Origin of the sequence: Saccharothrix saharensis, from assembly GCF_006716745.1 — a bacterium.
Lineage (GTDB): Bacteria > Actinomycetota > Actinomycetes > Mycobacteriales > Pseudonocardiaceae > Actinosynnema > Actinosynnema saharense.
Genome location: NZ_VFPP01000001.1, coordinates 5,318,231 through 5,374,093, shown reverse-complemented (window position 1 = coordinate 5,374,093; position 55,863 = coordinate 5,318,231). Strand labels below are relative to the sequence as shown.

Genomic DNA, 55,863 nt, shown 5'->3' with positions numbered 1-55,863 from the left:
TAGCCGTAGTAGCAGTGGGTCAGGATGATCACCACGGCGAACACGAGCACCTTGCCGAACGACCAGAGCACGTCGACCGGGGGTAGGAACAGGTTGAAGTAGTGGTCGTAGGTGCCCGCCGACTGCCCGTAGAACTCGACCGTGATCAGCCGGGCCGCCAGGTACGAGGTCAGCAGGCCGATCACGTACAGCGGGATGATCGCGATGAACCCGGCGATGATCCGCGTGGTCACCAGGAACGGCAGGCTGGGGATGCCCATGACCTCCAGCGCGTCGATCTCCTCGGAGATCCGCATCGCGCCGAGCTGCGCGGTGAAGCCCGAGCCGACGGTCGCGCTCAGCGCCAGGCCCGCGACCAGCGGCGCGATCTCGCGGGTGTTGAAGTACGCGGACACGAAGCCCGCGAACGCCGAGGTGCCGATCTGGTTGAGCGCGGTGAAGCCCTGCAGGCCGACGACCGTGCCGGTGAACACCGACAGGCCGACCATCACGCCGATCGTGCCGCCGATGACGGCCAGCGCGCCCGAGCCGAAGCTCACCTCGGCCAGCAGCCGCAGCGTCTCCCGCAGGTAGCGGGTCAGCGTGCGCGGGATCCAGCAGATCGCCCGGACGTAGAACCACAACTGGTCGCCGAACGTGTCGAGCACGTTCAACGGCGCGTTCGCGGCCTTGCGGAACCGGTCGTTCATCGCGGCCACCTCAGCTCCCCTTCGCCGGGACGACCTGGAGGTAGATCGTGGTGAGCACGAAGTTCACGAAGAACAGCAGCAGGAACGTGATGACCACGGCCTGGTTGACCGCGTCGCCGACGCCCTTCGGCCCGCCCGCCGGGTTCAGCCCGCGGTAGGCGGCCACGATGCCCGCGATGAACCCGAAGATGAGCGCCTTGATCTCGGAGATCCACAGGTCGGGCAGCTGCGCCAGGGCGCTGAAGCTGGCCAGGTACGCACCGGGCGTGCCGTCCTGCAGGATCACGTTGAAGAAGTAGCCGCCCATTACGCCGACCACGCTGACCATGCCGTTGAGCAGCACGGACACCAGCATCGCGGCCAGCACGCGCGGCACGACCAGGCGCTGGATCGGCGAGACGCCCAGCACCTCCATGGCGTCGATCTCCTCGCGGATCTTGCGCGAACCGAGGTCCGCGCAGATCGCCGAGCCGCCCGCGCCCGCGATGAGCAGCGCCGTCACGATCGGGCTGGCCTGCTGGATGATCGCCAGCACGCTCGCCGCGCCGGTGAACGACTGCGCGCCGATCTGCCGGGTCAGCGAGCCGATCTGCAACGCGATGACCGCGCCGAACGGGATCGACACCAGCGCCGTCGGCAGCACCGTCACGCTCACCACGAACCAGCACTGCTGGATGAACTCCCGCAGCTGGAACGGGCGGCGGAACGTGTTGCGCACGACGTCGACGGCGAGCGCGAACATGCGCCCCGTCTCGCGCAGCGCCCCCACGCCGGGGAACGTCGCCGATGAGCTCACAGCACGCCCCCCTGCCGCGGCCACGGGCTGGGCGTGACCGGGGCGGCGGTGATCGGACCCGTGCGGTCGCCCGCCTCCGCCATCACCCGGTAGTGGTGGCGCTCCTCGGGCGTGAGGCTGGCGATGATGCCCTGCTGCGCCTCGGGCGGCAGCGTGTGCAGGATGTTCATCACGCGGTCCTTGCGCCGCCGCACCGCGCCGCGCGGTGGCAGGCCGGGCGTCGGCTCCAACTGCGGCACGATGCCGCGCACGTCCTCGTCCGGCGAACCGTCCGAGTGACCCGCGTCGCGGTGCGCCAGCTCGGCGGCCATCGTGGCCTGGTCCTTCTCCTCCGACATGCCGATCGGGCCGATGCGACGGCCGTTGAGGAACTGCTCGACCACCGGTTCGTCGCTGGTCAGCAGCACCTCGCGGGGGCCGAACATGACCAGTTCGCGGCGGAAGAGCATGCCGAGGTTGTCCGGGACCGTGCGGGCCACCGTGATGTTGTGCGTGACGATCAGGATGGTCGCGTCGATCTGCGAGTTCAGGTCGATCAGCAACTGGCTGAGGTAGGCCGTGCGAACCGGGTCGAGGCCGGAGTCCGGCTCGTCGCACAGGATGATCTCGGGGTCCAGCACGAGGGCGCGGGCCAGGCCGGCCCGCTTGCGCATGCCCCCGGAGATCTCGCCGGGGAGCTTCTTCTCCGCGCCGACGAGGCCGACCATCTCCATCTTCTCCAGCACGATCCGCCGGACCTCGGCCTCGGTCTTGCGGGTGTGCTCGCGCAGCGGGAAGGCGACGTTGTCGAAGAGGTTCATCGAGCCGAACAGCGCGCCGTCCTGGAACAGGACGCCGAACAGCTTCCGGATCTCGTAGAGCTTGTGCTCGGAGCAGCGGACCAGGTCCACGCCGTTGATGACGATCCGGCCCTGCTCCGGTTTCAGCAGGCCGACCAGGGACTTCAGGAAGACGGACTTGCCCGTGCCCGACGGTCCGAGCATCACGCTGACCTCACCCGGCGGGAGGGTGAGCGTGACGTCCCGCCAGATGGTCTGCTTGCCGAAGGACTTGGTCAGGCCCTCGACGACCACCTCGACGCCCATCGCACCTCCAGGTCAGCGGTCGGCTTCGCCCGACGCCGGACAGGCCGGCGTCATACCCGTGCAACGAGGCCGCCGCGTCGTGGTTACTCACCAGTTGGGTTAGGGCGGTTTCGGATGGGTAACGGTGTGAGCAAGTTCATCCCGCGCCCTCCGCCCGATGGTGGGGCACCCGGCCCGACGTGGTCAAGATCACCGGCCCTGGACAGCACGAAGGCGGGCACCCGGTTCGGGCGCCCGCCTTCGCGGCAGCGTGTCGCGCTAGATCACTTGAGCGAGATCTTGGCGCCGGCGGCCTCGAGCTTCTCCTTGGCGGCGTCGGCGACGTCCTTCGCCACGTTCTCCAGCAGCGGCTTCGGAGCGGACTCGACCAGCTCCTTGGCCTCCTTCAGGCCCAGGCCCGAGACGACCTCGCGGACGACCTTGATGACCTGGATCTTCTTGTCGCCGGCGCCCTCGAGGACGACGGTGAACTCGTCCTTCTCCTCCTCGGCGGGGGCGGCAGCGGCGGCCGGGCCCGCGGCGGCGACGGCGACCGGAGCGGCGGCGGTGACCTCGAAGGTCTCCTCGAAGTCCTTCACGAACTTCGAGAGCTCCAGGAGGGTCATCTCCTTGAACGCGTCGAGCAGCTCGTCGGTGCTGAGCTTCGCCATGATGGCGGTCCTTTCTCTTTCAACGCCCGAACTGCGGCCGGGACGCGGAGTTTCCGGGTGTGATCAGCTTTCGGCCGGAGCGTCGGCCTCGGCGGCGGCAGGCGCCTCCGCGGCCTTCTTCTCCTGGAGGGCAGCAGCCAGGCGAGCGACCTGGGAGGCGGGGGCCTGGAACAGACCCGCGGCCTTGGCCAGGTTGCCCTTCATCGCGCCCGCCAGCTTGGCGAGCAGCACCTCACGGGTCTCGAGGTCCGCGATCGCGGTGACCTCTTCGACCGAGAGGGGGCGGCCGTCCATGTAGCCGCCCTTGATGACCAGGGCCTTGTTGTCCTTCGCGAAGTCACGCAGCGCCTTGGCCGCGTCGACCGGCTCGCCCTCGACGAACGCGATGGCGGTCGGACCGACGAGCAGGGCCTCGAGGCCCTCGACGCCCGCGTCCTCAGCGGCACGCTTGACCAGCGTGTTCTTCGCAACGGTGTACGTGGTGCCCGCGCCGAGAGCGCGACGCAGCGTGGTGAGCTGCGCCATGGAGAGGCCGCGGTACTCGGTCACGACAGCGGCCGAGCTTCCACGGAACTTGTCCGTGAGCTCGGCGACGGCCGAAACCTTGCTGGGCTTCGCCATGATCGCCTCCTCTCTGGGCTAGTGACGCACCGGTCGAGCCGAGAGGGCCGCGCAAAGCGAAAACGCCCCTGCGCAGCAGCACGGGGCGTCACGAGCGCGTGAACGCGCTCAAGTCTTCCTCGTTCTCCTGCGCGGGCCGCCCGCTTCGCGGGACCTTCGTTCCCCGTCACGTGGACAGGGATGACCAGCGGTCTTTGGTGAACCGTCGCCCAGCGTACGGGACGTGTCCCCACCGCTCCAAATCGGCATGATGTGACGCGTGACCGAAGAGCCGCCACGGAACACCCCGCCACCGGACATCGACCCGGAACAGCTCCGGCAGTTCCAGGAGTTCCAACGGTTCCAGGAGTTCCAGCGCTTCCAGCAGGCCCAGGGCACCACCCCACCGAGCCTGCCCCCGGGCTCGACCCCGCCGAGCCTCCCGCCGGGCTCCACCCCACCGCCCGGCACCCCACCGGGTTACCCCCCACCCGGCTACCCCCCTGCGGCCACCCCACGCCGCGAGCCGCTGTGGAAGATCCTCCTGCGCAGCAAGCTCTTCCGGCGCTTGGTGTACCTGGTCGTCGTGCTGCTGGTGCTGTCGTACTTCTACGAGCAGTACTTCGGCGGCGACGACCCCGGCGGCGTGGCGGTCGACAGCGGCGGCGTGGAGAACAACGTCATCGCGCCGGCCACCCCGTACGGCCTCACGGGCACGATCGGCCAGTTCTACAAGCACGTCGGCACCGGTGACGGCGACCGGGCGTGCCTGTACTTCAAGGACGACGGACCGAAGAAGGCGTTCGCGGAGGCGTTCGACGCGTCCGACTGCCCGGCCGCGGTGGCGAAGCTGAAGGGCCGGATCACCGACGTGAGCACCTACCGGCAGCTCGTCTTCCCCACGACGATGGTCAGCCCGCCCGCGTCCGGCTCGGTCGAGGTGAGCTCCTGCGCCCTGGGCGTGCGCAGCGGCCCGAAGCTGGGCAAGTTCGTGCTGACCAAGCAGACCAGCGGCGCGTGGGCGATCACCGGCTACGAGGCCGAGCCGGACTGCCCGTGAACGGCGAAGCGCCCCTCGGCGGGAGGCCGAGGGGCGCTTCGTGGTGCTTCGGACGGGCCGTCGTCAGGCGGTGGCCTCGTCGGAGAGCAGGTTGCGGGTGCGGTTCGGGTCGACCGGGATGCCCGGGCCCATCGTGGTCGAGACCGTGATCTTCTTCAGGTACCGGCCCTTGGCCGCGGACGGCTTGGCGCGCAGGATCTCGTCCAGCGCGGCGGCGTAGTTCTCGACCAGCTTGTCCGGGTCGAACGACACCTTGCCGATCACCAGGTGCAGGTTGGCCTGCTTGTCGACGCGGAAGTTGATCTTACCGCCCTTGATGTCCGCGACGGCCTTGGTGACGTCGGGCGTCACGGTGCCGGTCTTCGGGTTCGGCATCAGGCCACGCGGGCCGAGGATGCGGGCGATGCGACCGACCTTCGCCATCTGGTCGGGCGTGGCGATCGCGGCGTCGAACTCGAGCCAGCCGCCCTGGATGCGCTCGATCAGGTCCTCGGAGCCGACCGCGTCGGCGCCGGCGGCCTCGGCCTCGGCGGCCTTGTCACCGGTCGCGAAGACGATCACGCGGGCGGTCTTGCCCGTACCGTGCGGCAGGTTCACGGTGCCGCGGACCATCTGGTCGGCCTTGCGGGGGTCGACGCCGAGCCGGATGGCGACCTCGACGGTCGCGTCCAGCTTCACCTTGGAAGTCTCCTTGGCGAGCTTGGCTGCCTCCAGCGGCGAGTAGAGCCGCTCACGGTCAACCAGCTCAGCAGCGTTCTTGTACGCCTTGCTGCGCTTCATGCTTCTGTCCTTAAAGTGGATCAGTTGTGGTGACGAGCCAGCGCTCGGCTCTCCCACGACTACGAAAGAGAAAAAGGTCAGCCTTCGACGGTGATGCCCATGGAGCGGGCGGTGCCGGCGATGATCTTCGCCGCCTGGTCCACGTCGTTGGCGTTGAGGTCGACCATCTTGGACTGCGCGATCTCGCGCACCTGGTCCATGGTCACCTTGGCGACCTTCAGGCGGTGCGGCTCGCCCGAGCCCTTCTCCACACCGGCGGCCTTGAGCAGCAGCTTCGCGGCCGGCGGGGTCTTGAGCTTGAAGTCGAACGAGCGGTCTTCGTACACGGAGATCTCGACCGGCACCACGGTGCCGCGCTGCGACTCGGTCGCGGCGTTGTACTGCTTGCAGAACTCCATGATGTTGACGCCGTGCTGACCCAGCGCGGGACCCACGGGCGGCGCGGGGTTCGCGGCCCCGGCCTTGATCTGCAGCTTGATGATCGCTGCGAGCTTCTTCTTCTTGGGAGGCATCTCGGTTCCTTTATTGCGGTGTCCGCGCGCGGCCCTGCCAGCCGCAGCGTGGCTGCCGGCTCCCGCCCGTCAGGAGGGGAGCCGGAGTCTTGTTGTCCTGGTCAGATCTTGGAGACCTGGCTGAACGACAGCTCGACCGGGGTCTCGCGACCGAAGATCGACACCAGGACCTTCAGCTTCTGGCCGTCCGCGTTGACCTCGCTGATCGTCGCGGGCAGCGTGGCGAACGGGCCGTCCATCACGGTGACCGACTCGCCGACCTCGAAGTCCACCTCGACGGTCGACTTCGCGGGCGCGGCGGTGCTCTTCTTGCCGGCGGCGGGCTTCTGCTCGACCTGGGGCAGCAGGAACTTCAGCACCTCGTCGATGGTCAGCGGCGACGGCTTGGACGTCGCGCCGACGAAACCCGTCACGCCCGGCGTGTTGCGCACCGCGCTCCACGACGCGTCGTTGAGCTCCATGCGGACCAGGATGTAGCCGGGCAGCACCTTGCGCTGCACCTGCTTGCGCTGGCCGTTCTTGATCTCGGTGACTTCCTCGGTGGGCACCTCGACCTGGAAGATGTAGTCCTCCATGTCGAGGGTCTGGATGCGCGTCTCGAGGTTCGTCTTGACCTTGTTCTCGTAACCGGCGTACGAGTGCACGACGTACCAGTCGCCGGGCGCGCGCCGCAGTGCTTCGCGCATCTCCTCGGCGGGGTCCGCGGGCTCGGCGTCGATGTCCACGACGGCGGCCTCGACGTCACCACCGGACTCGGTCTCGGTGTCGTCGTCGTCCGATTCGACGTCGCCGCCGGACTCGGCCTCGACGGTGGCGGACTCCTCGGTGTCCTCCGACGCCTCCGCCTGCTCGACGTCCTCGACGCCACCGTCGAAGTCCCGCTCGTCGGTCAGGTCGTTCAGCTCCTGGGCGTCAACGCCGCCGTTCTCGGAGGTCACTGTGGGTCTCGCTTCCTCTCATGCATCACATGTCCGCCGCCACCCGGGGCGGCAGGTGATCGGCTCAGCCGAACACCCTGAACATGCCCCAGGCGAAGGCCGAATCCAGGCCGAACACCAACGCCACCATGAAGGCCACGAAGACCAACACGACTCCGGTGTAGGTGATCATCTGCTTGCGCGTCGGCCAGATGACCTTCCGCAGCTCGCTGACCACCTCGCGGACGTACCGGACGATCCGGGCGAAGAAACCGACCCGCTTCTCCGAGTCCGCCCGCGAGCGCGTGGGACGGCCCTTCTTGGCCTCCTCGGCGTCGGAGTCGGCCTCGGCCGCCTTCTTCGCCTCCGCGGAGTCCTTGCGGCCCGCCGGACGCGCGGAACCACGGCGCTCGCGCCGCGCTGCGGCGGTAACCGGCCGGGACGCGCCCTCGCGCTCTTCCGGCTGGTCCTGCTCGCGGCCCTCGCTCATGCCGTCCTCCGCTCACCATCGCGCTTCGACGCAGGGGCGACAGGACTTGAACCTGCAACCTGCGGTTTTGGAGACCGCTGCTCTGCCAGTTGAGCTACACCCCTTTGGGATCCGAACGACGACCGGATCCCCTGGCCGGAGACGTCCCGCACCCTCCTCACGTGGCCCGTGAGGCAGCGACTGGACGTTCCAAGACCGGAAGCATACGGCACCAGGTGCCCCTCCTTCCAACTGGCCCGGTCAGAGGGGGTGCCGGGGGCCAACCCGGTTGTGCGATCTGCCACGATTGGCGGCATGGGCACGCCTGAGACGACCACCGGGACCAGTACCTCCGAGCACCCGCGGATCTCCCAGCGGATCGGCGGCATCGCCGAGTCCGCCACCCTCGCGGTCGACGCCAAGGCGAAGGCGCTCAAGGCCGCGGGTCGACCGGTGATCGGCTTCGGCGCGGGCGAACCGGACTTCCCGACCCCCGAGGCCATCGTAGCCGCAGCTCAGGCCGCGTGCGCGGACCCGAAGAACCACCGCTACACGCCCGCCGCCGGGCTGCCGGAGCTGCGGGAAGCCGTAGCCGCGAAGACCAAGCGCGACTCGGGCTACGAGGTCACCGCCGCGCAGGTGCTGATCACCAACGGCGGCAAGCAGGCCGTGTACCAGGCGTTCGCCACGGTGGTCGACCCGGGCGACGAGGTGCTGCTCCCGGCGCCCTACTGGACCACCTACCCCGAGGCGATCACGCTCGCGGGCGGCGTCCCGGTGCAGGTCACGGCGGACGAGTCGACCGACTACCTGGTGACGGTGGAGCAGCTCGAAGCGGCCCGCACCCCGAGGTCCAAGGTCCTGCTGCTGTGCTCGCCGTCCAACCCGACCGGCTCGGTGTACACCCGCGAGCAGATCACCGCGATCGGCGAGTGGGCGCTGGAGCACGGCCTGTGGGTCATCACCGACGAGATCTACGAGCACCTGGTGTACGACGGCGCCGAGTCGGTGTCGCTGCCGGTGGCCGTGCCCGCGATGGCGGACCGCACGATCGTCCTCAACGGCGTGGCCAAGACCTACGCGATGACCGGGTGGCGGGTCGGCTGGCTGATCGGCCCCACCGACGTGGTGAAGGCCGCCGCGAACCTCCAGTCGCACCTGACCTCGAACGTGGCGAACGTGTCGCAGCGGGCCGCGCTGGAGGCCGTGTCCGGGCCGCTGGACGCGGCGCACGAGATGCGCGAGGCGTTCGACCGGCGCCGGCGCACGATCGTCGACCTGCTGTCGGCGATCCCGGGCGTCGAGTGCCCGACCCCGAAGGGCGCGTTCTACGTGTACCCCTCGGTGAAGGCGTTGATCGGCAAGGAGCTGCGCGGCACGACGATCACCGACACGGTGCAGCTCGCGGCGCTGGTCCTGGAGCACGCCGAGGTGGCCGTGGTGCCCGGTGAGGCGTTCGGCACGCCGGGTTACCTGCGGCTGTCGTACGCGCTGGGTGACGACGACCTGAAGACCGGCGTGACCCGCATGGCCGAGCTGCTCGCCGAGGTCCGCTAGCACACAGATTCGACGTTCCGACCGCGAAAGGCACCTCGATGGGGTGCCTTTCGTCGTAGTGAGACTCATTCACATCACCCGGTGTAACTGTGATGTGTACCACCCGAACGGAGTGGAGGAGTCATGTCGGACGCGCGGCGCGGCGCACCGGGCACCGCGGGCCTCGTGCTCGGGGGGCTGGGCCTGGTGTTCGGCCTCATCCCGGCGGCCGGTCTGGTGGCGTGGCCGCTGGTCGTCGCAGGGCTGGTCCTCGGGGTGCTCGGCGTGGTCCGGGCCCGCCGCGGCCGGGGCGGGCACGAGGGCGTCGCCATCGCCGCGATCGCGCTGTCGGCGCTCGGGCTGGCCGTGTGCGCCGCGTGGGTGGTGCTGTTCGGCCGGGTCGCCTCCGACGCCCAGAGCGCGCTGGACGACCTGCGCGCGCAGACCGGCGAGGGGGCCGTGCTGGTCTACGAGGTGACCGGCGACGCGGCCGGCGCGACCATCAGCCACGCCACGTCCACGACCGTCGAGCGCGAGGTCGCGGGCCTGCCGTGGACCAAGGAGTTCACCGTCATGGGCGGGTTCCGCGGCGGCACGCTGGACGTCACGGCCGGCCCGGACGGCGGCACGGTCACGTGCCGGATCACCGTCGACGGCGTGGAGCACCGGACCGCGACCGCATCCGGTCCGCACGCGCTGGCGAGCTGCTCGGACTAACCGTAGGTAACTCCTTCGGGTGACTGGTGTAACCGTCGGTAGAACTACCCCGATGGTCCATTCAGTTCACCCCACCAGCACCCGAGGAGCCCTGCCCATGACGGAGTCCGCCCCACCCGAGCGCCCCGCACGCAAGTGGCTCGTCATCACGGCCTCGGTGGCGCTCGTCGTGGGCGCTCTGGCGCTCGTGCTGTGGACCACCGCGCCCGAACCGCCGGTGCGGGTCGTCTACCACGTCACCGGCACCGCGGCCCGGGTCACCGTCACCTACTCGACCTTCCACGGCGCCCAGACCCGCCAGGAGGAGACGGCGGCCCTCCCCTGGCGGATGGAGCTGTTCGCCACCGGCGAGCCCGAGCACGGCGTGCTGACCGTGACGATCGGCCCCGACGGCGGCGACGTGGCGTGCGAGGTGCGGGTGGCCGAGGTCGTGCGGCGGTCGGCCACGGCCACCGGTGCGCACACGAGCGCGTTGTGCGACTTCTAGTCGGGCAGGCGCACCAGGGCCGAGGCGCCGCCGAGCACCGACTTGCCCTCGAACGCGGCCGTCACGTTGACCTTGACGGTGCCGTCGTCCAAGACCTTGGTCACCTTCGCGGTGACCTCCACCAGCGCGCCCTTGTCGTCGTCGGGCACCGGGACGGGCCGGCCGAACCGCACGCCGTACTGCACGACGGCGCCGGGGTCGCCCGCCCACTCGGTGACGATCCGGATGGCCATGCCCATGGTGAGCATCCCGTGCGCGATCACGCCGGGCAGCCCGACCTCGCGGGCGAAGCGCTCGTTCCAGTGGATCGGGTTGAAGTCGCCGGACGCGCCCGCGTACCGGACCAGGTCGGCGCGCGTGACGCGCAGCGACAGCGGCGGCAGCTCGTCGCCGACGGAGACCTCCGAGATGCGGATCACGCGTCCTCCCCCCGCACGACGAGCGTGCAGCGGCCGGTGGTGACGGGCTCGCCGTCCTCGGTGCTCAGCTCGGCCCTGATCGACAGCATGTCGTTGCCCATGCGCGCGGTGATGCCGTCCACGTGCAGCACGGTGGTGAGCCGGTCGCCCGCCACGATGGGGCGGTGGTGGACGAACGTCTGGTCGCCGTGCACCACGCGGCTGTAGTCGAGCCCCAGCTCGGGATCGTCGACCAGCACGTCGTTCGCCTTCAGCGACACGATGATCGCGAACGTGGGCGGCGCGATGACGTCGCGGTACCCGGCCGCGCGGGCGGCCTCGGGGTCGCGGTGCAGCGGGCTGGTCTCGCCGACGGCGTCGGCGAACTCGCGGATCTTCTCGCGGCCCACCTCGTAGGGCGGTGACGGCGGGTAGGAACGTCCGACGAACGACTGGTCGAGAGGCACCCGAGGAGGTTATACGCGGGGCAGGGCACATGCGACGAGGCCCGCCCCGGTGATCCCGGGACGGGCCTCGCACGTGCGGTCTGGCTACCGGCTCAGCGGGTTTCCTTGTGAGCACGGTGGGTCTTGCAGTTCGGGCAGAACTTCTTGATCTCCAGGCGGTCCGGGTCGTTGCGCCGGTTCTTCCTGGTGATGTAGTTCCGGTGCTTGCACTCCTCGCACGCGAGGGTGATCTTCGGGCGTACGTCGGTTGCAGCCACGGTCCTTGCCTTCCTGAGAGCTCGTGTGCCCCGACCCGACCGGGCGACCAGTGCGGGCTTACCGCCTGGCGGGGATCCTGCTGAGTAGCGGTGGCCGGACTTGAACCGGCGACACAGCGATTATGAGCCGCTTGCTCTACCAACTGAGCTACACCGCTTTACACAACACGGCCGCGATGCTCGTGCACCGCGGCCAGTTGTTGAGCCCCTTTACGGAATCGAACCGTAGACCTTCTCCTTACCATGGAGACGCTCTGCCGACTGAGCTAAAGGGGCTTGCTCTTGCGGAGCCAAGAGAACTCTACAACAGGCGTGCCGCAGAAGAGAAATCGGGGGGCCCTCCTAGTGGACCAAGGTGAGCACCGTCTCATCCCGGGCACCCCTGACCTGCACGGTCCGCGCCCGCAACCAGGCCTCGAAGCGGTCCTCCGACAGCGGCCGCGAGATCAGGTAGCCCTGCGCCACGTCGCAGCCCATGCCGACGAGCTGGTCGCGCGCGGCGTCGTCCTCGACGCCCTCGGCGACGACCGTGAGGCCGAGCGAGTGGCCCAGCTCCACGATCGAGCGGACCACCGCCATGTCACCCAGGTCGGTGCCCATGCCGAGGACGAAGCTCTTGTCGATCTTCACCTCGTCCACCGGGAGCTGCCGCAGGTACGCCAGCGACGAGTAGCCGGTGCCGAAGTCGTCCACGGCCAGCACGACGCCCATCTGGTGCAGCCGCCGCAGCACGGGCAGGGCGCGTTCGGGGTCGGCCATCACGCCGGACTCGGTGAGCTCGAACGTCAGCAGCTCCGGCGGCACGTCGTGGCGCTTCAACGCGGCCGCCACGCGGTCCGGGAACTCCTCGTCGGCCAGCGTCCGCACGGACAGGTTCACCGCGATGGACATGCGCAGCCCGCGGTCGACCCACAGCCGCACCCGCGCCAGCGCGGTGTCCATGACGAAGTCCGTGAGCACGTCCACGAGACCGGTCGCCTCGACGGCGGGCACGAACTCGTCCGGGTCGACGCGGCCGAACTCGGGGTGCTTCCAGCGCACGAGCGCCTCCGCGCCGACCACCTGGCGGCTCGGCAGCGCGACCTTCGGCTGGTAGTGCACGGAGATCTGGCCGGTCTCCACCGCCGACCGGAACTGGGTCACCAGCTGGAAGCGGCGCAGGAAGATCTGGCCCATGCTCGGCGCGTACTGGCGCAGCGGCTCGTTGTCGGTGGTCGCGCGGACCGCCACGTCGGCGCGCTGCAGCAGCGCGTCCGGGTCCGGGTCCTCGATCTCGCAGTCGGCGGTGGTGGCCCAGCCGACGACCGCGCCCGCCTCGACGGTGAGCCGGTCGACCGGGTAGGGCACGGACAGCGCGGCGCGCAGCCGCTCGGCGATCTCCTGGATCTGCTCGGCCTGCCGGTCCAGCAGCAGCGCGGCGAACGCGCCGCCTTCCAGCCGGGCCAGCGGCACCTCGGGGCCGAGCTCGTCGCGCAGGCGTCGCCCGGCGGCGACCACCATCCGGTTGCCCCAGGCCTGGCCGAGCGCGTCGGAGACGGTGGACAGCACGGTCAGGTCGACGCGGACCACCACGGACGTGTCGGCCTCGTGCATCGGCTCGGTGGCGGCCTCGCGGAAGCCGGGCCGGTTGAGCAGGCCGGTCAGCGGGTCGTGGTAGGCGTCGTGGCGCAGCCGCGCGAGCAGGCGCCGGTTGTCCACCGCGGTGGACAGGTGGCTCGCCAGCGTGCGCAGGAGCTGGATGTCGGCCTTGCCGAAGCCGCGCCACCGGCTGAGCCGGTCGTGCACCTCGACCGCGCCGAGGAGCTGGGTCGCCCCGCGCAGCGGCACGACCAGCGCTTCCTGCGCGTCCCGGCGGACCAGCGCCTCGGAGACCTCTTCGCCCGCGTCCACGATGCGGAAGTACCGGACCTGGGCGCCGGGCAGTTGGAGCATGGCGTCCTCGCGCAGCACGCGCGGGTCGTCGCGGCGCATGCCGGGCGGCAGCGGCTCGCCCGCGACCAGCGTGCGCATCGGCGCCTGCGGGTCGGTGCGCAGCCGCAGCACGACCCGGTTGGCGTTGAGCTGCTCGCGGATGCGCTCGGCGATGAGCTGCCAGTCGTCGTCCTCGCCGCAGCCGTCGTCCTCCTCCGGCACGGCGCCGCGCGGCCCGGTGGCGTGGCGGCCGGACCGGGCCACCCGCAACGAGACCTCGCTGAGCGCTTCAAGGTCCCGCTGCTCGCGCAGCAGGCCGGAGTAGGCGAGGTAGATCGCGGTGATGCCGAGGAAGACCAGGCCGATCAGCAGGCCGCCCCACGGCGCCTTGTCGGCGATCTCGTAGCCGGCGAGGCCCGCGGAGGTGTTCAGCAGCGCCACCACGAGCGTCTGGAGCACCAGGCGCAGGCTCGGCGCGACCCGCATGCCCTTGCCCATGACCCGCAACGCGGTCAGGCCGAGCACGCTGGCCAGCAGCGGCACCGCGATCGTGCCGACGAACGCGCCCGCCCAGAACGGGCCCTCCGCGCCCAGGAACCGCTTGACCAGCTCGGCGACCGCGAAGGCCACCGAGATCTCCATGAACATCAAGCCCGCGTTGTAGACGGCGCGGTCGAGCACGCGGCGGCCGAGCAGCGTGCCGACGCCCGCGACCACGTGCGCGGCGAGCACGATCTCGAACGGCGCGACCAGCAGGCCGAGCACGAGCGGGATCTCGGTGAACGAAATGGTCCAGGCCACTCCGCTGCGCACGTCGACGTTGATGGCCAGCTGCTCGGCCAGCAGGAAGCCGATCACCAGCAGCGGACCGGTCCACCACAGGTCGGCGTCGGGCGGTGTCTCGGGCAGCCAGGAGCCGACGAGGAACGCCGACAGCGCGCCCGCGACGAGGAGCAGGACCGCGAACACGCTGAACGCGCGGTTCGTGGACCGGGTCGGCGCGCTGGGCGCCGTGGCCGACGCGTGGTCGGACATCCAGCCTCCTCGTCGGCCGTCGTCGCGGCGGGCCGGGTCGCGGCCTGCGGGGCTCCGGGCGTGACTGAGGGGTCCCGAACACCGACCAGGACCCCTCCAAGGCTGCCAATGTACCCCGGTCGGGGGACGAAATGGCAGGTCGTGTAGCGGAATGCCACCAGAAGTAACAGGCCGGTTCACACGATCAGTCGGCCCTGGATCACCGTCACGGCCTGCCCGGCGAGCCGCACGCGATCGCCGTCCAGAGTGGTCCGGACCAGCCCTCCGCGGGCCGACGCCTGCTCGGCCAGCAGGTTCGCCCGATCCAGCCGCGGCGACCACCAGGAAGCCAGCGTGCAGTGCGCGGAACCGGTTACGGAATCCTCCGGGACTCCGTAGGAGGGGTAGAAGCACCGGCTCACGACGTCCAACCCCGGCCGGTCGCCCGGTGCGGTGACGATCACACCCCGGCCCGGCACCTCGGCCAGCGCGGCGAAGTCCGGGCGGAGGTCGCGGACCTCGTCCGCCGAGCCGGCCTCCACCAGGACGTCGGACACGGCCTGCGCGACGGCCCGCACCGTGACGCCCGGCAGGCCCGCGCGCAGCGGCGTGGTCATCTCGATCGGCTCCGCCGGGTCGGCCGGGAAGTCCATCTCCACCCAGCCGTCGTCGGCGGTGCAGGTGAGCACGCCGCTGCGGGTGCCGAAGCTGCGGCCGCCGCCCAGCACGTGCGCGGCGGCCAGGGTGGCGTGGCCGCACAAATCCACCTCGGCGACCGGCGTGAACCAGCGCAGCGGCAGCGGGTCCGGCCGGTCGACCCGCACGAACGCCGTCTCGGCGTGCTTCATCTCGGCCGCGACGGCCTGCATCCACCCGTCGTCCACCGGACCGTCCAGCAGCACCACGCCCGCCGGGTTGCCCGCGAACGCGCGGTCGGTGAACGCGTCGACCACGTAGAGCTCCACGGCGGCAATGTACGTCCGGAACCGGTTAGCTGGCAGGTGTGGACCCGTTGCTGCCCGACATCGCTCCCGCCGACGACCCGTACTCGTTCTCCGAGCTGCCGGAGGACGACCTGAACGCCTCGTGGATCGCGTTGCGCACGCACTCGCTGCACTGGCACCCCGGGGCGGACCTGGAGGACCTGCTGCGCCGGTGGCCGTTGACCGGCGAGGGCGACCCCGAGACGGCCGCGGTGGTGACCGTGCCCAGCCGTGCCGTGGAGGCCGCGGACGTGCTGTCGCGGCGTGGTTTCGCGCCGATGGTGGTGGTCGCGGCGCGGCTGCCCGGTCGCGGGCGCGCGGGTCGTTCGGCGGTGGGTATCCGGCCGCTGGCGGCGGAGGACCTGGACGTCGCCGTCGAGCTGCACCTGGAGACGATGCGGTTCGACAGCCTGTTCGGCATGGTGACCGCGCGGCCGTCCAGCGCGGCGCGGCTGCGCGAGCACATCGCGTCGCTGCTGGAGCGGCCCGAGCCGTGCGGGTGGTTGGCCGAGCGCGGCGGCGAAGCCGTCGGGTTCCTGTACTGCGACCTGCCGGGGCACTCGGACTGGATCGCCTCGTGGACGTCCGTGCGGCCGGTGGCCTACATCGGGCTGCTGGGCGTGCGGGCGGACTCGCGCGGCCAAGGCGTCGGCGCGGCGCTGGTCGACCACGCGCACTCGGTGCTGGACGAGGCGGGTGTCGGCGTGACGCTGCTGCACCACGCCCTGCCCAACCCGCTGTCGACGCCGTTCTGGTACTCCCACGGCTACCGGCCGCTGTGGACCACCTGGCAGCGACGGCCCGCCCGTTAGACCTTCGCCAGCTCCCCGCGCTCGTGCCGCAGGCCGCCGCGGATCTCGTCCAGCACCTGGCGGGCCCTCGTGGCGGCCACGTGCTGCGCCGCTCCGCTGCCGATCGCGTCGCGCAGCGCCAGCCACACCGCGGCCTCGTCCTCGCGGACCGCGCCGAGCAGGTCGCGCTGCTCGGGGTAGGGGTGCAGGGCGATCCGGTCGGTGCACGACTTCAACGTGGCCAGGGCCGCGCCCGACACCTCACCGGTCAGCGCGACCCGGTCGAGCTTCGCCGGCAGGTCCACCGCCGCGAGCTCGGACAGCGACAGCGGGCCGAAGTCGAGCACGGTGTTCAGGCCGTACTCCAGGTCGTCGGCGGCGTGGAGCAGTTCGCGCTCGTCCGCGCGCACGGGCACGTGCCGCCGCGAGGACCGGGCCACCAGGCCGAGGGCGACACCGGTCGCGAGTGCGGCGAGGGCGATGAGGATTTCGCTCATGTGTTCCAGTCTCGACGCCCCACCGGCCCCACTCGGACCAGCGGGCGACAACGGGTCGATCGGAGCGCCGGCCGGTCGCGGGCAGTTCGGCTGGGCCGATCGGAGCAACCGGTCGGCGTGGCGCCGCCGTCCGAACGGCGCACGGGGGGACAGTGGGAGCGGCCTCGTCCACCCGAGTGAACTTGTTCGTGAGGGGTACTCGAAGTACAGGTCCAGACCTCCTACAAGGTGAGGAAGCAGGCGAGAAGGATGGGCGAGGGGGTCGCCATGAACGTCGCGAAGGAGCTGTCCGGGCGGGCGAAAGCCATGCTCCGTGCCGTTGCCGCAGGTAGGGCTCAGCTGACCGGGGGACGCGAGCCGGACCTGTACGTGGACGGGTTGCCGTGCTGCGACCAGATGGTCACGCACGACCTCGTGCACGCGGGGCTGCTGCGGGCGCGGCGGGCGGTGGGTCTGGACGAACGCACGGACGCGGTGCTGACGGAAGAGGGCCGAGCCGCGATCGCTTAGCCCTCGAACAGGCGTTCGATATGGGTTATGCTGCACACGAGGCCGGCACGCAAGCGAGAGGAAGCGCTTGCGCGCCGGCCTCACCTACGCCTGGGCCACCCACTCGCCCACGACCACCGACCCTCACGGCGGACCCCGACCCGCATCCGGACGAACGGGCCGCGGAACCGATCCTCCCGACTCGACCCCCTACGAACGGGGGTCCGGGGGTTGCATCCCCGGTGAAAAAGAGCGAAGACCCCTGCTTGCGCATTCCGCAAGCAGGGGTCCTCGACGAGCGTGGCGGGTAGAGGATTCGAACCTCTGTAGCTTTCGCGACGGATTTACAGAGTCCCGCCCGAACCACACCTGACCAGCGCTTACAGCTCTCGACGCAGCCACTTCGGTACACGCTTGGCACAGACGTCCGCTGGAGCCCTCTCCGGGCGCTCGTCCACAGCGCCAGGCGAGCGCGGACAACACCGGCCGCCCAGTCTGCATCCGGCGATACGAGCCAACCGCTGTCGGTGTACGCCCTGGTGCGCACAGGTAGGTAGGGCAGGACGTGCACAGCAGTGGCCAGGATCAGGTAGGGATCGACGTCAAGTTCGTTGAGCTATGGGCTTGAGCCATGGACGCTGACGGTCGTGGACGAGCGGATATAGCGGTCACGCGTGGTTTCGGTAGCGGTGGGCGGGCAGACTGCGATCATCGGGTATCGGTCCGTGGGCGTTGTAGCCCTTGTGGGTTGAGGGGGTTGTCGTGGTGGTCGGTCGGAGCCGTGCCTGGTGGGTGGCCGGTGGCGCGCTGGTCGGCGGTGGTGCGGTGTGGGCGGTGCTGCGGTTCGGCGTGCCGGTGTTTCTGACCGACCAGACGCATCCGTTGCGGCCGGTCCTGGAGGCGTTGAGCTGGATCGCCGGTATCGGCGGACTGGTGGTGGCGTTCGTGGCGTTGGCGGTGGCGTTGCGCCAGGGACGTGACCGCAACACTGCCCGGGAAGCAGCTCCGCCTCCGGCATCGCAGACCGCCACCGGCGGTGGAGTGATTCTCAACGGCGGCGTGACCGGCGGCTCGGGCTCCGGGACGACGACCGGAGTGCACATCGACCGGATGGGTGGCCCTCCGGACCCTCCGGTGCCGACGCGGCCTTAGGCCACGCCACGTCGGCGGCACCAACCACGGCCGCGCCAGCAGCCTCGGTCACCGGGAACGTGACCGGTGCAGGCGGGACCACGATCGGTGCCCTGCAAGGCACCCTGGTGCAGGGCGATCTGGTGGTCGGTGGACCGGGTGTGCCCGCCATGGAGTCGATCCCCGCGACGCCTGGGCTGGACAGGATTCCGGCCGGCTCGGAACTGTTCGTAGGGCGAACGAACGAGTTGGAACGTCTGGACGCGGCGGTGGCGGGTTCGGGGCGCGCCGTGGTGGTCACGGTCCACGGGTTGGGCGGGGTCGGCAAGAGCGCCCTGGCCGCCCGCTTCGCCCACCTGCACACCGACCGCTACACACCGGTCTGGTGGATCACCGCGGACTCCCCGTCCGCGATCGACACCGGCCTGGCCGACCTGGCGACAACCCTCGCTCCGCAGGTTGCGAGTGCGCCGCTGGAGCAGCGCACCGAACTGGGCGTGCGGTGGCTGGCCACTCATGACCGGTGGCTGCTCGTGCTGGACAACCTAACCACGCCCGCCGATGCGGCGGGGCTGATGGAACGGGTCCGGACCGGCACCATCGTGATCACCTCACGCCAGGGCACCGGCTGGCAGGGTATTGCCACGATCCCGCTGGACGTGCTGCCCGCCGAGGAGGCCGTGGAGCTGCTGACCCGCATCGTGCGCGCGGAACGACCCGACGCGGACCTGACCGACGCCGACCGGCTGTGCGAAGAGCTGGGGTGGCTGCCGCTGGCGATCGAGCAGGCGGGCGCCTACCTCGCCCAGAACCGCATCACCCCGCTCGCCTACCTGGACCTGCTGAGGCGGTACCCGGCCCGGATGTTCACCGCGACGGCGGAGGGCGGAGACGCCCAACGCACCATGGCCAGGGTCTGGCACGTCACCCTGGACCGCCTCGCCGACACACCCCTGGCCGGGCGGGTGCTGCGGCACCTGGCCTGGTACGCCCCCGACGCCATCCCCCGCACCCTGCTCGCGGGCGTGTTCGACGAGCCGGACCTGTCGGAGGCGCTGGGCCGGCTGGCCGCTTACAGCATGATCACCCTCACCGGCGACACCATCGGCGTGCACCGCCTCGTCCAAGCACTCACCCGCACCCCCGACCCCACCGATCCCCACCGCCAACCCACGGACATCGCCCACGCCCGCGACACCACCGCCACCGCCCTCACCACCGCCCTCACCGGAACAGACCCCCGCCTACCCGCCGACTGGCCCGTCTTCCAGACGGTCCTGCCCCACGCGCGGGCACTGCTCGACCACACCCACCCCGATACCGACACCGAACCGCTCTGTCGCCTCGCCAACGACCTCGGCGTCTATCTCGACGGCCAGGGCGACACCACCACGGCCATCACACTGCACACCCGCGCCGCCCATAGCCACCAGCGCCTCCGGGGGCCTGACCACCCGGACACGCTGGCCTCACGCCACAACCTGGCCGGCGCCTACGAGTCGGCGGGTGATCTGGGGCGGGCGATCCCGCTGTACGAGGCGGTGCTAGCCGATGTCGAGCGGGTGCTGGGCCCCGACCACCCGAGCACACTGGCCTCACGCAACAACCTGGCCTACGCCTACCACGCAGCGGGTGATCTGGGGCGGGCGATCCCGCTATTCGAGGCGGTGCTAGCCGATGTCGAGCGGGTGCTGGGCCCCGACCACCCGGACTCACTGATCTCACGCAACAACCTGGCTGGCGCCTACGAGTCGGCGGGTGATCTGGAGCGGGCGATCCCGCTGCACGAGGCGGTGCTGGCCGATCGACAGTGGCTGCTGGACCCCGACCACCCGGACACGCTGACCTCACGCCACAACCTGGCCAGCGCCTACGAGTCGGCGGGTGATCTGGAGCGGGCGATCCCGCTGTACGAGGCGGTGCTGGCCGATCGACAGCGGGTGCTGGGCCCCGACCACCCGAGCACACTGGCCTCACGCCACAACCTGGCCGGCGCCTACGAGTCGGCGGGTGATCTGGAGCGGGCGATCCCGCTGCATGAGGAGACTCTTGCGGACTACGAGCGGGTGCTGGGCACCGACCACCCGAGCACACTGATCTCACGCAACAACCTGGCCTACGCCTACCACGCAGCGGGTGATCTGGGGCGGGCGATCCCGCTGTACGAGGCGGTGCTGGCCGATCGACAGCGGGTGCTGGGCCCCGACCACCCGAGCACACTGGCCTCACGCCACAACCTGGCCGGCGCCTACGAGTCGGCGGGTGATCTGGAGCGGGCGATCCCGCTGTACGAGGCGGTACTGGTCGATGCCGAACAGGTATTGGGCCCCGACCATCACCTGACCAGAACGATCCGCTCGATTCTTGATGCCATGACAAGCGGCCATGACTGACCCGCCGCCTCAATGGCAGTGCCTGGCGAGTTCCTATCCCTGCGGGAGCGAATCCTCTTCCAGGATCGGCAACTTCGATAACCGATCCCAGACGGCCACGCATGGACCGCCAAGCGTGTGCCGCTCCGCCGAATCAGCTCAGTCCGGCTGGCGACTGATCCCCAGAGTCCCGCCCGAACCACACCTGACCAGCGCTTACAGCTCTCGGCACAGCCACTTCGGCACACCCTCGGCACAGCGTCCACCGCGACCCCGTCCACAGCGAGCCGTCCGGCCCACTGGCGTGCCTTCGGAACACAGCCACGTCGACCAACGATGATCCGGGCATGCCCGAGGACCGCCCAGCTCCCGCGCCGCTCCCCCGTCCCGCACCCAGAGAGCAGTCCGCCAACCACTCACCCGTGCCACTGCCGACACCAACCACGCCGCGCACGCCGCTGGAGCCGATGCCGCGCAGAGTGATCGCGACCGTGGCGGCCCTGATCGCCACGGCGACGATCGGCCTCGTGGTGGCGCTGTGGTGGGCAGGAACCGCGGGTCTGTCCGGCGCGGAGCTGGTGAACGCGCGGTTCAACGCACTACGCACCGGGTTGAGCATCGGAGTAGGCGGAGGCGGAATCTTCGCGCTGTACCTGGCATGGCGACGACAACACGCCACCGAGATCGGACTGGTACAGAAGGAACGCGACCAGGCCGACGTCACCCGCGCCTTCGAACTGCAACGTGAGACCGCCGAGCACACTCGCCTGCACGCTGAACGCGTCGCAGCCACAACCGAACGCGACGCCGAAGCCCGCCGCATCACCGACCTGTACGCGAAGTCGGTGGAACAGCTCGGGTCGGACAAGGCACCGGTACGCCACGGCGGCCTGTACGCACTGGAACGCCTCGCACAGGACCACCCCGATAATCCGGCCCTGCGCCAGACCGTGGCCAACGTGCTCTGCGCTTACCTCCGCACCCCGTTCGACCTCCCTGCGGGCTCGCTCGACGCCGATGCTGACCGGGCCGCACGCGACGAGCACCGCGAACAAGTTCAAGAACGGGAAGTCAGGCTAACCGCTCAACGCATCCTCACCGCCCATTTATACATTGGAAACGACCCGGATAGCCCCACAGCGACCTTCTGGGCCGATGTCGATCTCGATCTTACCGCTGCAGTCCTCATCGACTGGGACATGAATAATGGCAAGCTTCGCAATGGAGTATTCCAAAATTCCATCTTCGTCGGAGAGGCCCGATTCAACAGGGCAAGTTTTACCGGGAACGTCTCGTTTAGTGGCGCAAAATTCACCGCGCCCGCTTCATTCAATGACGCGCAGTTTACTGCAGATGCCCGGTTCGTTGGTGCAACATTCACTGAGACGGCCGTATTTGATGCCGCGAGGTTCACTAGGGCCGCCCGGCTCGAGGATGCGACATTTATGAAGGACTCATCCTTCGATAAAGCCTTATTCAGGGAAGATGCATGGTTCGTTCGTACGTTATTCACCGGTCAAACCTGGTTCACAGAAGCAGCGTTCGGAGGATACGCCGGATTTGAGAGCGCAACATTCGCTCGTGGGGGTCGATTCGAAAACGCGAAGTTCTCCGGTGCCGCCAGGTTCTGGAACGCGACATTCTCCAAGCACGCCTGGTTCAACGAGGCAGAGTTCAGGGAAGATGTCGAGTTCAACAATGCCAAGTTTGACGAAAGCTTCTCATTTACGAAGATCAATCACGCCCTGATGGTCAAGGCGGGCGCGACATACACGCCGATAATGGGTGAAGCAACATTCGTTGAGGGCCCGCAGTTCAACGAAGCGGAGACTATCGACGACGATTCAAATAGGCAAGTAAAAATCACCCAAGGCGTCCGATTCGATGGAGCAACGTTCTCCAAACGCGTCAAGTTCACCAGGGCGACTCTCCTGCACTCTCCCGTCGACCAAGCTATCAATTATTCGTCATGGCCCAGCGGGTGGCAGCCTTCGCCTGACCATGTAGCAATCGAAGACCGTGAAGGTACTTGGCATTATCTTTTGACTGCGAATCAGGCTCCTGAGATCACTCAACCTGGCTTGATGCCAGCCGGTGAGTGAGTGTCCGGCGAGCTCTGATCGGAACTAGCTCGCCTTCGTCAACTAAGTTAATCGCTGGCGACTAAATCCCAGCCTCCTACGCGAACCACATTGACCAGCGCTCCCGATGGACCTGCGGAGTTGCCGCTGTCGTAGCCCGTAGCTGGCGTCTCCGGAAGATCGGTAACTTCGGTAACCACCGTAACCGTGCAGGTCAGAGCCTTGCAGGAAGGTAACCCATCAAGATCGGGTTACCGATCGAACGGTAACCAGGCGGCGCAGCGGGCTCCTCAGCGCTCAGAGGGCCGTTAGAGCAACGGGCAGCAGACCGACAGGCCAACCATCCATCGGCTCCTTCAAGCAAGTCCACTCTCCACCGACCGCCACACCGGCTCAGTTACTTGTCGATCGGTAACCCGACCATGTCAGGTTGCCGATCTGCAAGCCTCTGACCAGCACGGTTACCGAAGTTACCGAAGTTACCGCGACTGGAGACAGCCGTACGCGGGTTACCCAAGTCCGTATTGCGCAGGAGTCATCGCGTCACGGCGTTGGAAGGCACACCACCAGCCACCAAGGTCCGGACCTGCTCCACAGCCACCGAGTAGCACAGGCTGTTGGTGCCGGGAACCGTACGCGCGGAGTGAGGACTGACGATGAGCCCTGGGCAGGTCCACAATGGGTGTCCGGTCGGCAGCGGCTCCGGGTCTGTCACGTCTAGAGCAGCGCGCAATCTGCCATCTCGAAGTTCGGCAATCAAGGCGTCCGTATCGACGATCTGACCGCGTGCAGCGTTCACTAGCAGCGCACCATCGTGCATCGCAGCTAAGAAGGTTTGGTCCACAAGTCCACGCGTCTCGTCAGTCAAAGGTGTAGTAATAACGACAATATCGTGGCCTTCGATCAGGTCGGGAAGCTCGGAAGCCGCATGGATGCCCTCACGTGCCGTATTCGCCACAAGTGTAGTTGACGCACCGAACACCGCTAGACGTTTGGCCACCATAAGCCCGATATGCCCGGCACCCACGATGAGAACGCGTTTGCCGTCGAGCGTGTCCGCCTGGAACCGACGATGCGCCCACTCTCCTGCGTCCTGGAACCTAACCAGAGTCGGCCATTGACGCAGTTGCGCAAGAATGGCGGATAGAACCCATTCAGATACCGGACCAGCATGGGCACCGCGGGCGCTCGACAGGAGCACGTGATTCGGAACGTGCGCCGACCACTCGTCTACACCTGCGGACAGTAGTTGCACCATGCGGAGGTTGGTCAACTGATCGAGCAGTGGAATCGGGCGGTGGCTGCTCCGGTACGGCGGAATCAGGATTTCGGACTTGCGCTGCTGGGCCGTCAGCTCGGAGACGTTCGGGTCGTAGGTGCACACCTCGACACCCTTGAGGCTGGAGAGCTTTTCCACGCCTACTTCGTCGTCAGGCTCGTTGCTGACAAGTACCTGCATCGCTCCTCCAGCAAGGCATCATTTCGTTTCGGACAAGCGGCTTACCGTCAGCCGTTGCTGGCAACGGCTTTAACCAGCTCCCGCGCTTGATCCTGCAAAGGTGCCCCTGAGGCGCTGTTGTCGATGACGGAGTGCTCGACCGGCGGACGGAAGTCAACGTCGATGACTGAGAGGTAGTCAGTCCAGTTGGCCAACTTGGCGGCGTCGCGCGCCGCTCCACGGTGGCGAATGTAAGTGTGCATGGTGTCTGCGTCGCAGTAGACCCACACGATCGACACCTCTGCGCCCATGTCCTTGCAGGTCGCCTCGATCCTGTTCAGCCAGGCGAGGTCTTTGAACTCCTTGACGAACGGCGCTGTCACGATCGCGCTGTTGCCGCACTGCACGTTCTCGGTCAACGCGTTGATGAGCGCTTCGTACTCGCGTGGACGGATTCGAGACAGGTACTCGGGCGACTCCCGGTCGTGTGGTGAGCACCCAAGGATTTCGAGAGCCGCCTCGACAACCGGGCGCGTAAGGGTGTCCTTGTCGAGCATCGCCCACCCTGTTTCGCGTGCCAGAACGCGACCGAGCTCGGTCTTGCCGCTGCCTGCGTACCCACCGACCAGCAGCACGCGCGGTGTGTGTACCTGCACGTCGGTGTGCGCGGCCTGGTCCGGCGCGTTGACGACACGTCCCGCCCGCGGCTTGCTGATGATCACGTTCTCGCTGGCGAGCAGCTTCATGGCCTCGTTGATCGTGAAGACGCTGACGCCCCACTGCTCGGCCAACTCACGGGTGGACGGCAGCGGCTGCCCGTCACGGAGCAGACCTGCCGCGATCTGGTTCCTGATGTTCCGCGCTACCTGGTGGTGCAAGGACTCGCCACGCGAGACGCGCGGACCCTGGCCAGACATGCCACCTCCGGATCAGTTGACTGCGAAGGCAGCATACCAGCGACCTAACAGCGCGCTGACCAGCGTTTGTGCTGGTTGGCGCGTTTTTGTCCACTTCCCTGGCCCTAACAGTTGACCTGGTAACCATTCAACTGTTAGCTTCCTCCTTGTCGCCGCTGTGGCGACGAACACACAGGAGGAAACCCGATGGACCTCAACGAGTTCAGCCCGGACGGGCTGACGGAAGGCGCGATTGACGCGCTGATCAGGGACGTCGCGGACGAGCTGGCCGACGAGTCGGCGGAGCTGGCCGCAGCCATGTTGGCGCTGGTGGACGGTCCGACGCGCAACCGCGTCGTGCGGCGCACCACGGAGCGCAAGCTCGGCAGCATCGTGCGGGTTCTCCGCGTGCACGGCCCGGTCAACGACACGGCCGTGACCGAGGCGGCGTGATGAGCCACCTCACCTTCCTGAACACCTCGGACCGGCGGCCGACTCCGGCCAAGAAGACACCGCCGGTCCAGGTCTCCAGCACCCAGCAAAGCAGGCAGGAGAGCACCAGCATGTCCGACAGGGCATCGAAGCACCAGACGACGCAGGACTTCACCGCCGCGAACTTCCCGACGCCGCACCTGGCGTTGCGCAGCATGGCCGACGACGTGCAGGTGCGCGGGTTCGCCGAGGAGCAGGCACGTGTGGCGCGGGTGTTGCTGCCGCGTGTGTCGGCTGCGCTGGCGTTGCCGAGCACCGGGCACCGCGCCGAAGTGCTGACCTTGGCTTACGACGCGGTTGTGCGGTGGCGACGTGCGCTGGCCGCTACCACCGACGACGCCCGTTACGGCGCTACGGGTCGTCCGGCCGTGTCGCGGTACGCGGTGACGTTGGACGAGGACGGCCCGAACTACGACCGGTTGGGAGAGGTGGGCAGGCTGCGTGCCGGTGCCCGCTGGGACACCGCCACCGGCAGGTGGACGGGTGGCACCGACACTCCGGCCAGTCGCATCCTGGCCGTCTACGGGCAGGCCGCACGCCGACGGTTCGCGGTGGAGTGCGCCAGTTCCGCGGACCGGTTGGCCAACGAAGTCGGACTGCCGATCAGTGACCGGCTGATCCTCGGCAACACGCTGCTGCGTGGTGACGCCGCCCGTGAGGTGGCGGTCCGGTTGGCTGCCCGACTCGGTGAACGGCGCGGTGTTGCTGAGGTGGAGACCACCGGTGACCTGCTCTACGTGGTCACCGCCGACTCGGACGCACGTCGGGCGGCGTTCCGTGAGGCCATGCTGGTGCTCTCCATGGCTGAGCGGGCCGACTGGTCGGCGTGGTGGTCGGCTGCCTACCTGCTCTACCAGGCCCCGCAGTTCAAGAAGGGCAGCGACGCCACCAACCGCGTATTTCTCGCCGCGGTCGGCGCGGCCCTGCTGGGTGAGGCCCCGGTGCTCCCCCACGACATCGACTTGCGGTGCATGGTGCTTGGGCAGAACGCGGTCATGGCCACGCCGCTGCTGTGCGGGCAGGTGACCGCATGACCACCGTGCCCGTTCCCGTCCTGCTGCTGGCCATCGCGCTGGCGCTGGTCGCGGTGATCTTGCTGTGGAAGGTGCTGGTCACCGCTGGCCTGATCGGCTTGGCGCAGTGGGCCGTGATCACCCAGACCGAGAACACGACGGCCGTCATGGTCGCGGTCGGTGTGCCCGCCATCGTGCTGACGATTCTGCTGCGCCACGCCACTCGTACGCACCGCGACAGCTCGTTCTCCCGTTCCCCGCTGCACTTGCGCCGTCAGGAGGCGACTCGATGAGTACGTGGGCTGAGAACCGACGCGCGGACAAGGTGGTGGCCGCGGAGCAGCGTCGCGCGGACCAGGCGTTGTTGTTCGAGCAGCGCCGCGCCGACCAAGAGGCTGCGGCCAAGCTGGCGGAGGCTCGGAAGAACGCCGCTCGTGCCCGCCGCGCCGCGCTGTGGACGGCGTTGACCGTGTGGCTGCGTACTCACACCCTCGACCTGCTGTTCGTGCCGGTGATCGTGGTTCCGGCGGTGCTGGCGTGGACTGCGATGGCCGAGTACGGCCGTGAGGTGTTCGGGCCGGTCGGGACGTTGTTGCCGCTGTTCTCCGAAGGCGCGATGTGGACGTTCGCGTTCGCCGTGCCGATGGCGCAGCGGGCGGGCCGGTCGGCAGGGTGGCTGCATCTGGGCACGTGGGTGTTCGCCGCGGTGGCCGCCGTCCTGAACTACGTGCACGGCTCGACCGTCGCGCACGGTGTGGTCATGGCGCTGGTGTCGGTCGGTGGCGTCATCGTCCACCAGCTCGTCACCGCGTCTCCGGCCCGGAAGCGCCGTACCCGTGCCGAGCGTGACGCCCGTCGGCTCGACCGGCAGGCCGCTCGTCGGGTACTGGCAGTGCGCCGTGCCGCGCTGGATCAGGCGGTGGCGGAGCTGTCCGCAGACGGCACGGCCACGCTCGTGCACCGGCCCGGCCTGGTCGCCTACCGGCGCCGGTGGGGACGTGCCCACCTGGTGCCGACCACCGTTCCCGGTCTTCCCGTCGCCGACTCTGACGACGACTGGACCGACGAGATCAGCGAGTACCTGACCGCACTTCCCTCGCCCCGCTCGGGTGACGAGCGGAACGGCCGGAACGGGTCCGGTAGTGCGGAAACGCCTCCGGTGGAGATCACGGACAAGGTCGCGACGTACGCGGCGAAGGTGCGTGCCGCGATCGACGCCAAGCAGCTCCCCGCGCGCCCGTCACAGACCCAGGTCCGCACGTTCCTGCGCATCCGGGCCGCGGTGGCTGTCGAGGTTCACCGCGCGCTGTTCCCGACCGACACCGACCCCGGTGACGACGACCCCCGTCAGGCGGTGACCGCATGAGCACGCCCGAACCGATGGATGACGACATGGGCAACGTGGTGCCGCTGCGCCGCGCCGAGTCCACCCGCACCACCCCGCCCGGTGCGGAGGTGGAAGCGGACACGGCGGTGGCCGGGGAGCTACTGACGGCCGACCGTGAGGCCGAGCTGGCTCGCCAGCGGGCTGCCGACACGAATACCCGTACGCGGACCGAGGTCGCGCGGGACGTGGCGACGACGTTCGGGAAGTCCGTGATGCGTGCCGGGTACCGGGTGTACCGGGGACACGAGCAGTGGCTGACCCACGCGGTACAGGCCGCGACCTACGCCCACTACCGCGAGCGGATCGCGGCAGCACGGGCGCAGGGTGATGCGGCCGGTATCGCCGAGTGGCAGGACCGGTTGCGGCAGGCCAAAGCCGACCGGCGGGACCGGATCGCCGGCGCTCCCCGGACGGTTCTGGCGCTGGTGCGCACGGTGCTGCTGGCCGTGATCGTGCTGTTCGCGGTGCTGCTGATGATGGGTGTGTCGGTGCACCTGTGGGAAGGCGGCTGGACCTGGTCGGAGTGGTGGGGGTTCGTCACCGCCACCGGCGACGTCATCGGCACCGTGGTCATGCTCGGCGTACAAGCCGCGATCATCGGCGTTCCGGCCGTGTGGCTGCTGGCCGCGCACCGGGCCGGAGCGTCCGCCACCGACGTGCCCGCGTGGGCCATGTCGCCCACCCAGCGGGAGGAGACACACCGCGTCGTCACGCCCGGCGGCATCGGGGAAGCGTTGGTGCACTTGGGCATTCCGGCGCTGAACAAGGCCATCAAGGCGGGCTGGACGGTCGAGTTCGCCACCCCGCCGGTGCGGGTGAACCAGCGCGGCTACCAGGCGACGTTCTCCCTGCCGCTCGGTGTGACCCCGGACATGATCAGCGACAAGCGGGACGTGTTGGCGCGCAACCTGCACCGCGACCCGATGGAGGTCTGGCCCAACGCGGCTGAGCGCGCCGGGTTCGTGGACCTGTGGGTGGCCGACCCCGGTCTGTCCACCAAACCGGCACCCGCATATCCGCTGCTCAACGCCGGTACCGCCGACGTGTTCATCGGCGTGCCGCTGGGTGTGTCCCAGCGTGGTGACGTGGTTGCGCCGCCGCTGGTCTCCTCGAACGTGGTGTTCGGCGGGATGATGGGGCAGGGCAAGTCCAACGCCGGTCGCGTGGTCATGCTCGGCGCGTCCCTGGACCCGTTGGCCGAACTGTGGGTGTTCGTGTTCGCGGGCAACGGTGACTTCGACGCCTACCAGCCCCGTCTGGCGCGTTACGAGCGCGGCACCGACGCGTCCGTTGTGGACTCGGCGGTGGAGTCGCTTCGCGAGCTGTACGACGAGGTCGGACGTCGTGAGGCGCGGCTCGCCGAGTTGGGTGCGAAGAAGGTCACGCGCGGACTCGCGGAGAAGTACCCGGACCTGCGGCCGATCGTGGCGCTGTTCAGCGAGTGCCACGAGCTGTTCGGCAGCGCCCAGGGCGAGGAAGCCGCGGAACTGGCGGTGCAGACCCTGCGCCGTGCCCGCAAGACCGGCATCATCCTCGGCTTCGACACCCAGTCGTCACGGGCGGACGCCATCCCACCGAAGATCGTGGAGTTGGTGCAGCTCAACGCGTGCTTCGCGGTGAAGTCGTGGCGCAGCAACGATGGGTTCCTCGGCGACGGGTCGTTCCAGGCCGGTATCCGGGCGACCGAGCTGCGCGCCGGCAAGGACCGGGGAACGTCGATCCTCACCGGCGCGACCGCCGAGCGGTTCGAGGTGCTGAAGTGGTTCTTCATCCAGGTCAACGACGACACGGGATGGGACGCCGCGACCGAGGTCATCGAGCGCGCCATGACCAAGGTCCACCCCGCCGTGGTCGTCGGTACCCCGGAGCGCGCCGCGCCGCCGGCTCCCCGCGACCTGTTGGAGGACGTGTCCGAGGTACTGGGACACGACGTGGTGCCGGTGGCCGACGTGCCCGCGCTGCTGGCCAAGCTCGCACCCGACTGGGCTCCGTACCGCAAGCTCAACGGCAAGCACCTGCGCGAGCTGCTGGCCGTCGAGGGCGTCAAGGTGCCCTCGACCGGCAACCGCTACCCCGTCGATCCGGTCACCGTGCGTGAAGCTCTGGCCAAGCGGGCCACCCGCGACCTGGACGACGAGGACTAGCCGTCACGGCACCGGGTTAGGTCCCGCGACTCAGTCCGCGGACCTCGAAACCGCCTCTGAACAGGGCTTCCACGGCGGGACCTAACCCGGCTCACCGGCTAACTAACTCCAGCTCACGCACATGATCACGCCAGTGGGCACGGCGAGTTAGGAACCTAACTCGATCACGGCGACCTAACTCCCCGCCACTGCCTCAGCAACTTCTCGGCGAACCGCCTCCCGCGTCGTTCGCCTCCCCTCGAACGTCCATCTGTCATTACTGACAGTCACCAAAGAGGTGTCATGAGCAACGTCTCTCCCGCTCGTGCTCGACGTCCGTTCTGCGACCCGGACGCCGTCCGCCCGTGGAACCGCGCGCCGAGGTTCGACCTCGACGCCGTCCGCCGGTGGGCCGAACCGCTGTTGCGCCGTGCCTATGCCGCCGCACCGCGCCGACCGCTTACCGGTCCGCACAGCCTCATCCCGTTGGCCGGTAGCCCGGAGTGGATCGCGCTGGCCGACACCGACCCGCGCAAGCCCGCAGCCGTGGTGCTGGCTGCGCTGGCTCGCCTGGAGGAGTCCACGGCGCACGCCATCGCCCAACGCGTGGCTGCGGACTGGGCCGACGCCCAGGTCGGTCACCGCGAGCGTGCACGGGCTGTCGCCACCGCGCCGGATCAACTCCCGCACATCGTCGGACACCAGCCGTTCTGTCTGTCCGCCAAGCGAAAGCTCGTCAGTGACCTTCCGTGCGGACACCCCGCTTGCACCACGCTCGTGCGATTCGTCCACCCGCTGGCCGACGAGTTGGCCGCTCGCCTTCCCGACACGTCGTGGGTGCGCTGTGTCCGTCACGACGGCACCACGTCGTTGGCGGTGGCCGCGTGAACGGCCAAGTACCGCACTCCACCGACCCAGGTTCGCCGCTCGTCACCTGGGAGACCGTCGAGCACCAGGCCCGGAAGGAAGACGGCATGAGCACCGCCACCGGCACCACGGCGACGCATCACGGCGAGGCTGAACGGCCGGGGCTGCGACTGCTGACCCCCGACACCGACATGGGCGCCGGTCCTCAGCTCGACGGCGCGCGAGTGCTGGACGACGTCTGGGAGTTCCTGGCCCGCTTCTCGGCGTTCCCGCACGAGTACTGCGCCCCGATGCTGGCGCTCTGGTACGCCCACACGTGGGCCGTAGAGCAGTTCTACGTCACGCCGCGGCTCGTGCTGTCCTCCGCCGAACCCGGATCAGGCAAGACCCGCGTTCTGGAGGTCGCGCAGTACCTGGTCAAGTCGCCGGAGATGACGTTCTCGGCGAGCCCGGCCGCGCTGTTCCGCATGGTCAGCAGCGCGCCGATCACGATCCTGTTCGACGAGGTCGACGCCATCTTCACCAAGATGGGCAGCGGTAACGAAGACCTCCGCGCGCTGCTCAACGCCGGGTACAAGCGGTCTGCCACGGTCGCCCGGTGCAAGGGCGACGCCAACAACATGGTCGTGGAGCGGTTCGCGGTCTACGCCCCGGCCGCGCTTGCCGGAATCGCCGGTGGAATGCCCGCCACGATCACCACGCGTGCCATCACGATCAACCTGCGTCGCCGACGCCGTGAAGAGCGTGTGGACGCCTTCCGTGAGCGCCTGGTGGCCATCGAGTCGGCACCGATCCGGGAAGCGCTGGCCGACTGGATGACCAGCGTCGGTGAGCAGGTCGGCACGGCCACGCCGGTGATGCCCGAAGGGGTCACCGACCGGCCGGCGGAAATCTGGGAACCGCTGCTGGCGATTGCCGACGCGGCCGGTGGGCACTGGCCGGAAACCGCTCGCGCCGCGTGCCGGTACTTCGTCGCCGAAGCCACCGCCGTGCCCGTGTCGGACGGCGTCCGGTTGCTCTCCGACCTCCGGACGTTGTTCGGCGAACGGCACGCCGACCGGATGAGCACGGTGGAGATCCTGTTGGCGCTCCACGAGCTGGACGAATCGCCGTGGGCCGACTTCCACGGCAAGCCGCTCAACGCTCGTGCGCTCTCCGCCGAGTTGAGGGCGTACGGCGTGAGCGCAAAGGCGTTCAAGCACAACGGCGGCACGGTCAAGGGCTACGTGGTGCACGGGGAGAACGGGCTCGCCGACGCCTGGTCGCGCTACCTGCCCGCCGAACACAAGGGGGAGAACTAGCCATGGCTCGACGTGAGCTGCTGACCGTTGCGGAGTTCTGCGCCGAGTTCAAGGTGGCGCGCTCGACCTTCTACGACTGGCTGGCCAAGGGCACCGCGCCACGGGTCCGGAAGTTGCCGAACGGGCAATTGCGGCTCGACCGCCGGGACATCGACACGTGGTTCGACGGACAGGAAGTGGCCGCGTGACCGACACGAGCTATGACGTGCGGATTTACGTGATCGACGTCTACAAGGGCAAGCAGAAGACGACGCACTGGGTTCAGTGGTCGGTGGCACGGAAGCGGTTCAAGGAGCCGTTTCGGACATCGGCGTTGGCTAATAGCTTCCGCTCGGAGCTGCTGAGCGCGGCCAACAAAGGTGAGGCGTTCGACCGGGATAGCGGGTTCCCGGTGTCGATGGTGCGCAAGACGAACACCACGTCGTCGTGGTTCGCGTTCGCGTGCTCGTTCGTGGACATGAAGTGGCGGGACTCGTCACCGGGGCAGCGCCGGACGATTGCCGACGCCTTGACGCCCATCACTTCAGCGCTGCTCACGGGGACGCGCGGCAGGCCGGACGGGGACGTGCTCCGCAAGGCAATGCGGGTGGCGTTCAACACCAGCCGCCGCGACGCCCGACAGCCGGCGGACGTAGCCGCGGCACTGGTGTGGCTGTCGCAGAACACCCGACCGGTGGCCGACTTGGCGAAACCGGATGTGTTGCGTGCGCTGCTGGCGGATGTCGAACGGAAGTTGGACGGCACGCGCGCCGCGCCGGACACGATTCGGCTGCGCCGGATCACGCTCGGCAACGCGCTGAACTACGCCGTGGAGAAGGAGCTGCTGAGCGCGAACCCGCTGAAGGAGGTGACGACGAAGAAGCGGAAGAACGTCGCCCACCAGGTCGACCGGCGTTCGGTGGCCAACCCCGTCCAGGCCCGGACGCTGCTCCAGGCCGTACCCGGCATCGGGCGGACCGGTCGGAAGCTCGTGGCGTTCTTCGGCCTGATGTACTTCGCCGCTCTGCGCCCCGAGGAAGCCTCCGTGTTGCGTCGCAGCGACCTGGTCATGCCGCCGAGAGAGTGGGACCAGGAGGCGGGCCGGTGGCGGGTCACTCAGTGGGGTGACATCCACCTGGCCAAGGCCGCACCCGAGATCGGGGCTGAGTGGACCGACAGCGGCCGACGCAGCGAGGAACGAGGGCTGAAGCACCGAGAGGACGGTGAAGGCCGCACGGTGCCGCTCTCGCCCGATCTGGCGGTGCTGCTGTACGAGCACTTCGACACCTTCGGCACCGAACCGAACGGCTTGCTGTTCGTCGCTGAGCGCGGCGGCCGGATCGGCAGCTCGACCTACGGGCGGGTGTGGGCTCTGGCGCGCGAAGCGGCGTTCACGCCCGACGTGGTGGCGTCACCGCTCGCCAAGCGGCCTTATGACCTCCGTCACGCCTGCGTCTCGACGTGGCTCAATGCGGGTGTGGAGGCACCACGAGTAGCCGAATGGGCCGGACACAGCCTGAACGTCCTTATGCGGGTCTACGCGAAGTGCCTCGACGGAGGGGAGGAACGAGCGCGCCAGCTCGTTCAGGCTGGTCTGGGTGCCGCGTAGGGACGGCGGAAACTTCGGTACGTCCTCGGTACAGCCACCCGTAGAACGCCGGTACCGACCGGACACGGCCGGACAGCACGAGAAAGCCCCTGTGACCGGTTCTCACTGGTCACAGGGGCTTTCGTCCTGCTGTGGCGGGTAGAGGATTCGAACCTCTGTAGCTTTCGCGACGGATTTACAGTCCGCTCCCATTGGCCGCTCGGGCAACCCGCCCCGCCCCCGGTGGTGCCGGGTGCGGTGCAGACAATACATAAGCCCGTGGGGGGTTGTGCAACCGGGTTGCCCGGTAGGCTTCCGGGCGGTTCCAGACCCACCTACGCGGAGGTACCGGGCACGTGGCAGACCCGTCGTTCGACGTGGTGAGCAAGGTCGACCGCCAAGAGGTCGACAACGCGCTCAACCAGGCCGCCAAGGAGCTGAGCACGCGGTTCGACTTCCGCGGCACGGGGACGCAGGTGTCCTGGGCGGGCGAGGAGGCGATCACGTTCCAGTCGGAGACCGAGGAGCGCTGCCGGGCCGCGATCGACGTCTTCCAGGAGAAGCTGGTCAAGCGCGGCATCTCGATGAAGGCCTTCGAGATCGGCGACCCGGCCCTGTCGGGCAAGGTGTTCAAGGTGACCGGCAACGTGGTCCAGGGCATCTCGAGCGAGAAGGCCAAGGAGATCGCGAAGAAGGTCCGCGACGAGGGCCCCAAGGGCGTGCAGGCGCAGATCCAGGGCGACCAGCTGCGCATCTCGGGCAAGAAGAAGGACCACCTGCAGGACGTGATCGCCCTGCTCAAGAACTCCGACTTCGGGATCGCCCTCCAGTTCACCAACTACCGATGAAGGGCATCGTCCTCGCGGGCGGCAGCGGCACGCGGCTGCACCCGATCACGCAGGCGGTGTCGAAGCAGTTGCTCCCGGTGTACGACAAGCCGATGGTGTACTACCCGCTGTCGGTGCTGATGCTGGCGGGTGTGCGGGAGATCCTGCTCATCTCGACGCCGGTGGACCTGCCGCTGTTCCGCCGCCTGCTCGGTGACGGCTCCCAGTTCGGCCTGGACGTGTCCTACGCCGAGCAGGCGCACCCGAACGGGTTGGCCGAGGCGTTCGTCATCGGCGCGGACTTCATCGGCGACGACGACGTGTCGCTGGTCCTGGGCGACAACATCTTCTACGGCCAGGGCTTCTCCAAGGTCCTGCAGCACAACGCCACCTCGCTGGACGGCTGCGTGCTGTTCGGCTACCCGGTGAAGGACCCGGAGCGGTACGGCGTCGGCGAGGTCGACGCGCACGGCAGGCTGGTCTCCATCGAGGAGAAGCCGGCGCGGCCGAAGTCGAACAAGGCCATCACCGGCCTGTACTTCTACGACAACGAGGTCGTGTCGATCGCCAAGGGCCTCGAGCCGTCGGCGCGCGGCGAGCTGGAGATCACCGACGTCAACCTGGCCTACCTGCGGCAGGGTCGGGCGCAGCTGGTCGACCTCGGCCGCGGTTTCGCGTGGCTGGACACCGGCACGCACGACTCGATGCTGGAGGCGGGCCAGTTCGTGCAGGTGCTGGAGCACCGGCAGGGCGTGCGCATCGCGTGCCTGGAGGAGATCGCGCTGCGGATGGGGTTCATCAGCCCCGACGAGTGCTACGCGCTGGGCGAGAAGCTGGCGAAGTCCGGCTACGGCCAGTACGTGATGAACGTCGCACGGGAAGTCCGCTAGGTCCGGCGGGCCAGCTCCTCGAGCCGCCGCACGCGGTCGGCGATCGGTGGGTGGGTGGAGAACAGCCTGGCCAGGTTCTCCCCCGCCCGGAACGGGCTGGCGATCAGCAGGTGCGACTGGGTGACCAGGGCCGGTTCGGGCGCCAGCGGCGCCGCCCGCGCGCCCAGTTCGATCTTGCGCAGCGCCGAGGCCAGCGCCAGCGGGTCGCCGGTCAGCTCCGCGCCCGACTCGTCGGCCTGGTACTCGCGGGACCGGCTGACGGCCAGCCTCACGATCCCGGCCGCGATGGGCCCGAGCACGGCGATGAGCAGCAGCGCGAACGGGTTGGGCCGGTCCTCGTCGCCCTCGCCGCCGCCGAAGACGCTGGCGAAGACGGCGAGGTTCGCCAGCGCGCTGACCGCGCCGGCCAGTGCCCCGGCCACGCACGAGATCAGGATGTCGCGGTTGTAGACGTGCGACAGCTCGTGGCCGAGCACGGCGCGCAGCTCGCGCTCGTCGAGCAGGTCGAGGATGCCGGTCGTGCAGCAGACGGCGGCGTTGCGCGGGTTGCGGCCGGTGGCGAAGGCGTTCGGCGCGACGGTGGGGCTCAGGTACAGGCGGGGCATGGGTCGGCGCGCGGTCCTGGCCAGCTCGCGGACGATCCGGTACAGCGCGGGCTGCTCCACCTCGGACACCGGCCGGGCGCGCATGGCGCGCAGCGCGAGCTTGTCGGAGTTGAAGTACGCGTAGGCGTTCACGGCGAGGGCCAGCAGCAGGCCGACCAGCAGGGCCGTGCGCCCGAACAGCGAGCTGACCGCCACGATCAGCCCGCTCATGGCAGCGAGCAGCAACGCGGTCTTCAACGCGTTGAAGTGCTTGTGCACGCTTCGCCTCCGGGTGTGCCTACGTCCTCTCCCTCAACGCGCCCGGCCGGCGCGTGGTTCCGGTACCGGGGCGTGCCGGGCGTGTGGCGGTGGTCTCCGGTGCCGGTTCGGCGCCCGCGTCCAGCGGCGGTGGCGGCGGCACGTGCGAGACCCAGGTGGCCAGCACGTCCCGTTCGTGGACGAGTTCGGCGACCGCCCCCTCGCCGTCCGGGCCGCCCGTGCCGGGGTAGGAGAAGTCCGGCGCCCAGTGCAGGGCGTCGAACGGGCACGCCTCCACGCAGATGCCGCAGTACAGGCACTGCCCGTAGTCGATGGCGAACCGGTCGAGCACGTTGCGCGCACGGGGCCGGGCCGAGCCGGGTTGCTGCTCGACCTCCGTGTGCGAGTCGATGTGGATGCACCAGTCGGGGCACTCGCGGGCGCAGATCATGCACACCGTGCAGTTGGCCTCCAGCAGGGCGATGACGCCGCGGGTGCGCGGGGGCAGGTCAGTCACGGGTGTCCTCCTCGGAGCGCTCGTATCGCGGTCCCCACGACGGGTCGGGGACGCCGGGTGGCGCGGTGCGCCTGCGGCTGGGCGCGGACGTGCCGTCCTCACCCGGTTCGAGCCGGCCGGGCCACGGGCGCACGACGCGGGACGCCAGCACGAAGTCCTTGCGCAGCGGGTGGCCGTTGAAGCCGTCGGGCAGCAGCAGGTGCGCCGGGTCGCCGTCGGCGAGGACGATGCCGAACATCTCCGCGGCCTCGCGCTCGTGCCACGCCGCGCCCGCCCACAGCGCGGCGACGCTGGGCAGCGCGTCGTCCGGCCCGAGCTCGGTGCGCAGCAGCACGCCGTCCTTGCCGTCCGGGTCGAGCACGTGCAGCAGCACGGCGTGCCGCTGCCCGGCCGCGCCGGGGCGTCCCGCGTCCTCGACGCCGAGCCAGTCGAACTGCGCGCAGCCCAGCTCGTCGCGGGCGTGGCGGGCGGCGTCGAGCCACGCGTGCAGCGGCACGTGCGCGGTCGTCTGGCCGAACGCCGTCACCACCCGGGCGTCGGGGACACCGTCGGGGACTCGGGAGGCCAGTACCCCGGACGCGGCGCTCACGACACCATCCGGTGCAGCGCGGCGAGGCCGTCGAGCAGTGCCTCGGGGCGTGGCGGGCAGCCCGGCACGGCGACGTGCACCGGGAGCACCTGGTCGATGCCCTTGGTGACGCTGTAGGAGTCCCAGTACGGGCCGCCGGTGTTGCTGCACGCGCCGACGGAGATCACGTACCGCGGTTCCGGCATCTCCTGGTAGGTCGCGATCACCGCGGGCAACATGGCGTCGGTGACCGTGCCGGAAACGACGAGCACGTGGGCCTCGCCCGCCGCGTGCACGGGGTCGACCCCCAGGGCTTCGAGCTGGTCGGGGCGGTGGCCCTCGAGCGCGGCCATCACCTCGACGCCGCAGCAGGCCAGGCCGAGGTCGAGCACGGTGACCCGGTACGTCGTGCCCCAGTCCAAGGTGGAAACCGTCACGCGGGTGAGGTTAATACGTGGGGGCCCGCCGGGCTGCTGCCCGGCGGGCCCCCAACCCCCCAATACCCCCCTGATTGCTCCCACGTGAACAAGCACCTGGTTGCCACAGAAGTCTCTTACGGATCGCGTATACCTGTCCAGGGAAATCCACCAAGATCTTCGGATAATTTCAGCACGAAGTGTGGTCAAGTTCAGTACAACTAATCGGTAGAACATCATGCTCCGACCCGAGAGGCCCTGCATGTCGACCTCGGCCCAGCTGCTCCTGCCCGCCGGCACCAAGCTCAGCAGGCTCCTGCACACGTCGCCACTACTGCTCGACACCACGTTGGACCAGCTCAGGACGCTGATCGCGGTGTACGAGACGCGGTCGGCCCTGCGCGCGGCCCGGGTGCTCGGCCGCGAGCAGTCCAGCGTGCAGAAGCAGGTCGACACGCTGAACCGCAACTTCAAGTCGTTGTGCGGCGAGCCGCTGGTCGTCAAGCAGGGCCGGGGAAAAGACGTGCTGATCACACCGACCGGCGAGGCGTTGGTCGAATTGGCGCGCACCACGTTGAGCGAGTGGCTGGATTCGATTCACGAGTGCCGGCGCAAGCTCGGCACCACGGTCACCGTCGGCACGACGCGGTTCATGCTCGACTCGCTGGCCAAGGCCTGGCACCACGTGGCGGACGACTTCCGCCGCCGTGACGTGGAGCTGAAGGTCGTGCACATCCGCACGAAGGACATCTGGCAGAGCCTGGAGTCCAAGGAGGTCGACATCGTGTGCGGCAGCGTGGTCACGCACGCGGGCCGCACCAGCGGTGTCGAGGACTTCGACGTGATCGAGTGGCGGCGCGGCGGGTTGGCGCTGCTCACGAACCTGCCGGAGAGCAGGCTGGGCGCGAGCGTCGGCACCGGGGAGCTGCCGAAGCTGCCGCTCGTGGTGCCCGGCGAGGGGTTGATCGCGGAATTCCTGCGCGGGTGGTTCGGATCGGATTATCGGAACGAACTGGACATAGCGGCCGAAATTGACGAGATCCAGTACGGCATGTCGTTGCTGCGGTCCGGGCTCGTCGAGGGCTGCATGATCGTCACGTCGGGCCTGGGCGTGGTGGCGGCGAACAACGAGCTGCGCGAGGGGTCGGGCCTGCGGGTGGTCGAGCTGACCAACGACCGCAAGCCGCAACTGGAGCGGCTGGTCGGGGTCTTCGCCCGCAAGGAGGAGCGGGCGAAGTTCCCGGCCGACCACCCGTTGAACCTGCTGTGGGCGGCGTTCCAGCGCGAGGTGTCGGACTAGCGGACCCGGCCTAGCGCGCCGGGTCCGCCGGGCGTTCCTCGCGGCGCCGTTGGGCTTGGCGCACCAGCCACTCCAGTCCGGTCATCGGCTTGGGGACCTCAGGCTTCTGCCGTTCCACGGGCTCCTCCTGCTCCTGTTGCGGTTGGGGCGACGGACGCTGGGCGTCGAGGTCGTTCATGGCGCGCTCCCTACCTTGGTCGACAGCGAGTGCCGTCGATCGGAGCACCGACGGGGGTCCGTCCGCTAGGGCGATCAGCCCTATGGGTGACGACGGCCGGTCAGCGCCGGCCGGTGGCGAGGGCGTCGCCGTAGCGCTCGGCGTAGCGGGTGGGCGTCTCGCCGAACATGGCGGTGAAGTCGCGGACGAAGTGCGGTTGGTCGGCGTAACCGAGGTCGGCCGCCAGGGCCGCCCAGTCGATCGCGCCGCCCGCCGCCATGCGCTCGGTCACCTCGTGCAGGCGGTAGCGGCGGATCACCCACTTCGGGCCGACGCCGACGTGCTCGGCGAACAGGCGCTGGAGCCGCCGGACGCTGCCGCCGACCTCCCGGGCCAGCACGTCGACCCGCGTGATGGAGGGGTCCTCGACGATCCGGTCGACGATCTCCACCGCCTGCCGCGCCCTCGGGTCGGGCTCGGGCAGGTTGCGCCGGAGCATCGCCTCCACGCCGTCGAGGTCGGCGTGGGCGGGCAGGTGGTCGAACACCGCCGCGGCGGGGACGGTCCGGTCGGTGAGCGACTGGACCGGCGCGCCGAGGAACGGCCGGAACGCGCCGGGGCGGAACGCGACGCCGAACACCCGGCCGGCGCCGTCGAGCTCCTTGGAGACGTGCCCGCTGGACACGCCGGTCACCAGGGCGTCGTCGCCCTGGAACGCCAGGTGGACGTTCGGGTAGGGCACGATCAGCTGGCGGTACGGCCGCTCGTAGCGCCACTCGACCACCCAGTACCGCGCCACGTGCTCGGCCAGGTCGGGTGACGGTCGGTGGAACTCGTGGCTCTGGTGCCGCCGCCACGCCAGTTCGCGCTCGTCCCTCGTCACGCGGCGAGCGTATGTCGCCTTTGTTCAATACACCGGCGCAGTTCCGGCCCTACCGTGGCCCGCATGTCCCGTGAGCAATTGATCGACCATGCCGTGGCGACCGCGTTGGAGGTCGTCGGGAACGTCGAACCGGACCGGATGGACGCGCCGACGCCGTGCGCCGAATTCGACGTTCGCGCGCTTGTGAACCACCTGCTGTTCTGGGGTCCGTCGTTGAACGCGGCCGGGCGCAAGGCGTCCGTGGCGCTGCCCGCGGCCTCGGAGGCGGAAGCGGACCTGGTCTCGGGTGACTGGGCGGCGGAGCTGGCGGCCGTGCTGCGGGACCGGGTCGACGCGTGGCGCGAGCCGTCGGCCTGGGAGGGCACGACGACGTTGGGCGGCCCGCAGGAGATGCCGGCCGCGATGATCGGCGCGATGGTGCTCGGCGAGACCGTCGTGCACACGTGGGACCTGGCGCGGGCGACCGGGCAGGCGGCGGCGTGGGACGCCGGTCTGCTGGAGTTCCTGCACGCCGACCTGCTGCAGACCGCGCAGATGGGGCGTGACATGGGCATCTACGGCCCCGAGGTGCCGGTGCCGGCGGACGCGCCCCTGATCGACCGGGTCGTCGGACTCACCGGCCGCACGCCGTGAGACCGCACGCCGCAACGACCGCTCGGCCAATTCGCGCCCGCTATCGGGAATGCCGATAGCGGGCGTTGTCGTGCCGTTTGCCTCAGCCGTGACTTGGGGCAGCATGGTTCTTCGTCGGGGAAGGCGTTAGCGATCAGCTCAGCACCCATCCCACGTTAGGACGGCACGAGTGATTGTTCCCGAGACCGCCCACCTGGATCCCGACACACCCAACATCGCCCGCATCTACGACTACTACCTCGGCGGGGCGTTCAACCTGCCGGCCGACCGCGAGCGCGCCGCCGTGATCAAGTCCGTGCTGCCGGGCATGGAGATGCTCGCCCGCTTCAACCGCGGCTTCCTGCGCCGCTCGGTGGCGTTCATGGTGGAGCGGGGCATCACCCAGTTCCTGGACCTCGGCTCCGGCCTGCCCACCGCGGGCAACACGCACGAGGTAGCGCAGGCCCTCGCCCCGGACGCCAAGGTCGTCTACGTCGACTACGAGCCGGTCGCCGTCGCGCTCGGCAGGCGCATCCTGCGGAACAACCCGAACGCGGTGATGGTCGAGGCCGACGCACGCCGGGTGGACGCGCTGTTCGCCGATCCCGCCGTGCGGGACGTGCTCGACCTGACCCGGCCGCTGGGGATCATGATGACCGGCGTGATGGTGTTCGTGGGCGACCACGAGGACCCGGTGGGGCTGATGAAGGCCTACCGGGACGTGTGCACGCCGGGCAGCTACATCGCGTTGTCCCAGCTCACGGACGAGCAGGCGGACCCGGAGACCAAGGTCCAGGTCCACGCCATGGTCGAGGCCTACAAGGGCGTGATCGAACAGCTCTACGTCCGCGACCGGGCGGGCGTCGAGGCCCTGTTCGACGGGCTGACCCTGGTCGAGCCGGGCGTGACCCTGATGCCGGAGTGGCAGCCCCACCCGGACACCGACATCCCCACCGGCAGCCCGGCCCACCACCTGGGCTACGCCGCCGTGGGCCGGGTCGACTGACACCCCCGCCGGCCGGCTCGGCTCGAACCGGCCGGCGGGACGTTCGGACCTTCCGACGAGGGGGCGGCCGTGCGCCGATGGAGCGGCGGCACGGGCCGCCACATCAGATGCGACGCGGGCGGACGGGAACCACCCGGTCCTCGGCGCCGGATGCCTCCGAAGCCCGATCGGCGTGCAGCTCGATCAGCAGTTTCGCCAGCTCTCGCTGCCGGGTGCCCGGGCTCGTGACGGACATGTCCGTCACGAGCTCCGCGATGCGGTTCTCGTCGGCACCCTCCCTGAGGGCTGTCGACAAGGTCTGCGAGACCACGTAGCGCTCGAACTCCGTTGAGGTGTTCAGGGCACCGAAGAGGGCAATCCTCCTGCTGCTCCGGTGATCGCCGTGGGCAGTCGCCTCGACCTGCTCCAGCGTCGACTTGGTGACCATCCTGCGCGATCTCCACGGGGAGAGCACGCGGGCACCCAGGACGGACCGTCCGGTTGCGCGAAGCGCCTTGGGGCGATGCCCGAAAACGATCGAGTCGCGAACGACGCTGTATGCGTCCATGTAGAGGGTCAGCGACCGGCCAGGCTCGATCGTGCCGGTGTTCCCCGTTTGCCCGTCCCGTACGGCGACGACATTGGTGGCCATCATCTGCCGCGTGCGGGCGTACCATTTCACCCGGCCGGTGTCGACGCCGACGCTGTGGACATCCACCGGCGCACGGCCGACGTTCACCAGGGTCACCTTCACGACCACGGAGGTCCAGGCCGAGCTGCTCCGGCTGGTCGCTTCGACGTGCGGTAACCAGAACCCGCCGTCGGCCCCGTAGAGAAAACTGTTCCCGTTGACGTGGTAGAAGCTGTACAAGTCGATCCGAGCCCTCAAGCGAGAACCGCTGAGCAGGAACTGGACGACTTGCCAACCCAGGGCGCAAGTGGCTATTAGAGCGCCGGCGATGGACAAGTAGAAAGCGAAGTCGGTTCGGTTCACCCAGTGCGCTCCACGTCGTACCTCCCGAGCGCGGCAACGGCGTCCACGATCTCGCCGCGAGCTGCCGCCCTGGTCGCCGTGGCTCTTCCACGCCGACCAGGGCAGCAGCTCCGCGGCCTCGGAACGGGCTGTTTCAGTCCCGCAGTTCCATCGTGCAGCACTTGGGGCCGCCGCCGGACTTGCGCAGTTCCGAGATGTCCACGAACACCGGGTCGAAACCGCGGCGTGCCACCTGGTCGGCCAGGGCGGTCGCCTCGACCGGCAGGACGACGTGGCGGCCGTCGGAGACGGCGTTCAGGCCCAGGCAGGCGGCGTCCTCCTCGGTCGCGATGATGGCGTCCGGGAACAGGCGGCGCAGGACGCGTCGGCTGCCCGGGGAGAAGGCGTCCGGGTAGTAGGCGACCAGGTCGTCGGCGAGGACGAACAGCGCCACGTCCAGGTGGTAGTAGCGGGGGTCCGTCAGCTGCAGCGAGATGACGGGGACGCCCAGGACCTCCTGCGCCTCGGAGTGGGCCAGCGGGTCCGTGCGGAAGCCCGTGCCGGCCAGGAGGTACCTGCCGGTCCAGGTGAAGTCGCCCTCGGCCTCGTTCGTGCGCTCGGGCATGACGACGTCGCGGTAGCCGTTGGCCAGGAACCAGCGGCGGAAGTGGTCGGCTTCGGCGGCGCGCTGGGGCGCCCGGAAGCGGGAGCCGAGGACCTGGCCGTCGACCACGGTGCCGGAGTTGGCCGAGAACACCATGTCCGGCAGGCCCGGCTGGGGTTCGATGGTCTCGACCCTGTGCCCCAGCCGCTCGTAGGTCTCCTTCAGGGCCGTCCACTGCTCCATCGCCAGCGCCGTGCTGATCGGCTGCGTGGGGTCCATCCACGGGTTGATCGCGTACTCCACGGTGAAGTACGCGGGCGGGCACATCAGGTACCGACGGGTGGTCGGCACGCGCACCTGCGCGGCGGGCGTGGCGACGTCGAGCACGATCGGCTCGTCACCGGGGCCCGCGAAGGAAACCGAGGTCATGGATCGAAATGTAGATTGACCCTCGACCCTCGAACAACGCCGCGATATTGCGTCTTCTAGGGCAGAATGTTGCGTGTGGACACGATCGACCAGCGAATCATTTCACGCCTCATGGCCAACGCCCGGTCCAGCTACGCCGACATCGGCAAGGAGGTCGGCCTGTCCGCGCCCGCGGTGAAGCGGCGGGTGGACAAGCTGCTGGACACGGGCGTCCTGCGCGGCTTCACCGCCGTCGTCGACCCCGAGCAGCTCGGCTGGGGCACGGAGGCGTTCGTCGAGGTGCACTGCCGCGGCAACGTCGCGCCGCACGACATCCAGCAGCGCTTGGAGTCGATGCCGGAGGTGCGCGCCGCCTACACCGTCTCCGGCGCGGCGGACGCGATCGTGCACCTGCGCGCGGCCAACATCCACCACCTGGAGACCGCGCTGGAACGGCTGCGCGCCGTGGAGATCATCGACCGGACCGTGTCGACTGTCGTGCTCTCCCGACTCTTGGACCGCCCACCGGCCCCCTAGAGTCGCCCGCATGGCCGAAGTGCTCCTGCAACGCTCCGACCGCGTGGCGGTCATCACCGTGCACGACCCCGAACGCCGCAACGCGCTCACGCTCGACCTGTCCGACCAGCTCGTGGCCGCCGTCCGGGCCTGCGAGGACGACACCGACGTGCACGCCGTCGTCGTCACGGGCGCACCACCGGCGTTCTGCGCGGGCGCGGACCTCACGGCGTTGGGCGAAGCCCGGGAAGAGGGCCTGCGGCGCATCTACGCCGGGTTCCTCGCGGTGGCCCGCTGCGCGCTGCCCACCATCGCGGCGGTCGGCGGCGCGGCGGTCGGCGCGGGGCTCAACCTGGCGCTGGCCTGCGACGTGCGCCTGGTGAACGCGAACGCGAAGTTCGACGCGCGGTTCCTCCAGCTCGGCATCCACCCCGGCGGCGGGATGACCTGGATGCTCCAGCGGCTGGTCGGGCCCCAGACCGCGACCGCCATGACCCTGTTCGGCCAGGTCTTGGACGCGGACGCGGCGGTATCCCGCGGTCTGGCCTGGGCACGGGTCGACGGCGGGCAGGACGAGCTGGTCGCCGCCGCGGTCGAGCTCGCCCGCCCTTCGGCCGAAGCTTCGCGCGAACTGGTGCGCACCATCAAGGCGTCCATGCGCACGACCGCGACGTTGGACGACCACGCCCACGCAGTGGACGCGGAACTCGTTCCCCAGGTGGCCTCGATCGCGACTCCGGAGTTCCAGGCGAAGCTGGCCGCGATGAAGGCCAGGATCAGCGGCCGCCGGTGACCTGGACAGACCGCAGAACTACCTGTAACTTCAAGTAACAGTTACCGACCGGTACTACTCGATTCATGCCCAGTTGCCGCCCCGCGCACCTGGTGGGACGAACCGTCCCGCAGAGTGGTACAGGAGAAACCGGCACCCAGTCGGGCACGACTACCCTCGCGGAGGGGCACGGGGGCAGCAGCCCCCAGGCGGTTGTGAGGAAAGGGATCGGCGTAGGACATGACTACCGACGTTGGTAACGGCGCCGCGCCAGGTGGCTCGCCTGAGCAGACCGAGCCCGGGGGCACCGCTCCCGGGGCGTACGGGGCGAACGGCGCGGTCCGCAAGCTCGACCGCGTGGTGATCCGCTTCGCCGGCGACTCCGGCGACGGCATGCAGCTCACGGGTGACCGCTTCACCTCGGAAGCCGCCGCGTTCGGCAACGACCTCGCCACCCAGCCGAACTTCCCGGCCGAGATCCGGGCGCCACAGGGCACGCTCCCGGGCGTCTCCAGCTTCCAGCTGCACTTCGCCGACTACGACATCCTCACCCCCGGCGACCGCCCCGACGTGCTGGTGGCGATGAACCCGGCGGCCCTCAAGGCGAACATCGACGACCTGCCCAAGGGCGGGATCCTGATCGTCAACACCGACGAGTTCACCAAGCGCAACCTGGTCAAGGTCGGCTACGCGGCCGACCCGCTCGAGGACAACACGCTCACCGAGACCTACCAGGTGCACAAGGTCGCGATGGCCACGCTGACCATCGGCGCGCTGGAGAACACCGGCCTGGGCAAGAAGGACGCGGAACGGGCGAAGAACATGTTCGCCCTCGGCCTGCTGTCATGGATGTACCACCGGCCCACCGAGGGCACGGAGCGGTTCCTGCGCGAGAAGTTCGCCAAGAAGCCCGACATCGCCGAGGCCAACGTGCTGGCGTTCCGGGCCGGCTGGAACTACGGCGAGACCACCGAGTCCTTCGCGGTCACCTACGAGGTCGCGCCCGCCAAGCTCGACCAGGGCACCTACCGGCAGATCACCGGCAACACCGCGCTCGCCTACGGCATCGTCGCGGCCGGTCAGCAGTCCGGGCTGCCCGTGGTGCTGGGCACGTACCCGATCACCCCGGCGTCGGACATCCTGCACGAGCTGTCCAAGCACAAGAACTTCGGCATCACCACGCTCCAGGCCGAGGACGAGATCGCGGGCATCGGCGCGGCACTGGGCGCGTCCTACGGCGGCGCGCTGGGCGTGACGTCGACGTCCGGCCCGGGTGTGGCGCTGAAGTCGGAGACCATCGGCCTGGCCGTGATGACCGAGCTGCCGCTGATCGTCATCGACGTGCAGCGCGGCGGCCCGTCCACCGGTCTGCCGACCAAGACCGAGCAGGCCGACCTGCTGCAGGCGATGTTCGGCCGCAACGGCGAGTCGCCGGTCGCGATCGTCGCGCCGCAGTCGCCCGCGGACTGCTTCGACGCCGCGCTGGAGGCCGCGCGCATCGCGCTGGTCTACCGCACGCCGGTGCTGCTGCTGTCCGACGGCGCGATCGCCAACGGCTCCGAGCCGTGGCTGATCCCGGACCTGTCCGAGCTGCCCGACCTGACCGTGGAGTTCGCCACCGAGCCGAACGCGCCCGACGGCGAGTCGTTCTGGCCGTACCTGCGCGACCCGGAGACGCTGGCACGACCGTGGGCGGTGCCCGGCACGGCCGGCCTCCAGCACCGCATCGGCGGCCTGGAGAAGGCCGACGGCTCCGGCAACATCTCCTACGACCCGGCCAACCACGACCACATGGTGCGGCTGCGGCAGCGCAAGATCGACGGCATCGAGGTGCCCGACGTCGAGGTCGACGACCCGTCCGGCGAGGCGCGCGTGCTCGTCGTGGGCTGGGGCTCGTCCTACGGCCCGATCGGCGCGGCGGCGCGCCGGGTGCGCAAGCTGGGCATGCCGGTGGCGCACGCGCACCTGCGGCACCTCAACCCGTTCCCGCGCAACCTCGGCGAGGTGCTGTCGCGGTACGACAAGGTCGTCGTGCCGGAGATGAACCTCGGCCAGTTGGCGCTGCTGCTGCGCGCCAAGTACCTGGTCGACGCGATCAGCTACACGAAGGTGCAGGGCCTGCCGTTCAAGGCCGAAGAGCTTCAGGACGTGCTCGCCGACGTGATCAAGGGAGTGTCCGAATGACGGCGACGGAACTGGGCCTGCCGACCGTTGGGGGTCTGGTCGGCGTGCCCACGGCGGACGAGCCGCAGAAGGCCAAGGACTACAAGTCGGACCAGGAGGTCCGCTGGTGCCCCGGCTGCGGCGACTACGTGGTGCTCAACGCCGTGCAGTCGTTCCTGCCCACGCTGGGGCTCAAGCGCGAGAACATCGTGTTCGTGTCGGGGATCGGCTGCTCCTCGCGGTTCCCGTACTACATGAACACCTACGGCATGCACTCCATCCACGGGCGCGCGCCGGCCATCGCGACCGGCCTGGCCGTGGCCCGGCCGGACCTGTCGGTGTGGGTCGTCACCGGTGACGGCGACGCCCTGTCCATCGGCGGCAACCACCTGATCCACACGCTGCGCCGCAACGTCAACCTGAAGATCCTGCTGTTCAACAACCGGATCTACGGCCTGACGAAGGGCCAGTACTCGCCGACGTCCGAAGAGGGCAAGGTCACCAAGTCCACGCCGCTGGGCTCGCTGGACCACCCGTTCAACCCGGTGTCGCTGGCGCTGGGCGCGGAGGCCACGTTCGTCGGCCGCGCGGTCGACTCGGACCGGGCGGGGCTCACCGAGGTGCTGCGGCAGGCCGCCGAGCACCGCGGGTCGGCGCTGGTGGAGATCTACCAGAACTGCCCGATCTTCAACGACGGCGCGTTCGACGTGCTGAAGGACTCCGACGAGGCCGCGCGGCGGATCATCAACGTGGTCGACGGGCAGCCCATCACGTTCGGCAACGGCGAGTACTCCGTGGTGCGGGAGGGCTTCGGCCTGGCCGTGGCCAAGTCGGCGGACGTGTCGCCGGAGGACGTCGTGGTGCACGACGCGTCGGACCTGAACCTCGCGTTCGCGCTGTCGCGGCTGTCGACGCAGGACTTGCAGCACACCGTGACCGGCGTGTTCCGCAACGTGGCGCGGACGACGTACGACGACGCGGCGCGGGCGCAGGTGGAGCAGGCGAAGGCCGCGAAGCCCGCGGACCTGCGGGCGCTGCTGCACGGCAAGGACACGTGGACCGTGACCGGCTGAGACCCAGCACGTGAGAGGGCCCCTGTTCCGCCTCCCGGAACAGGGGCCCTCTTCCCGTGCGGGGCCGCCTTCGGCCCTGGCCGGCGCCGGCCGCTCGGTGCGCGAACGGCGCGGTGACGGATCAGGGGGCCTGGCGGAAGCCCGCCTTCTCCGCGTCCGCGGTGGTGCGGAACCAGACGTCGGCGCGGGTCTCGCGGAAGTTCGCCGACTCGTTGGTGAAGTAGCGGCGCCCGGTCAGGGTCGCCTTGACCTGGAACTCCGGCGCGGGGGCCAGGCCGTCCGACTTCGGCAGCACCGAGCCGGGGCCGAACGGCGAGCGCGGGTTGAAGCCCTCCTGCTGGCCCTGGAAGCGGGTGCTGCCGGGCGCGGGCCTGCCACCGGTGCTCGGGCTGAACCCCACCGGGCGGGGGCGCACCGGGCGCGGCGGCGGTGGCGTGACCGGCTTCGGCGCGGGCGGCGCGGGAGGTGGCGTGCGCGGGGTGCCCGCCGGGCGGGTCGGGCGCTGCGGCAGGCCGGTCGGGTTCATCGGCACGGGGTTGCCCGCCAGCAGCTCGGGCGCGAGCGTCGGCACGAACGGCTGGTCGTTGCCGGACGACGACGGCGACGGGGTCGGGCGGGGCTGCTCCAGCTCCGGCACCTGCTCGTCGTCCTCCAGCGGCTCGAACAGGCTGCGCGGCCGGGCCGGCTCGTCCTTCTTCGGCTCCGGCCTGTGCTCGGGCTGGCGTGCGGGCAGGGGCTGGTCGGCCGACTGCGGGACGAACGTCGGCTCGAACGCCGGGGGCTCGGGCCGCGGCTCGGGTTCCGGCGTCACGGCCTCGGGCTCGGGCCCGGCCGGTTCGGGCTCCGGCTCCGGCTCGGGCTCGGGCGTGGTCTCCGACTCGGGCTCGGGCTCGGCCGGGCCGGAGTCCACGGCGCGGATGACGTCGGTGTGCGGGCCCTCTTCTTCCTCACGGACCTCGGGAGCCGGACGTGCCTCGTCCTGCCGGCGCGCCAGGTCGTTCAGGAAGGCCTCGTCGCTGGGCGTCGGCGCGGGCGCGGACAGCTCGCCGCGGGCCGACTCGACGTCCACCGGCGCGAAGTGGCCGGTCAGGTCGTGCTCGGGCCACACCTGCGGCTCGGGTTCGTCGGTCCTCCGCTCGCCGTCCACCTCGGCGATGGCCTGCGCCAGCGCGGTGGCCGGGATGAGCGCCGTCGTCTCGGTCGAGCCGGGCCTGCGCTCGGGCTCGTCCTCCTCCTCGTGACCGCCGGTGTCCACGTCCTCGTCGTAGACCTCCTTGACCGGCTCCTCGCGCCACACCTCGCGCGGCTGGAAGACCTCGACCTCCGGCGGAGCGGTCGGCTCCTCCTGGCGCGGCGCGACCTCCGCGACCGGGCCGGCCGGCACCGCGGGCATCAGGTGCGTGGTCGCCTCCGCGGGCAGCTCCGGCTCGTCCTCGGGCTGGTGGGACCGCGGGCGGGGCTTGGGCTCCAGCGTCTCCCGGGTGTCCTGGCCGGGCGCGAGGCGGTCGAACAGGCTGCGCGGCGGCTCGGCGTCCAGCTCGGGGAAGTCGTGCTGCTCCTCGAAGTCCGACAGCGGCCGGTGCTCGTCGTCCAGCTCCTCCAGCAGCGCGTCGCGCTGGTCGAGCTTCAGGTTCGACACGTCGTAGCGGACCGGCTCCGGCGTCGCGTCGAACCGGGGGCGTTCGGCGGCGACCTCGTACCGCGCGGGTTCGGGCGTCAGCACGTCGTCGGCCAGCGAGCGCTGCGCCTCGACGTGCCAGTTGTCGACGTCGTCGACCGCGTCGGCCTTCGGCGCGACGGACGCGACGGGCGCCGAGGCGGACGGGCCGGACGCGGGGCGCGGCGACGTGAGGAGGCGTTCCTCCAGGTCCTCCAGCTCCTTCTTGGCCGGGCGCACCAGGACGAACCAGGTGAGGGCCACGCCTGCCACGAAGGACAGCAGGCTCCACAGCCACACCTGCCCGAAGAGCGAACTCACGGGAGACCCTCCCACTGCTGCTTGTCACACACCCCGACACGCTCCGCTCCCGGGCCTTCACCCGGTTGGGGAAGCGGTGCAAAACTACCCTGACCGCCGCGTTCGGCGCGTGGGGCCGGCCGGACCCGGGACCAGGGTTCGATAGTAGGCCACCCGGAGCAACTGACCAGCCAAAACGGTCGGCGTAGAGTAGCCCGTGTGCCGCCGTTGACCAGTGCCTCCAGCGACGCGACGGATGTCAACCGCGCGAACCGGGGAATCGCTTTCGGCGTCGGCGCCTACTTCCTGTGGGGCATCGTGCCCGCGTACTGGCCGTTGTTGCAGCCGGCCGGGTCGGTGGAGATCCTGGCGCACCGGATCGCGTGGTCGCTGGTCGTGATGGCCGTCATCACCACGTTGCTGGGCCGGTGGGCGGGTCTCCGCCGGCTGTCGGCGCGCGGGTGGGCGATGGTGGCGGCCGCGTCCGTGCTCATCGCGGTCAACTGGGGCGTCTACATCCACGCGGTGAACACCTCGCACGTGGTCGAGGCGGCGCTGGGCTACTTCATCAACCCGCTGGTCAGCGTGATGCTCGGGGTGTTCGTGCTGCGTGAGCGGCTGCGGTGGCCGCAGTACGCGGCGCTGGGCATCGCGGTGGCGGCCGTCGTGGTGCTGGCCGTGGACTACGGCAGGTTGCCGTGGATCTCGCTGGCGCTGGCCTGCTCGTTCGGCGTGTACGGGCTGTTGAAGAAGACCGTGCCGCTGGACGCGACGGGCAGCCTGACGGCGGAGAGCATCGTGCTCGCGCCGATCGCGGTCGGGTACCTGATCTGGCTCGGACCCGCGGGGACGTTCCACTCGGGCGGGTGGGGGCACGCGCTGTGGCTCGCGTCGGCGGGCCTGGTCACCGCCGTTCCGCTGATCCTGTTCGGCGCGGCTGCCCGGCTCGTGCCGCTGGTGACGATGGGGATGCTGCAGTACCTGGCGCCCGTGCTGCAGTTCGCGTGGGGCGTGTTCGTGGTGCACGAGCCGATGCCCGCGTCCCGCTGGTTCGGCTTCGCCCTGGTCTGGCTGGCCCTGCTCGTCTTCACCGCCGACACCATCCGCGTCCGCCGCCGCCTCCCCCTGCCCAACCTCACCTGACCCGAGTGTCGAACGCTCAGGTCCCGAGTGTCGAACGCTCAGGACCCCTGAATTCCACACTCGGGACGTGCCGAAGGCGGAACTCGGGGGACGCGAACGTTCGACACGCAGGACCTGAGCGTTCGACACGCGGGTCCTGAAGGTTCGACACGCGGGACCCGAGGGTTCGACACTCGGGTCAGTGGGAGCGGGTGACGACGTAGTCGCTGACGGATTCCAGGGCGTCGCGGGCCGTGCCGGACGGGAGGACGTGCAGGGTGGCGCGGGCACGGGCGGCGTAGTCGTCCAGGGTCGCGCGAGCCCGCAGGAGGCCCGAGGAGGCGCGGAGCAGGGACAACGCCTCGTCGACCTCGGCGTCGTCGGCGATCGGGCCCGCCAGCAGCCTGGCCAGACGCGAGTCCGGCTCGTCTTCCAGGGCGTAGAGCATGGGCAGGGTCTTGACGCCCTCGCGCAGGTCCGTGCCCGGCGTCTTGCCCGACTCCTCCGACGGCGACGCGATGTCGATGACGTCGTCGGAGATCTGGAACGCCGCCCCGATGACCTCGCCGTACGAGCGCAGCGCCTCCACCTGCTCCGGCGTCACGTCGGAGAACATCGCCCCGAACCGGGCGGCGGTGGCGATCAGCGAACCGGTCTTCTCCGCGATCGTGGTCAGGTAGTGCGAAACCGGGTCCTCACCGGCCCGCGGCCCCATCGTCTCCCGCATCTGGCCGGTCACCAGCTCGGAGAACGTCTCCGCGATGATCCGCGCCGCACCCGTGCCCAGGTCCGCGACCAGCGCCGACGCGTGCGCGAACAGGTAGTCGCCGGTCAGGATCGCGATGCTGTTGTCCCACTTCGCGTTGGCCGACTCCGCGCCGCGGCGCATGGTGGCCTCGTCCATCACGTCGTCGTGGTACAGCGTGGCCAGGTGGGTCAGCTCGACGACCGCCGCCGCCTTGATCACGCTCTCCCGGTCCCACGTGCCGCCGAACTGGGCGGACAGGATGGTGAACAGCGGACGGATGCGCTTCCCGCCCGCGCTCACCAGGTGCAGGGACGTCTCCATCACCGGGTGGAACTCGCTCTGCACGACCTTGTGCAGGAGCTCTTCCACCTCGGCCAGCCCGTCCTGAACCACCTCCGCGAGCACGGGGTCCGCAAACCGGAACCCCGTCCCCGCCCGCTCGCTACTGGTCACGGCTACAGAGCCTACGTACCACTAGAAGATGAACGTTCCGGCACCCGCCCAATCGAGGGCAAACGACGGGAAGACGCCGAGCACGAGCGTGATCGCCGCACCCAGCGTGATGGCCACCGTCGTGAACGCGCCGGGCACGCTCACCGTGGGGCCGTCCGGCGCGGGCTCGCTGAAGTACATCAGCACGATCACCCGCAGGTAGAAGAACGCCGCCACCGCCGAGGCCACCAGGGCGATCACGACCAGCGGCACCATGTCGGCCTCCACGGCCGCCGCGAACACCACGAACTTGCCGACGAAACCGCTGGTCAGCGGCAGGCCGGCGAGCGCGAGCAGCAGGAACGTGAACACGCCCGCGACCACCGGGGACCGCTTGGCCAACCCGGCCCACTGGGACAGGTGGGTGGCCTCGCCGTCACCGTTGCGCACGAGGCTGACGATGCCGAAGGCGGCGATCGTGGTGAAGCCGTAGGCCATCAGGTAGAACATCGTGCCGGACAGGCCCTGGTCGTTCAGCGAGATCGCGCCGATCAGCAGGAAGCCCGCGTGCGCGACCGACGAGTACGCGATCATCCGCTTCACGTCGGTCTGGGTGAGGCCGAGGACCGCGCCGATCACCATGGACACGACCGCCACGCCCCACAGGACGCCGTTCCACTCCCAGCTCGACCGCTCGAACGCGCCGTAGAGCACGCGCAGGATGCCGCCGAACGCGGCGACCTTCGTGCACGCCGCCATGAACGCCGTCACCGGCGTGGGCGAGCCCTGGTAGACGTCCGGGGTCCAGGCGTGGAACGGGCCGACGGACGCCTTGAACAGCAGGCCGACGACCAGCAGGCCGAAGCCCGCGTACAGCAGCGTGTCGGACCGGTCGGTGGCCGTGGTGGCGGTGGCGATGTCGGCCAGCTTCACCGAGCCCGCGTAGCCGTACAGCAGGGCCACGCCGTACAGGAAGAACGCCGACGCGAACGCGCCGAGCAGGAAGTACTTCACCGCGGCCTCCTGCGACAGCAGGCGGCGACGGCGGGCCAGGCCGCACATCAGGTACAGCGGCAGCGACAGCACTTCCAGCGCGATGAACATGGTGAGCAGGTCGTTCGCCGCGACGAAGACCATCATCCCGCCGAGCGCGAACAGCGTGAGCGGGAACACCTCGGTCTGCATGCCGAAGCGGCTCGCCTGGGCCCTGGTCTGCACGGCGGTGGCCCCGGAGCCCGGGTACACCTGCGAGCCCTGGCCCGGCAGGATCGAGGCGTCGGCGACGAACGCGCCGCCCGGCTCGACCGACCGGTCGGCGATGAGCAGCACCGCGCCCAGGCCGAGCAGCAGCAGCGTGCCCCACAGGAAGATCACCGGTCGGTCGACCGCGATGGTGCCCGCGAAGGTCAGCTTGCCCTGGTCGGGCGTGGCGTCCGCGGACGCGTACAGGACCAGTCCGGCGCCCGCCGCGGCGAGCGTGAGCAGGACCAGCACGACCTGCGCCGCCCACCGCTGGGCCTTGGGCAGGAACGCCTCGAAGAGCACGCTGAGGCAGGCCGCGCCGAGCACGATCAGCAACGGCGCGACGGCCCCGTAGTCGATCTCCGGGGCTTGCAGCCGTTCCACGTTCTGCGAGAGGAACGTCGTCACGTCACTTGCCTTCCTGCGCGACCGGGTCGGCCACCCCGACCTCGCTGAGCGTCGCCCCGACGGACGGGGTGATCACGTCCAACACCGGCTTCGGGTAGAAGCCGAGCACCAAGATCAGTGCCACCAGCGGCGCGAGCACGGCCAGTTCGCGCTTGTTCAGGTCCGGCACCGCCGCGCGCTCCGGGTCGACCGCCGCGCCGGGCCCGCCGACCGCGTCGATCAGCGCCGTGCCGCGCACCGGGCCCTGGAACACGCGCTGGTACAGCCACAGGACGTACAGCGCGGCCAGCACCATGCCGACGGCGGCCAGGACCGTGTAGACCGGCTCGTTCGGGTAGGAGCCGATGAGCACCAGGAACTCGCTGACGAACGAGTTGGTGCCCGGCAGCGCCAGCGACGACAGACCGGCCACGAAGAACAGCCCGCCCAGCACCGGGGTCAGCTTGGCCATGCCGCCGTAGTCCTCGATCAGGCGCGACCCGCCGCGGGCCATCACCATGCCGACGACCAGGAACAGCATGCCGGTCGAGATGCCGTGGTTGACCATGTAGAGCACCGCGCCGGTGCCGGCCTGCGAGCTGAACGCGAAGATGCCCAGCGCGATGAAGCCGAAGTGCGCGATCGAGGTGTAGGCCACGAACCGCTTCATGTCGGACTGGCCGACGGCGAGCAGCGAGCCGTACAGGATGCCGACCACGGCCAGGATGAGCACCAGCGGCGCGAGCTCCTTGCTGGCCGCCGGGAACAGCGGCAGGCAGTAGCGCAGGAACCCGAACGTGCCGATCTTGTCCAGGATGCCGACCAGCAGCACGCCCGCGCCGACCGGCGCCTCGGCACCGGCGTCGGGCAGCCACGTGTGCAGCGGCACCAGCGGCGCCTTGATCGCGAACGCCACGAAGAAGCCGAGGAACAGCCAGATCTGGGTGGACAGCGGCAGGTCGCGGGTCACCGTGACCAGCGTCGCCCAGTCGAACGTGCCCTGGCCGATCTTGTCCGCGCTGACCACGTACAGGCCGATCACCGAGGCCAGCATGATCAGGCCGCCGAGCAGCGAGTACAGGAAGAACTTCATCGCCGCGTACTGCCGGTTCGGCCCGCCGAAGCGGCCGATCAGGAAGTACATCGGGACCAGCACGGCCTCGAAGAACACGTAGAACACGAACACGTCGGTGGCGGCGAAGACGCCGACCATGCCGGTCTGCATGGCCAGCAGCAACGCGAAGAACCCGCCCGCGCTGCGCCCCTCGGGCAGCTTGTCCGCCCACGAGCCGCCGATGACGACCGGCACCAGGAACGCGATCAGCGCGATCATCACCAGCGCGATGCCGTCCACGCCGAACGACAGGTGCACGCCGAAGGCCGGGATCCACTCGGCCGAGCTGGTCAGCTGCAACCGGTCGCCGCCCGGGTCGAACGCCGTCCAGGCCAGCACCGCCAGCACCAGCTCCGCCAGCGAGAACGCCAGCGCGACCGTCTTGGCCAACCGGTCGTTGCCCCGCAGGAACGCCACCACCAGGCTGCCGACGAGCGGCAGCAGGAGCAGCGCGATCAGCGTCCAGCTCACGAGAACCTCACCATCAGCAGCGCGCCCAGGACGAAGACCGCACCCAGGAGCATGGAGAGCGCGTACGAGCGCACGAACCCGGTCTGCAGCCTGCGCAGCCGGCCCGAGCTA

The 55,863-nt window shown here is 69.6% G+C and carries 58 protein-coding genes and 4 tRNA genes (2 of these 62 only partly in view); 28 read left to right on the top strand and 34 right to left on the bottom strand.

Annotated elements, in window-relative coordinates; all coding sequences use genetic code 11:
- The 5 genes from FHX81_RS24055 to rplJ form a co-directional block, all read right to left on the bottom strand.
- On the bottom strand, positions 1-689 hold the 5' portion of the coding sequence (locus tag FHX81_RS24055) for an MlaE family ABC transporter permease (protein ID WP_141980286.1). The gene continues 142 nt to the left of window position 1, outside the view; only the first 689 of its 831 coding nucleotides appear in the window; its start codon is at positions 687-689; its stop codon lies off the left edge, out of view.
- A 10-nt stretch (positions 690-699) separates the two neighbouring features.
- Positions 700-1,431: an MlaE family ABC transporter permease gene (locus tag FHX81_RS24050; protein WP_246108295.1), complete on the bottom strand. Its 732-nt coding sequence runs from the start codon at positions 1,429-1,431 to the stop codon at positions 700-702.
- A 50-nt stretch (positions 1,432-1,481) separates the two neighbouring features.
- Entirely contained in the window at positions 1,482-2,570 is a 1,089-nt protein-coding gene (locus FHX81_RS24045; RefSeq protein ID WP_141980284.1) for an ABC transporter ATP-binding protein, read from the bottom strand.
- Positions 2,571-2,833: 263 nt separating this feature from the next.
- Positions 2,834-3,220: a 50S ribosomal protein L7/L12 gene (gene rplL / locus FHX81_RS24040; protein ID WP_141980283.1), complete on the bottom strand. Its 387-nt coding sequence runs from the start codon at positions 3,218-3,220 to the stop codon at positions 2,834-2,836.
- Between the two features lie 63 nt (positions 3,221-3,283).
- Positions 3,284-3,841, bottom strand: a complete 558-nt coding sequence (gene rplJ / locus FHX81_RS24035; protein WP_073885941.1) for a 50S ribosomal protein L10 — start codon at positions 3,839-3,841, stop codon at positions 3,284-3,286.
- Positions 3,842-4,100: 259 nt separating this feature from the next.
- On the opposite strand from rplJ, the gene FHX81_RS24030 reads away from it, so the two are divergent.
- Positions 4,101-4,880 carry a hypothetical protein gene (locus FHX81_RS24030; RefSeq protein ID WP_141980282.1) on the top strand — a complete coding sequence of 260 codons (780 nt, stop codon included), beginning with the start codon at positions 4,101-4,103 and terminating at the stop codon, positions 4,878-4,880.
- A gap of 63 nt (positions 4,881-4,943) precedes the next feature.
- Here the strand turns inward: FHX81_RS24030 and rplA are convergent, their stop codons facing one another.
- The 5 genes from rplA to FHX81_RS24005 form a co-directional block, all read right to left on the bottom strand.
- Positions 4,944-5,660, bottom strand: a complete 717-nt coding sequence (gene rplA, locus FHX81_RS24025; protein ID WP_141980281.1) for a 50S ribosomal protein L1 — start codon at positions 5,658-5,660, stop codon at positions 4,944-4,946.
- Positions 5,661-5,737: 77 nt separating this feature from the next.
- Positions 5,738-6,172, bottom strand: coding sequence for a 50S ribosomal protein L11 (gene rplK, locus FHX81_RS24020; RefSeq protein ID WP_053715259.1), 435 nt, complete (start codon positions 6,170-6,172; stop codon positions 5,738-5,740).
- Between the two features lie 101 nt (positions 6,173-6,273).
- On the bottom strand, positions 6,274-7,110 hold the full coding sequence (nusG, locus tag FHX81_RS24015) for a transcription termination/antitermination protein NusG (RefSeq protein ID WP_141980280.1): 837 nt from the start codon (positions 7,108-7,110) through the stop codon (positions 6,274-6,276).
- 64 nt (positions 7,111-7,174) lie between these two features.
- The gene (gene secE, locus FHX81_RS24010; RefSeq protein WP_141980279.1) at positions 7,175-7,579 is read right to left on the bottom strand and encodes a preprotein translocase subunit SecE; all 405 of its coding nucleotides are present in this window, start codon (positions 7,577-7,579) and stop codon (positions 7,175-7,177) included.
- A 31-nt stretch (positions 7,580-7,610) separates the two neighbouring features.
- Positions 7,611-7,683: transfer RNA gene (locus FHX81_RS24005), tRNA-Trp, on the bottom strand.
- 190 nt (positions 7,684-7,873) lie between these two features.
- Here FHX81_RS24005 and FHX81_RS24000 point away from each other — a divergent pair.
- From FHX81_RS24000 to FHX81_RS23990, 3 genes are all read left to right on the top strand, one after another.
- Positions 7,874-9,115, top strand: coding sequence for a pyridoxal phosphate-dependent aminotransferase (locus FHX81_RS24000; RefSeq protein ID WP_141980278.1), 1,242 nt, complete (start codon positions 7,874-7,876; stop codon positions 9,113-9,115).
- Between the two features lie 123 nt (positions 9,116-9,238).
- Positions 9,239-9,811, top strand: coding sequence for an MmpS family transport accessory protein (locus FHX81_RS23995; protein ID WP_141980277.1), 573 nt, complete (start codon positions 9,239-9,241; stop codon positions 9,809-9,811).
- 97 nt (positions 9,812-9,908) lie between these two features.
- Entirely contained in the window at positions 9,909-10,298 is a 390-nt protein-coding gene (locus FHX81_RS23990; protein WP_170232153.1) for an MmpS family transport accessory protein, read from the top strand.
- Here the strand turns inward: FHX81_RS23990 and FHX81_RS23985 are convergent.
- The 7 genes from FHX81_RS23985 to FHX81_RS23955 all read right to left on the bottom strand — a co-directional run bounded on the left by FHX81_RS23985 (position 10,295) and on the right by FHX81_RS23955 (position 15,310).
- Positions 10,295-10,717, bottom strand: a complete 423-nt coding sequence (locus tag FHX81_RS23985) for a MaoC family dehydratase (protein ID WP_170232152.1) — start codon at positions 10,715-10,717, stop codon at positions 10,295-10,297. The two genes, FHX81_RS23990 and FHX81_RS23985, sit on opposite strands and share 4 nt — an antisense overlap.
- Positions 10,714-11,163, bottom strand: coding sequence for a MaoC family dehydratase N-terminal domain-containing protein (locus tag FHX81_RS23980; RefSeq protein ID WP_141980275.1), 450 nt, complete (start codon positions 11,161-11,163; stop codon positions 10,714-10,716). Before FHX81_RS23980 ends, FHX81_RS23985 begins: the two co-directional genes overlap by 4 nt.
- 92 nt (positions 11,164-11,255) lie before the next feature.
- Positions 11,256-11,420 (bottom strand): 50S ribosomal protein L33, encoded by a 165-nt coding sequence (rpmG, locus tag FHX81_RS23975; RefSeq protein WP_015105301.1) that lies wholly within the window; start codon positions 11,418-11,420, stop codon positions 11,256-11,258.
- A gap of 85 nt (positions 11,421-11,505) precedes the next feature.
- A tRNA-Met gene (locus FHX81_RS23970) sits at positions 11,506-11,578 on the bottom strand.
- Between the two features lie 45 nt (positions 11,579-11,623).
- A tRNA-Thr gene (locus FHX81_RS23965) sits at positions 11,624-11,696 on the bottom strand.
- Positions 11,697-11,762: 66 nt separating this feature from the next.
- A complete protein-coding gene (locus FHX81_RS23960) occupies positions 11,763-14,366 on the bottom strand; it encodes an EAL domain-containing protein (RefSeq protein WP_141980274.1) in 2,604 nt (867 codons plus the stop codon).
- Positions 14,367-14,542: 176 nt separating this feature from the next.
- On the bottom strand, positions 14,543-15,310 hold the full coding sequence (locus FHX81_RS23955) for a PhzF family phenazine biosynthesis protein (RefSeq protein WP_141980273.1): 768 nt from the start codon (positions 15,308-15,310) through the stop codon (positions 14,543-14,545).
- Positions 15,311-15,348: 38 nt separating this feature from the next.
- Here FHX81_RS23955 and FHX81_RS23950 point away from each other — a divergent pair, with 38 nt between their 5' ends.
- Positions 15,349-16,140 (top strand): GNAT family N-acetyltransferase, encoded by a 792-nt coding sequence (locus FHX81_RS23950; protein WP_141980272.1) that lies wholly within the window; start codon positions 15,349-15,351, stop codon positions 16,138-16,140.
- On the opposite strand, the gene FHX81_RS23945 is transcribed toward FHX81_RS23950, so the two are convergent.
- Positions 16,137-16,616, bottom strand: a complete 480-nt coding sequence (locus tag FHX81_RS23945; RefSeq protein ID WP_141980271.1) for a hypothetical protein — start codon at positions 16,614-16,616, stop codon at positions 16,137-16,139. The two genes, FHX81_RS23950 and FHX81_RS23945, sit on opposite strands and share 4 nt — an antisense overlap.
- A gap of 267 nt (positions 16,617-16,883) precedes the next feature.
- On the opposite strand from FHX81_RS23945, the gene FHX81_RS23940 reads away from it, so the two are divergent.
- The 4 genes from FHX81_RS23940 to FHX81_RS23925 all read left to right on the top strand — a co-directional run bounded on the left by FHX81_RS23940 (position 16,884) and on the right by FHX81_RS23925 (position 22,710).
- Entirely contained in the window at positions 16,884-17,126 is a 243-nt protein-coding gene (locus tag FHX81_RS23940) for a hypothetical protein (protein ID WP_141980270.1), read from the top strand.
- Positions 17,127-17,930: 804 nt separating this feature from the next.
- Positions 17,931-18,257 carry a hypothetical protein gene (locus FHX81_RS23935; RefSeq protein ID WP_141980269.1) on the top strand — a complete coding sequence of 109 codons (327 nt, stop codon included), beginning with the start codon at positions 17,931-17,933 and terminating at the stop codon, positions 18,255-18,257.
- 149 nt (positions 18,258-18,406) lie between these two features.
- Entirely contained in the window at positions 18,407-20,629 is a 2,223-nt protein-coding gene (gene fxsT / locus FHX81_RS23930; RefSeq protein WP_170232457.1) for an FxSxx-COOH system tetratricopeptide repeat protein, read from the top strand.
- Between the two features lie 401 nt (positions 20,630-21,030).
- Positions 21,031-22,710, top strand: a complete 1,680-nt coding sequence (locus tag FHX81_RS23925; protein WP_170232151.1) for a pentapeptide repeat-containing protein — start codon at positions 21,031-21,033, stop codon at positions 22,708-22,710.
- Positions 22,711-23,224: 514 nt separating this feature from the next.
- On the opposite strand, the gene FHX81_RS23920 is transcribed toward FHX81_RS23925, so the two are convergent.
- Together FHX81_RS23920 and FHX81_RS23915 are read right to left on the bottom strand one after the other, a co-directional pair.
- Entirely contained in the window at positions 23,225-24,148 is a 924-nt protein-coding gene (locus tag FHX81_RS23920) for an NAD(P)-dependent oxidoreductase (protein WP_246107951.1), read from the bottom strand.
- 47 nt (positions 24,149-24,195) lie between these two features.
- Positions 24,196-25,044 (bottom strand): GntR family transcriptional regulator, encoded by an 849-nt coding sequence (locus FHX81_RS23915; RefSeq protein WP_141980266.1) that lies wholly within the window; start codon positions 25,042-25,044, stop codon positions 24,196-24,198.
- A 186-nt stretch (positions 25,045-25,230) separates the two neighbouring features.
- On the opposite strand from FHX81_RS23915, the gene FHX81_RS23910 reads away from it, so the two are divergent.
- The 9 genes from FHX81_RS23910 to FHX81_RS23870 all read left to right on the top strand — a co-directional run bounded on the left by FHX81_RS23910 (position 25,231) and on the right by FHX81_RS23870 (position 33,794).
- Positions 25,231-25,476, top strand: coding sequence for a hypothetical protein (locus tag FHX81_RS23910; RefSeq protein WP_141980265.1), 246 nt, complete (start codon positions 25,231-25,233; stop codon positions 25,474-25,476).
- Positions 25,476-26,549: a hypothetical protein gene (locus FHX81_RS23905; RefSeq protein WP_141980264.1), complete on the top strand. Its 1,074-nt coding sequence runs from the start codon at positions 25,476-25,478 to the stop codon at positions 26,547-26,549. The genes FHX81_RS23910 and FHX81_RS23905 overlap by 1 nt, the downstream gene beginning before the upstream one ends.
- A complete protein-coding gene (locus tag FHX81_RS23900; protein ID WP_141980263.1) occupies positions 26,546-26,821 on the top strand; it encodes a hypothetical protein in 276 nt (91 codons plus the stop codon). The genes FHX81_RS23905 and FHX81_RS23900 overlap by 4 nt, the downstream gene beginning before the upstream one ends.
- Positions 26,818-27,894 carry a DUF2637 domain-containing protein gene (locus FHX81_RS23895; protein ID WP_141980262.1) on the top strand — a complete coding sequence of 359 codons (1,077 nt, stop codon included), beginning with the start codon at positions 26,818-26,820 and terminating at the stop codon, positions 27,892-27,894. Before FHX81_RS23900 ends, FHX81_RS23895 begins: the two co-directional genes overlap by 4 nt.
- A complete protein-coding gene (locus tag FHX81_RS23890; protein WP_141980261.1) occupies positions 27,891-30,059 on the top strand; it encodes a hypothetical protein in 2,169 nt (722 codons plus the stop codon). Before FHX81_RS23895 ends, FHX81_RS23890 begins: the two co-directional genes overlap by 4 nt.
- Before the next feature lie 465 nt (positions 30,060-30,524).
- Positions 30,525-30,926, top strand: coding sequence for a DUF2742 domain-containing protein (locus FHX81_RS23885; protein ID WP_170232150.1), 402 nt, complete (start codon positions 30,525-30,527; stop codon positions 30,924-30,926).
- 86 nt (positions 30,927-31,012) lie between these two features.
- On the top strand, positions 31,013-32,206 hold the full coding sequence (locus FHX81_RS23880; protein ID WP_141980259.1) for a DUF3631 domain-containing protein: 1,194 nt from the start codon (positions 31,013-31,015) through the stop codon (positions 32,204-32,206).
- A 2-nt stretch (positions 32,207-32,208) separates the two neighbouring features.
- Complete coding sequence (locus FHX81_RS23875; protein WP_141980258.1) at positions 32,209-32,394, top strand: helix-turn-helix transcriptional regulator; 186 nt, start codon at positions 32,209-32,211, stop codon at positions 32,392-32,394.
- Entirely contained in the window at positions 32,391-33,794 is a 1,404-nt protein-coding gene (locus FHX81_RS23870; RefSeq protein ID WP_141980257.1) for a tyrosine-type recombinase/integrase, read from the top strand. The genes FHX81_RS23875 and FHX81_RS23870 overlap by 4 nt, the downstream gene beginning before the upstream one ends.
- 132 nt (positions 33,795-33,926) lie before the next feature.
- On the opposite strand, the gene FHX81_RS23865 is transcribed toward FHX81_RS23870, so the two are convergent.
- Positions 33,927-34,007: transfer RNA gene (locus tag FHX81_RS23865), tRNA-Tyr, on the bottom strand.
- Between the two features lie 122 nt (positions 34,008-34,129).
- Between FHX81_RS23865 and FHX81_RS23860 the strand changes: the two genes are divergently transcribed.
- Both FHX81_RS23860 and rfbA read left to right on the top strand, forming a co-directional pair.
- Positions 34,130-34,621, top strand: a complete 492-nt coding sequence (locus FHX81_RS23860; RefSeq protein WP_141980256.1) for a YajQ family cyclic di-GMP-binding protein — start codon at positions 34,130-34,132, stop codon at positions 34,619-34,621.
- Positions 34,618-35,490: a glucose-1-phosphate thymidylyltransferase RfbA gene (gene rfbA / locus FHX81_RS23855; protein ID WP_141980255.1), complete on the top strand. Its 873-nt coding sequence runs from the start codon at positions 34,618-34,620 to the stop codon at positions 35,488-35,490. The genes FHX81_RS23860 and rfbA overlap by 4 nt, the downstream gene beginning before the upstream one ends.
- On the opposite strand, the gene htpX is transcribed toward rfbA, so the two are convergent.
- From htpX to FHX81_RS23835, 4 genes are read right to left on the bottom strand one after another with little or no spacing between them, the layout of a single operon-like run.
- Positions 35,487-36,353 (bottom strand): zinc metalloprotease HtpX, encoded by an 867-nt coding sequence (gene htpX, locus FHX81_RS23850; RefSeq protein WP_141980254.1) that lies wholly within the window; start codon positions 36,351-36,353, stop codon positions 35,487-35,489. The two genes, rfbA and htpX, sit on opposite strands and share 4 nt — an antisense overlap.
- Positions 36,354-36,372: 19 nt before the next feature.
- Entirely contained in the window at positions 36,373-36,849 is a 477-nt protein-coding gene (locus tag FHX81_RS23845) for a 4Fe-4S binding protein (RefSeq protein WP_141980253.1), read from the bottom strand.
- Positions 36,842-37,438: an NADH-quinone oxidoreductase subunit C gene (locus FHX81_RS23840; RefSeq protein ID WP_246107950.1), complete on the bottom strand. Its 597-nt coding sequence runs from the start codon at positions 37,436-37,438 to the stop codon at positions 36,842-36,844. The genes FHX81_RS23845 and FHX81_RS23840 overlap by 8 nt, the downstream gene beginning before the upstream one ends.
- Positions 37,435-37,854, bottom strand: a complete 420-nt coding sequence (locus tag FHX81_RS23835; protein ID WP_141980252.1) for an NADH-quinone oxidoreductase subunit B — start codon at positions 37,852-37,854, stop codon at positions 37,435-37,437. The genes FHX81_RS23840 and FHX81_RS23835 overlap by 4 nt, the downstream gene beginning before the upstream one ends.
- 241 nt (positions 37,855-38,095) lie before the next feature.
- Between FHX81_RS23835 and FHX81_RS23830 the strand changes: the two genes are divergently transcribed.
- Complete coding sequence (locus tag FHX81_RS23830; RefSeq protein ID WP_141980251.1) at positions 38,096-39,133, top strand: LysR family transcriptional regulator; 1,038 nt, start codon at positions 38,096-38,098, stop codon at positions 39,131-39,133.
- A 10-nt stretch (positions 39,134-39,143) separates the two neighbouring features.
- On the opposite strand, the gene FHX81_RS40715 is transcribed toward FHX81_RS23830, so the two are convergent.
- Together FHX81_RS40715 and FHX81_RS23825 are read right to left on the bottom strand one after the other, a co-directional pair.
- The gene (locus FHX81_RS40715; RefSeq protein ID WP_170232149.1) at positions 39,144-39,311 is read right to left on the bottom strand and encodes a hypothetical protein; all 168 of its coding nucleotides are present in this window, start codon (positions 39,309-39,311) and stop codon (positions 39,144-39,146) included.
- Positions 39,312-39,411: 100 nt separating this feature from the next.
- Complete coding sequence (locus FHX81_RS23825; protein WP_141980250.1) at positions 39,412-40,173, bottom strand: AraC family transcriptional regulator; 762 nt, start codon at positions 40,171-40,173, stop codon at positions 39,412-39,414.
- 63 nt (positions 40,174-40,236) lie between these two features.
- Here FHX81_RS23825 and FHX81_RS23820 point away from each other — a divergent pair, with 63 nt between their 5' ends.
- Positions 40,237-40,806 carry a TIGR03086 family metal-binding protein gene (locus tag FHX81_RS23820; RefSeq protein ID WP_141980249.1) on the top strand — a complete coding sequence of 190 codons (570 nt, stop codon included), beginning with the start codon at positions 40,237-40,239 and terminating at the stop codon, positions 40,804-40,806.
- 169 nt (positions 40,807-40,975) lie between these two features.
- Positions 40,976-41,791: an SAM-dependent methyltransferase gene (locus tag FHX81_RS23815; protein WP_141980248.1), complete on the top strand. Its 816-nt coding sequence runs from the start codon at positions 40,976-40,978 to the stop codon at positions 41,789-41,791.
- Between the two features lie 103 nt (positions 41,792-41,894).
- Here the strand turns inward: FHX81_RS23815 and FHX81_RS23810 are convergent, their stop codons facing one another.
- The gene (locus FHX81_RS23810; protein ID WP_141980247.1) at positions 41,895-42,764 is read right to left on the bottom strand and encodes a hypothetical protein; all 870 of its coding nucleotides are present in this window, start codon (positions 42,762-42,764) and stop codon (positions 41,895-41,897) included.
- 133 nt (positions 42,765-42,897) lie between these two features.
- Complete coding sequence (ddaH, locus tag FHX81_RS23805) at positions 42,898-43,776, bottom strand: dimethylargininase (protein WP_141980246.1); 879 nt, start codon at positions 43,774-43,776, stop codon at positions 42,898-42,900.
- A gap of 75 nt (positions 43,777-43,851) precedes the next feature.
- Here ddaH and FHX81_RS23800 point away from each other — a divergent pair, with 75 nt between their 5' ends.
- The 4 genes from FHX81_RS23800 (at position 43,852) to FHX81_RS23785 (ending at position 48,279) form a co-directional block, all read left to right on the top strand.
- Positions 43,852-44,292, top strand: a complete 441-nt coding sequence (locus FHX81_RS23800) for an Lrp/AsnC family transcriptional regulator (protein WP_073885978.1) — start codon at positions 43,852-43,854, stop codon at positions 44,290-44,292.
- Positions 44,293-44,302: 10 nt separating this feature from the next.
- Complete coding sequence (locus FHX81_RS23795) at positions 44,303-45,064, top strand: enoyl-CoA hydratase (protein ID WP_141980245.1); 762 nt, start codon at positions 44,303-44,305, stop codon at positions 45,062-45,064.
- A gap of 219 nt (positions 45,065-45,283) precedes the next feature.
- Positions 45,284-47,227: a 2-oxoacid:acceptor oxidoreductase subunit alpha gene (locus FHX81_RS23790; protein ID WP_141980244.1), complete on the top strand. Its 1,944-nt coding sequence runs from the start codon at positions 45,284-45,286 to the stop codon at positions 47,225-47,227.
- The gene (locus FHX81_RS23785; RefSeq protein WP_141980243.1) at positions 47,224-48,279 is read left to right on the top strand and encodes a 2-oxoacid:ferredoxin oxidoreductase subunit beta; all 1,056 of its coding nucleotides are present in this window, start codon (positions 47,224-47,226) and stop codon (positions 48,277-48,279) included. The genes FHX81_RS23790 and FHX81_RS23785 overlap by 4 nt, the downstream gene beginning before the upstream one ends.
- 121 nt (positions 48,280-48,400) lie before the next feature.
- Here FHX81_RS23785 and FHX81_RS23780 read toward each other — a convergent pair whose 3' ends face one another.
- Positions 48,401-50,257 (bottom strand): sunset domain-containing protein, encoded by a 1,857-nt coding sequence (locus tag FHX81_RS23780; protein ID WP_141980242.1) that lies wholly within the window; start codon positions 50,255-50,257, stop codon positions 48,401-48,403.
- 198 nt (positions 50,258-50,455) lie between these two features.
- On the opposite strand from FHX81_RS23780, the gene rarD reads away from it, so the two are divergent.
- On the top strand, positions 50,456-51,379 hold the full coding sequence (rarD, locus tag FHX81_RS23775; RefSeq protein WP_141980241.1) for an EamA family transporter RarD: 924 nt from the start codon (positions 50,456-50,458) through the stop codon (positions 51,377-51,379).
- A 178-nt stretch (positions 51,380-51,557) separates the two neighbouring features.
- On the opposite strand, the gene FHX81_RS23770 is transcribed toward rarD, so the two are convergent.
- The 4 genes in view from FHX81_RS23770 to nuoL are tightly spaced (at most 21 nt apart) and all read right to left on the bottom strand, a layout consistent with a single transcriptional unit that may run on beyond the window.
- Positions 51,558-52,559 (bottom strand): polyprenyl synthetase family protein, encoded by a 1,002-nt coding sequence (locus tag FHX81_RS23770; RefSeq protein ID WP_141980240.1) that lies wholly within the window; start codon positions 52,557-52,559, stop codon positions 51,558-51,560.
- A gap of 21 nt (positions 52,560-52,580) precedes the next feature.
- Entirely contained in the window at positions 52,581-54,188 is a 1,608-nt protein-coding gene (nuoN, locus tag FHX81_RS23765; protein WP_141980239.1) for an NADH-quinone oxidoreductase subunit NuoN, read from the bottom strand.
- A 1-nt stretch (position 54,189) separates the two neighbouring features.
- Positions 54,190-55,752, bottom strand: a complete 1,563-nt coding sequence (locus FHX81_RS23760) for an NADH-quinone oxidoreductase subunit M (protein WP_141980238.1) — start codon at positions 55,750-55,752, stop codon at positions 54,190-54,192.
- Positions 55,749-55,863 carry the 3' end of an NADH-quinone oxidoreductase subunit L gene (gene nuoL / locus FHX81_RS23755; protein ID WP_425473841.1) on the bottom strand. Its footprint extends 1,820 nt past the window's final position, so 115 of the gene's 1,935 nt are visible here — the last part of the coding sequence; its start codon lies beyond the right edge, outside the window; the stop codon is at positions 55,749-55,751. Before nuoL ends, FHX81_RS23760 begins: the two co-directional genes overlap by 4 nt.

What these genes read in the sequence shown, in the direction of transcription:
- FHX81_RS24050 (WP_246108295.1), bottom strand. Translation starts at nt 1,431, where the DNA reads ATGTTCGCGCTCGCCGTCGACGTCGTGCGCAACACGTTCCGCCGCCCG.
- FHX81_RS24045 (WP_141980284.1), bottom strand. Translation starts at nt 2,570, where the DNA reads ATGGGCGTCGAGGTGGTCGTCGAGGGCCTGACCAAGTCCTTCGGCAAG.
- rplL (WP_141980283.1), bottom strand. Translation starts at nt 3,220, where the DNA reads ATGGCGAAGCTCAGCACCGACGAGCTGCTCGACGCGTTCAAGGAGATG.
- rplJ (WP_073885941.1), bottom strand. Translation starts at nt 3,841, where the DNA reads ATGGCGAAGCCCAGCAAGGTTTCGGCCGTCGCCGAGCTCACGGACAAG.
- rplA (WP_141980281.1), bottom strand. Translation starts at nt 5,660, where the DNA reads ATGAAGCGCAGCAAGGCGTACAAGAACGCTGCTGAGCTGGTTGACCGT.
- rplK (WP_053715259.1), bottom strand. Translation starts at nt 6,172, where the DNA reads ATGCCTCCCAAGAAGAAGAAGCTCGCAGCGATCATCAAGCTGCAGATC.
- secE (WP_141980279.1), bottom strand. Translation starts at nt 7,579, where the DNA reads ATGAGCGAGGGCCGCGAGCAGGACCAGCCGGAAGAGCGCGAGGGCGCG.
- FHX81_RS24000 (WP_141980278.1), top strand. Translation starts at nt 7,874, where the DNA reads ATGGGCACGCCTGAGACGACCACCGGGACCAGTACCTCCGAGCACCCG.
- FHX81_RS23995 (WP_141980277.1), top strand. Translation starts at nt 9,239, where the DNA reads ATGTCGGACGCGCGGCGCGGCGCACCGGGCACCGCGGGCCTCGTGCTC.
- FHX81_RS23990 (WP_170232153.1), top strand. Translation starts at nt 9,909, where the DNA reads ATGACGGAGTCCGCCCCACCCGAGCGCCCCGCACGCAAGTGGCTCGTC.
- FHX81_RS23960 (WP_141980274.1), bottom strand. Translation starts at nt 14,366, where the DNA reads ATGTCCGACCACGCGTCGGCCACGGCGCCCAGCGCGCCGACCCGGTCC.
- FHX81_RS23945 (WP_141980271.1), bottom strand. Translation starts at nt 16,616, where the DNA reads ATGAGCGAAATCCTCATCGCCCTCGCCGCACTCGCGACCGGTGTCGCC.
- FHX81_RS23940 (WP_141980270.1), top strand. Translation starts at nt 16,884, where the DNA reads ATGAACGTCGCGAAGGAGCTGTCCGGGCGGGCGAAAGCCATGCTCCGT.
- fxsT (WP_170232457.1), top strand. Translation starts at nt 18,407, where the DNA reads ATGGAGTCGATCCCCGCGACGCCTGGGCTGGACAGGATTCCGGCCGGC.
- FHX81_RS23920 (WP_246107951.1), bottom strand. Translation starts at nt 24,148, where the DNA reads ATGCAGGTACTTGTCAGCAACGAGCCTGACGACGAAGTAGGCGTGGAA.
- FHX81_RS23915 (WP_141980266.1), bottom strand. Translation starts at nt 25,044, where the DNA reads ATGTCTGGCCAGGGTCCGCGCGTCTCGCGTGGCGAGTCCTTGCACCAC.
- FHX81_RS23910 (WP_141980265.1), top strand. Translation starts at nt 25,231, where the DNA reads ATGGACCTCAACGAGTTCAGCCCGGACGGGCTGACGGAAGGCGCGATT.
- FHX81_RS23905 (WP_141980264.1), top strand. Translation starts at nt 25,476, where the DNA reads ATGAGCCACCTCACCTTCCTGAACACCTCGGACCGGCGGCCGACTCCG.
- FHX81_RS23900 (WP_141980263.1), top strand. Translation starts at nt 26,546, where the DNA reads ATGACCACCGTGCCCGTTCCCGTCCTGCTGCTGGCCATCGCGCTGGCG.
- FHX81_RS23895 (WP_141980262.1), top strand. Translation starts at nt 26,818, where the DNA reads ATGAGTACGTGGGCTGAGAACCGACGCGCGGACAAGGTGGTGGCCGCG.
- FHX81_RS23890 (WP_141980261.1), top strand. Translation starts at nt 27,891, where the DNA reads ATGAGCACGCCCGAACCGATGGATGACGACATGGGCAACGTGGTGCCG.
- FHX81_RS23880 (WP_141980259.1), top strand. Translation starts at nt 31,013, where the DNA reads ATGAGCACCGCCACCGGCACCACGGCGACGCATCACGGCGAGGCTGAA.
- FHX81_RS23875 (WP_141980258.1), top strand. Translation starts at nt 32,209, where the DNA reads ATGGCTCGACGTGAGCTGCTGACCGTTGCGGAGTTCTGCGCCGAGTTC.
- rfbA (WP_141980255.1), top strand. Translation starts at nt 34,618, where the DNA reads ATGAAGGGCATCGTCCTCGCGGGCGGCAGCGGCACGCGGCTGCACCCG.
- FHX81_RS23830 (WP_141980251.1), top strand. Translation starts at nt 38,096, where the DNA reads ATGTCGACCTCGGCCCAGCTGCTCCTGCCCGCCGGCACCAAGCTCAGC.
- FHX81_RS40715 (WP_170232149.1), bottom strand. Translation starts at nt 39,311, where the DNA reads ATGAACGACCTCGACGCCCAGCGTCCGTCGCCCCAACCGCAACAGGAG.
- FHX81_RS23820 (WP_141980249.1), top strand. Translation starts at nt 40,237, where the DNA reads ATGTCCCGTGAGCAATTGATCGACCATGCCGTGGCGACCGCGTTGGAG.
- ddaH (WP_141980246.1), bottom strand. Translation starts at nt 43,776, where the DNA reads ATGACCTCGGTTTCCTTCGCGGGCCCCGGTGACGAGCCGATCGTGCTC.
- FHX81_RS23795 (WP_141980245.1), top strand. Translation starts at nt 44,303, where the DNA reads ATGGCCGAAGTGCTCCTGCAACGCTCCGACCGCGTGGCGGTCATCACC.
- FHX81_RS23790 (WP_141980244.1), top strand. Translation starts at nt 45,284, where the DNA reads ATGACTACCGACGTTGGTAACGGCGCCGCGCCAGGTGGCTCGCCTGAG.
- FHX81_RS23785 (WP_141980243.1), top strand. Translation starts at nt 47,224, where the DNA reads ATGACGGCGACGGAACTGGGCCTGCCGACCGTTGGGGGTCTGGTCGGC.